The sequence below is a fragment of the Microbacterium sp. NPDC055502 genome (assembly GCF_053643635.1).
In genome coordinates this window covers 721,410-778,422 of record NZ_JBSHKJ010000001.1, presented here as the reverse complement: position 1 = coordinate 778,422, position 57,013 = coordinate 721,410, and the positions used below count along the sequence as shown (strand labels likewise).

49 protein-coding genes (2 of these 49 only partly in view) are annotated in these 57,013 nt (G+C 70.7%); 22 read left to right on the top strand and 27 right to left on the bottom strand.

Annotated elements, in window-relative coordinates:
• Both ACWH95_RS03880 and ACWH95_RS03875 read right to left on the bottom strand, forming a co-directional pair.
• A protein-coding gene (locus tag ACWH95_RS03880) for a glycosyltransferase family 2 protein (protein ID WP_454120212.1) crosses the window boundary here: on the bottom strand, positions 1-653 show its 5' end (the start). Its footprint begins 1,312 nt before the window's first position; only the first 653 of its 1,965 coding nucleotides appear in the window; its start codon is at positions 651-653; the stop codon falls past the left edge of the window.
• Complete coding sequence (locus ACWH95_RS03875) at positions 650-1,807, bottom strand: PP2C family protein-serine/threonine phosphatase (RefSeq protein WP_454120211.1); 1,158 nt, start codon at positions 1,805-1,807, stop codon at positions 650-652. The genes ACWH95_RS03880 and ACWH95_RS03875 overlap by 4 nt, the downstream gene beginning before the upstream one ends.
• A gap of 295 nt (positions 1,808-2,102) precedes the next feature.
• Between ACWH95_RS03875 and ACWH95_RS03870 the strand changes: the two genes are divergently transcribed.
• From ACWH95_RS03870 to ACWH95_RS03860, 3 genes are read left to right on the top strand one after another with little or no spacing between them, the layout of a single operon-like run.
• The gene (locus ACWH95_RS03870; protein WP_136028699.1) at positions 2,103-3,023 is read left to right on the top strand and encodes a carbohydrate ABC transporter permease; all 921 of its coding nucleotides are present in this window, start codon (positions 2,103-2,105) and stop codon (positions 3,021-3,023) included.
• Positions 3,023-3,976 carry a carbohydrate ABC transporter permease gene (locus ACWH95_RS03865; protein WP_136028698.1) on the top strand — a complete coding sequence of 318 codons (954 nt, stop codon included), beginning with the start codon at positions 3,023-3,025 and terminating at the stop codon, positions 3,974-3,976. The genes ACWH95_RS03870 and ACWH95_RS03865 overlap by 1 nt, the downstream gene beginning before the upstream one ends.
• A 30-nt stretch (positions 3,977-4,006) precedes the next feature.
• A complete protein-coding gene (locus tag ACWH95_RS03860) occupies positions 4,007-5,371 on the top strand; it encodes a sugar ABC transporter substrate-binding protein (protein ID WP_454120210.1) in 1,365 nt (454 codons plus the stop codon).
• Positions 5,372-5,431: 60 nt separating this feature from the next.
• On the opposite strand, the gene ACWH95_RS03855 is transcribed toward ACWH95_RS03860, so the two are convergent.
• The 9 genes from ACWH95_RS03855 to ACWH95_RS03815 form a co-directional block, all read right to left on the bottom strand.
• A complete protein-coding gene (locus ACWH95_RS03855) occupies positions 5,432-5,662 on the bottom strand; it encodes a hypothetical protein (RefSeq protein ID WP_136028696.1) in 231 nt (76 codons plus the stop codon).
• Between the two features lie 311 nt (positions 5,663-5,973).
• On the bottom strand, positions 5,974-6,870 hold the full coding sequence (locus ACWH95_RS03850; RefSeq protein ID WP_454120209.1) for a hypothetical protein: 897 nt from the start codon (positions 6,868-6,870) through the stop codon (positions 5,974-5,976).
• Positions 6,867-7,376, bottom strand: a complete 510-nt coding sequence (locus tag ACWH95_RS03845) for a hypothetical protein (protein WP_454120208.1) — start codon at positions 7,374-7,376, stop codon at positions 6,867-6,869. Before ACWH95_RS03845 ends, ACWH95_RS03850 begins: the two co-directional genes overlap by 4 nt.
• A 535-nt stretch (positions 7,377-7,911) precedes the next feature.
• A complete protein-coding gene (locus tag ACWH95_RS03840; RefSeq protein ID WP_454120207.1) occupies positions 7,912-8,220 on the bottom strand; it encodes a hypothetical protein in 309 nt (102 codons plus the stop codon).
• Positions 8,221-8,433: 213 nt separating this feature from the next.
• Complete coding sequence (locus ACWH95_RS03835) at positions 8,434-8,913, bottom strand: hypothetical protein (protein ID WP_454120206.1); 480 nt, start codon at positions 8,911-8,913, stop codon at positions 8,434-8,436.
• Between the two features lie 13 nt (positions 8,914-8,926).
• A complete protein-coding gene (locus tag ACWH95_RS03830; RefSeq protein ID WP_136028690.1) occupies positions 8,927-9,685 on the bottom strand; it encodes a hypothetical protein in 759 nt (252 codons plus the stop codon).
• Positions 9,686-9,696: 11 nt separating this feature from the next.
• Positions 9,697-9,969, bottom strand: a complete 273-nt coding sequence (locus ACWH95_RS03825; RefSeq protein WP_136028689.1) for a hypothetical protein — start codon at positions 9,967-9,969, stop codon at positions 9,697-9,699.
• Between the two features lie 365 nt (positions 9,970-10,334).
• Positions 10,335-10,577: a hypothetical protein gene (locus ACWH95_RS03820; protein ID WP_206252394.1), complete on the bottom strand. Its 243-nt coding sequence runs from the start codon at positions 10,575-10,577 to the stop codon at positions 10,335-10,337.
• 190 nt (positions 10,578-10,767) lie between these two features.
• Positions 10,768-11,286, bottom strand: coding sequence for a hypothetical protein (locus ACWH95_RS03815; protein WP_454120205.1), 519 nt, complete (start codon positions 11,284-11,286; stop codon positions 10,768-10,770).
• A 337-nt stretch (positions 11,287-11,623) separates the two neighbouring features.
• Here ACWH95_RS03815 and ACWH95_RS03810 point away from each other — a divergent pair, with 337 nt between their 5' ends.
• The 6 genes from ACWH95_RS03810 (at position 11,624) to ACWH95_RS03785 (ending at position 19,279) form a co-directional block, all read left to right on the top strand.
• Positions 11,624-12,775 carry a DUF4185 domain-containing protein gene (locus ACWH95_RS03810; protein WP_454120204.1) on the top strand — a complete coding sequence of 384 codons (1,152 nt, stop codon included), beginning with the start codon at positions 11,624-11,626 and terminating at the stop codon, positions 12,773-12,775.
• A 155-nt stretch (positions 12,776-12,930) separates the two neighbouring features.
• A complete protein-coding gene (locus ACWH95_RS03805; protein WP_454120203.1) occupies positions 12,931-14,253 on the top strand; it encodes an ABC transporter substrate-binding protein in 1,323 nt (440 codons plus the stop codon).
• A complete protein-coding gene (locus ACWH95_RS03800; protein WP_454120202.1) occupies positions 14,246-15,172 on the top strand; it encodes a carbohydrate ABC transporter permease in 927 nt (308 codons plus the stop codon). Before ACWH95_RS03805 ends, ACWH95_RS03800 begins: the two co-directional genes overlap by 8 nt.
• The gene (locus tag ACWH95_RS03795; protein ID WP_454120201.1) at positions 15,169-16,068 is read left to right on the top strand and encodes a carbohydrate ABC transporter permease; all 900 of its coding nucleotides are present in this window, start codon (positions 15,169-15,171) and stop codon (positions 16,066-16,068) included. The genes ACWH95_RS03800 and ACWH95_RS03795 overlap by 4 nt, the downstream gene beginning before the upstream one ends.
• Positions 16,065-16,796, top strand: coding sequence for a hypothetical protein (locus ACWH95_RS03790; RefSeq protein ID WP_454120200.1), 732 nt, complete (start codon positions 16,065-16,067; stop codon positions 16,794-16,796). The genes ACWH95_RS03795 and ACWH95_RS03790 overlap by 4 nt, the downstream gene beginning before the upstream one ends.
• Positions 16,793-19,279 (top strand): GH116 family glycosyl-hydrolase, encoded by a 2,487-nt coding sequence (locus tag ACWH95_RS03785; protein WP_454120199.1) that lies wholly within the window; start codon positions 16,793-16,795, stop codon positions 19,277-19,279. Before ACWH95_RS03790 ends, ACWH95_RS03785 begins: the two co-directional genes overlap by 4 nt.
• Positions 19,280-19,330: 51 nt before the next feature.
• Here ACWH95_RS03785 and ACWH95_RS03780 read toward each other — a convergent pair whose 3' ends face one another.
• Positions 19,331-20,464: a glycoside hydrolase family 172 protein gene (locus ACWH95_RS03780; RefSeq protein WP_136035122.1), complete on the bottom strand. Its 1,134-nt coding sequence runs from the start codon at positions 20,462-20,464 to the stop codon at positions 19,331-19,333.
• Between the two features lie 102 nt (positions 20,465-20,566).
• Between ACWH95_RS03780 and ACWH95_RS03775 the strand changes: the two genes are divergently transcribed.
• From ACWH95_RS03775 to ACWH95_RS03765, 3 genes are all read left to right on the top strand, one after another.
• A complete protein-coding gene (locus ACWH95_RS03775) occupies positions 20,567-21,553 on the top strand; it encodes a LacI family DNA-binding transcriptional regulator (RefSeq protein ID WP_136036300.1) in 987 nt (328 codons plus the stop codon).
• 123 nt (positions 21,554-21,676) lie between these two features.
• Complete coding sequence (locus tag ACWH95_RS03770) at positions 21,677-23,194, top strand: FGGY-family carbohydrate kinase (RefSeq protein WP_454120198.1); 1,518 nt, start codon at positions 21,677-21,679, stop codon at positions 23,192-23,194.
• Positions 23,191-24,825 carry a fucose isomerase gene (locus ACWH95_RS03765; protein WP_454120197.1) on the top strand — a complete coding sequence of 545 codons (1,635 nt, stop codon included), beginning with the start codon at positions 23,191-23,193 and terminating at the stop codon, positions 24,823-24,825. The genes ACWH95_RS03770 and ACWH95_RS03765 overlap by 4 nt, the downstream gene beginning before the upstream one ends.
• 15 nt (positions 24,826-24,840) lie before the next feature.
• Here ACWH95_RS03765 and ACWH95_RS03760 read toward each other — a convergent pair whose 3' ends face one another.
• Together ACWH95_RS03760 and ACWH95_RS03755 are read right to left on the bottom strand one after the other, a co-directional pair.
• Complete coding sequence (locus tag ACWH95_RS03760; RefSeq protein ID WP_454120196.1) at positions 24,841-25,086, bottom strand: hypothetical protein; 246 nt, start codon at positions 25,084-25,086, stop codon at positions 24,841-24,843.
• Between the two features lie 123 nt (positions 25,087-25,209).
• Complete coding sequence (locus tag ACWH95_RS03755) at positions 25,210-27,123, bottom strand: heavy metal translocating P-type ATPase (protein ID WP_454120195.1); 1,914 nt, start codon at positions 27,121-27,123, stop codon at positions 25,210-25,212.
• Positions 27,124-27,267: 144 nt separating this feature from the next.
• Between ACWH95_RS03755 and ACWH95_RS03750 the strand changes: the two genes are divergently transcribed.
• Positions 27,268-28,473 carry an endo-beta-N-acetylglucosaminidase H gene (locus ACWH95_RS03750; protein ID WP_247637906.1) on the top strand — a complete coding sequence of 402 codons (1,206 nt, stop codon included), beginning with the start codon at positions 27,268-27,270 and terminating at the stop codon, positions 28,471-28,473.
• On the opposite strand, the gene ACWH95_RS03745 is transcribed toward ACWH95_RS03750, so the two are convergent.
• Genes ACWH95_RS03745 through ACWH95_RS03730 form a run of 4 tightly spaced genes read right to left on the bottom strand, consistent with a single transcriptional unit; the run spans position 28,457 to position 34,825 of the window.
• On the bottom strand, positions 28,457-31,690 hold the full coding sequence (locus tag ACWH95_RS03745; RefSeq protein WP_454120194.1) for a GH92 family glycosyl hydrolase: 3,234 nt from the start codon (positions 31,688-31,690) through the stop codon (positions 28,457-28,459). The genes ACWH95_RS03750 and ACWH95_RS03745 overlap by 17 nt on opposite strands.
• Positions 31,687-32,616 carry a carbohydrate ABC transporter permease gene (locus tag ACWH95_RS03740; protein WP_136036573.1) on the bottom strand — a complete coding sequence of 310 codons (930 nt, stop codon included), beginning with the start codon at positions 32,614-32,616 and terminating at the stop codon, positions 31,687-31,689. The genes ACWH95_RS03745 and ACWH95_RS03740 overlap by 4 nt, the downstream gene beginning before the upstream one ends.
• On the bottom strand, positions 32,613-33,500 hold the full coding sequence (locus ACWH95_RS03735; protein WP_136035139.1) for a carbohydrate ABC transporter permease: 888 nt from the start codon (positions 33,498-33,500) through the stop codon (positions 32,613-32,615). Before ACWH95_RS03735 ends, ACWH95_RS03740 begins: the two co-directional genes overlap by 4 nt.
• Before the next feature lie 41 nt (positions 33,501-33,541).
• Positions 33,542-34,825: an ABC transporter substrate-binding protein gene (locus ACWH95_RS03730; protein WP_454120193.1), complete on the bottom strand. Its 1,284-nt coding sequence runs from the start codon at positions 34,823-34,825 to the stop codon at positions 33,542-33,544.
• 233 nt (positions 34,826-35,058) lie between these two features.
• On the opposite strand from ACWH95_RS03730, the gene ACWH95_RS03725 reads away from it, so the two are divergent.
• Positions 35,059-36,369, top strand: a complete 1,311-nt coding sequence (locus tag ACWH95_RS03725; RefSeq protein ID WP_378802931.1) for a glycoside hydrolase 5 family protein — start codon at positions 35,059-35,061, stop codon at positions 36,367-36,369.
• Between the two features lie 19 nt (positions 36,370-36,388).
• Here ACWH95_RS03725 and ACWH95_RS03720 read toward each other — a convergent pair whose 3' ends face one another.
• Positions 36,389-37,414: a LacI family DNA-binding transcriptional regulator gene (locus ACWH95_RS03720; RefSeq protein WP_136035143.1), complete on the bottom strand. Its 1,026-nt coding sequence runs from the start codon at positions 37,412-37,414 to the stop codon at positions 36,389-36,391.
• 133 nt (positions 37,415-37,547) lie between these two features.
• Here ACWH95_RS03720 and ACWH95_RS03715 point away from each other — a divergent pair, with 133 nt between their 5' ends.
• Both ACWH95_RS03715 and ACWH95_RS03710 read left to right on the top strand, forming a co-directional pair.
• The gene (locus ACWH95_RS03715; protein WP_378802930.1) at positions 37,548-40,541 is read left to right on the top strand and encodes an alpha-mannosidase; all 2,994 of its coding nucleotides are present in this window, start codon (positions 37,548-37,550) and stop codon (positions 40,539-40,541) included.
• Between the two features lie 55 nt (positions 40,542-40,596).
• Positions 40,597-41,007 (top strand): MmcQ/YjbR family DNA-binding protein, encoded by a 411-nt coding sequence (locus ACWH95_RS03710; protein WP_247637903.1) that lies wholly within the window; start codon positions 40,597-40,599, stop codon positions 41,005-41,007.
• 35 nt (positions 41,008-41,042) lie between these two features.
• Here ACWH95_RS03710 and ACWH95_RS03705 read toward each other — a convergent pair whose 3' ends face one another.
• Positions 41,043-41,630 carry a hypothetical protein gene (locus ACWH95_RS03705; RefSeq protein ID WP_206252422.1) on the bottom strand — a complete coding sequence of 196 codons (588 nt, stop codon included), beginning with the start codon at positions 41,628-41,630 and terminating at the stop codon, positions 41,043-41,045.
• Between the two features lie 125 nt (positions 41,631-41,755).
• Here ACWH95_RS03705 and ACWH95_RS03700 point away from each other — a divergent pair, with 125 nt between their 5' ends.
• Together ACWH95_RS03700 and ACWH95_RS03695 are read left to right on the top strand one after the other, a co-directional pair.
• Positions 41,756-42,982 (top strand): glycosyltransferase, encoded by a 1,227-nt coding sequence (locus tag ACWH95_RS03700; RefSeq protein ID WP_136045519.1) that lies wholly within the window; start codon positions 41,756-41,758, stop codon positions 42,980-42,982.
• A 4-nt stretch (positions 42,983-42,986) separates the two neighbouring features.
• Positions 42,987-44,219 (top strand): glycosyltransferase, encoded by a 1,233-nt coding sequence (locus ACWH95_RS03695; protein WP_454120192.1) that lies wholly within the window; start codon positions 42,987-42,989, stop codon positions 44,217-44,219.
• Between the two features lie 19 nt (positions 44,220-44,238).
• On the opposite strand, the gene ACWH95_RS03690 is transcribed toward ACWH95_RS03695, so the two are convergent.
• Together ACWH95_RS03690 and ACWH95_RS03685 are read right to left on the bottom strand one after the other, a co-directional pair.
• Positions 44,239-44,880 (bottom strand): hypothetical protein, encoded by a 642-nt coding sequence (locus tag ACWH95_RS03690; protein WP_454120191.1) that lies wholly within the window; start codon positions 44,878-44,880, stop codon positions 44,239-44,241.
• 51 nt (positions 44,881-44,931) lie between these two features.
• Positions 44,932-45,093, bottom strand: coding sequence for a hypothetical protein (locus tag ACWH95_RS03685; RefSeq protein WP_378802926.1), 162 nt, complete (start codon positions 45,091-45,093; stop codon positions 44,932-44,934).
• Positions 45,094-45,178: 85 nt separating this feature from the next.
• Here ACWH95_RS03685 and ACWH95_RS03680 point away from each other — a divergent pair, with 85 nt between their 5' ends.
• Positions 45,179-46,150, top strand: a complete 972-nt coding sequence (locus ACWH95_RS03680) for a GlxA family transcriptional regulator (protein ID WP_136035150.1) — start codon at positions 45,179-45,181, stop codon at positions 46,148-46,150.
• A 134-nt stretch (positions 46,151-46,284) separates the two neighbouring features.
• On the opposite strand, the gene ACWH95_RS03675 is transcribed toward ACWH95_RS03680, so the two are convergent.
• Positions 46,285-46,983 carry an NRDE family protein gene (locus tag ACWH95_RS03675; protein ID WP_378802925.1) on the bottom strand — a complete coding sequence of 233 codons (699 nt, stop codon included), beginning with the start codon at positions 46,981-46,983 and terminating at the stop codon, positions 46,285-46,287.
• Positions 46,984-47,118: 135 nt separating this feature from the next.
• Here ACWH95_RS03675 and coaBC point away from each other — a divergent pair, with 135 nt between their 5' ends.
• Together coaBC and ACWH95_RS03665 are read left to right on the top strand one after the other, a co-directional pair.
• Positions 47,119-48,318 (top strand): bifunctional phosphopantothenoylcysteine decarboxylase/phosphopantothenate--cysteine ligase CoaBC, encoded by a 1,200-nt coding sequence (gene coaBC, locus ACWH95_RS03670; RefSeq protein WP_454120190.1) that lies wholly within the window; start codon positions 47,119-47,121, stop codon positions 48,316-48,318.
• Between the two features lie 121 nt (positions 48,319-48,439).
• Positions 48,440-50,656, top strand: coding sequence for an ATP-dependent Clp protease ATP-binding subunit (locus tag ACWH95_RS03665; RefSeq protein WP_136035153.1), 2,217 nt, complete (start codon positions 48,440-48,442; stop codon positions 50,654-50,656).
• Positions 50,657-50,713: 57 nt separating this feature from the next.
• On the opposite strand, the gene ACWH95_RS03660 is transcribed toward ACWH95_RS03665, so the two are convergent.
• The 4 genes from ACWH95_RS03660 to ACWH95_RS03645 all read right to left on the bottom strand — a co-directional run bounded on the left by ACWH95_RS03660 (position 50,714) and on the right by ACWH95_RS03645 (position 55,500).
• Positions 50,714-52,225, bottom strand: a complete 1,512-nt coding sequence (locus tag ACWH95_RS03660) for an APC family permease (protein WP_454120189.1) — start codon at positions 52,223-52,225, stop codon at positions 50,714-50,716.
• Between the two features lie 124 nt (positions 52,226-52,349).
• Positions 52,350-52,937 (bottom strand): nitroreductase family protein, encoded by a 588-nt coding sequence (locus ACWH95_RS03655; protein ID WP_136035155.1) that lies wholly within the window; start codon positions 52,935-52,937, stop codon positions 52,350-52,352.
• A gap of 106 nt (positions 52,938-53,043) precedes the next feature.
• Complete coding sequence (locus ACWH95_RS03650; RefSeq protein ID WP_454120188.1) at positions 53,044-54,531, bottom strand: glycosyltransferase; 1,488 nt, start codon at positions 54,529-54,531, stop codon at positions 53,044-53,046.
• 60 nt (positions 54,532-54,591) lie between these two features.
• On the bottom strand, positions 54,592-55,500 hold the full coding sequence (locus ACWH95_RS03645; RefSeq protein ID WP_136035157.1) for a LysR family transcriptional regulator: 909 nt from the start codon (positions 55,498-55,500) through the stop codon (positions 54,592-54,594).
• Positions 55,501-55,638: 138 nt separating this feature from the next.
• Between ACWH95_RS03645 and ACWH95_RS03640 the strand changes: the two genes are divergently transcribed.
• A protein-coding gene (locus ACWH95_RS03640; RefSeq protein ID WP_454120187.1) for a proline dehydrogenase family protein crosses the window boundary here: on the top strand, positions 55,639-57,013 show its beginning. 2,087 nt of this gene lie beyond the right edge of the window; only the first 1,375 of its 3,462 coding nucleotides appear in the window; it begins with the start codon at positions 55,639-55,641; its stop codon lies off the right edge, out of view.

Here is a 57,013-nt window from a genome sequence, read left to right as displayed (position 1 = left end):
TGCTGGATGGGGCCGTAGAACAGCGGTGCCTGACTGCCGAGCGGGTCGGCCTCGTCGACGTTCACGAACCACTGCGGCGTCTGCACGAGCGCGACCTCGGGGTCGTCGGCGAAGTAGCCGAGCGTGCGGTGCAGGATCAGCGGGTCGGGCACCTGGTCGGCGTCGAGGATGAGCAGGAACTCGCCGTCGGTCTGGAACAGGGCGCTGTTGAGGTTGCCGGCCTTGGCGTGCCGGGGCTTTCCCGTCCAGTCCTCCGAGCGGGTGAGGTAGGCGACACCGGCGGCGCGGGCCTCGGCCTCCAGTTCGGGGCGCGCCCCGTCGTCGAGGATCCACGTCGTGTGCGGGTAGGCGATGCGCTTCGCCGCCCGCGCGGTGGTCATGACGAGCTCGATCGGCTCGTCGTACGTGGTGATGAACACGTCGACCGTGCCCTGCGGCGGCGACACCGGGGCCGGGCGCTCCTTGGCGCGCCACATCGTCAGGCAGAACAGGAACGTGTCGATGAGGCTGTAGGTCTCGGCGATCACGAGCGGCACGGCGATCCACCACGCCGACCAGTTCACCGACTCCAGCCAGCGCCAGGCGACGTAGTTGACGCCGAGCAGCACCGACAGCAGCGCGAGGATGCGGATGGTCGCGAACCGGGCGGTCACGAGTCCCTCCGCACCACCACGACGGTGATGTCGTCGGTGGCGCGCTCGTCCGAGTTCGCCAGCCGCAGCGCCTCCTGCACCGCGCCGTCGGGGCCGAGTGCGGCGAGCACGCGGTCGACGTGTGCGAAGGGGTCGTCCTCGTCGAGCACGTCGAGCAGGCCGTCGCTGCAGCAGATGAAGGTGTCGCCCGCCTCCAGCGTCGTCGTGATCGGCTCCCGCGGGTCGGCGACGCCCATGCCCATGCCCAGCGGCAGGTTGGTGGAGCGCAGCGGGGTCCAGGAGCGGTCGGCGCGGATCACGAACGCGAGACTGTGCCCCGCATCGATCACCTGCAGCTCCCCGGTCGAGGGCTGCAGCTCGGCGACCACCGCGGTGACGAACATCGACGTGTCGGCGAGGTCGTCCTCCAGGAGCCGGTCGACGTCGGCGACGGCCGTGGTGAGCGGACGCTCCGGGGCCGTGCGCAGCGACGCGCGCACCGTGGCCGCCACGAGCGCGGGCCCGGTGCCCTTGCCCATCGCATCGGCCAGGGTCACGCGCAGGGCGTCGCCGTGCCGCGAGAAGTCGAAGTAGTCGCCGGCGAGCATGCCCCGCGGGGCCGCGCCGGCCGCGATCGTGTAGCCCTCGACCTCGGGCAGTACGCGGGGCCGCAACGCCTGCTGCACGACCCCGGCGTGGTCGATGTCGGCGTCCTGCGCGAGCTCGGTCTGCACCCAGAACGCGAGGTCGCGGAGCAGATCCTGCTGCGAGTCGGTGAGCACGTGTGGCTCGGTGTCGAGCACGCACAGGGTGCCGATGGGCTCTCCGCCCGGGGCGTGCAGCGGGTGCCCGGCGTAGAACCGCAGGTGCGGGTCGCCCGTCACGAACGGGTTGTCGGCGAAGAGGTCGGTGGCGCTCGCGTCTTCCACCACCACCGTCCGGTCCTGCGACACGGTGTAGTCGCAGAACGAGTCCTCGCGCGGGGCCTCGTTCCCCCCGAGGCCGATCTGCGCCTTGCGCCATTGCCTGTCCCGGTCGATCAGCGAGACGCTGACCATCGGTACCCCGAACATTTCTTTCGCCAGTCGCGCCACCCGGTCCACTCGCTCGTCCGGTGGTGTGTCAAGGATCCCCAGTTCCTCGAGCGCTGCCTGGCGCCGTCGCTCGTCGAACATCGCCCGCCCCTCCTACGGTCACTTCCGGTCATCCTAGGCGGAATATCGGCGGCGTGGTGCGGCCGTCGAAGGCGCGTCCAGGTGAACCACAGGAAACGGTTCTGCGCAAGCCCCGTGGCGAAACGCTTCTCCGGTCCTACTGTCCGATTCAAGGCTCGGACCGCCGACTGCGCCTCCCCCCGTCGCGCAGCACGGGCGGCCCCGATCCGGCATCGCGCGTGCCCGGCAGCCCGGGCACCACGGTCTCTCCGGCGTGCCCTCGCACGCCGGATCATCGCAGGGAAGGAGCGGGTGGATGGCACGGACGCCACGCACGCGCGATCGCTACAACCGCCGCGAGGCCCTCGCGGGGTACCTGTTCATCTCGCCCTGGATCATCGGGTTCCTGGTGTTCACGGCCGGCGCGATGATCTACAGCCTCTACATCTCGTTCAGCAGCTACAACCTGGCCACGAACACCGCCCGCCCGATCGGCATCGACAACTACGCCAACCTGTTCGACGACCCGCGGGTGGGGGTCTCGCTCGCGAACACCCTCTTCTACGTGGTGATGGCCGTGCCGCTGGAGATCGTGTTCGCGCTGGTGCTGGCGATGCTGCTCAACCGGGTCGGCCGGGGCGCCGGGTTCTTCCGGGTGCTGTACTACCTGCCGAAGATGACCCCGGCGGTCGCGACGGCGGCGGTGTTCTTCCTGCTGCTCAACGGCAACTCCGGCGCGGTGAACCAGTTCCTCCGGCTGTTCGGCATCGAGGGGCCGCAGTGGCTGGTCGACCCGGCGTGGGTGAAGCCGAGCATCGTGATGATGACGCTGTGGACGGTCGCGGGGACGATGGTGATCTTCCTCGCGGCGCTGAAGAACGTGCCGGTCGAGCTGTACGAGGTGGCGTCGCTCGACGGCGCGGGGCCCGTCCGCAAGTTCTTCTCGATCACCCTGCCGATGATCTCCGGGGCGATGTTCTTCAACGTGATCGTGCTGTCGATCGCCGCGTTCCAGATCTTCGACCAGGCGTACCTGCTGTTCTGGCGCGACCAGAGCAACTCCTCGCCGGAGGCGTCGCTGTTCTACGCGATCTACCTGTTCCAGCAGGCGTTCCGGCAGTTCAACTTCGGATTCGCGGCGGCGATGGCGTGGCTGCTGTTCGTGATCATCATGCTGATCACCCTGATCCAGGTGAAGGTCGGCAACCGCTTCGTCTACTACGAGGGAGACCGCTGATGTCGCAGACACTGCGCCCGGAACCCGTCGAGGTCGAGCGGGAGAAGAGCCCCGGCACGTTCACCACCACGGTCCCCACGCGCGGGCGCTGGCGCCGACGGCTCCACCAGCCGAAGAGCCTCGCCGGCCGCATCGTGCTGAACGTGATCCTCGTGCTGTTCGGGTTGCTGTTCCTCTACCCGTTCGTGTGGCTGATCGCGGCGAGCCTCAAGCCGCGCGGCGAGGTGTTCGACAACGCCCTCATCCCGAAGACGTTCGTGCCGGAGAACTACGTCGAGGTGTGGAACCAGCTGCCGCTGCTGAGCTGGATGGGCAACAGCATCGCCATCGCCCTGCTGGCCGCGGGGACCGTGGCGATCTCCAGCTCGATCGTGGCGTTCGGCTTCGCGTACTTCCGCTTCCCCGGCCGCGGCCTGCTGTTCGGCCTTGTGCTCGCGACCATGATGTTGCCCGGCGCGGTGACCATGATCCCGATCTACCTGATCTGGAAGGAGACCGGGCTGCTGGGCACGTGGGTGCCGCTGTGGGGCATGAACCTGTTCGGGTCGGCGTTCTACATCTTCCTGCAACGGCAGTTCTTCCTCGGGCTGCCGCGGGAGCTGTTCGAGGCGGCGCGGCTCGACGGGGCGAGTGCGTGGGGCCTGTTCTGGCGGATCGCGATGCCGCTGTCGATCCCGTCGTTCGTGATCGTGTTCCTGTTCGAGTTCCAGGCCAGCTGGAACAACCTGCAGGCCGCGCTCATCTACCTCAACGCCGGGTCGGTCGACCAGTTCACCGCCCCGCTCGGCATCGCCTACGCCATGACCAAGTACAGCCCCACGGCGGGAGGCCACGGCGACTACCAGTACGTCATGGTCGCGTCGCTGCTGGTGACGCTGCCGATGCTCATCCTCTTCGCCTTCGGGCAGCGCTCCTTCATCGAGGGCGTCGCCACCCAGGGGCGCAAGGGCTGACAACGCACCACCGATCGAAAAGGAGCAGTCATGCGCACACGCATGTGGGGAATCACCGCGGTCACCGCCGCATCCGTCCTCGTCCTCGCCGGCTGCGGCGGGGGAGGAGGGGGAGACCAGGCCGCCGACGCCGACTTCGGTGCGGAGCCGAGCGGCACGCTGAAGGCGTGGGGGTTCGAGAACGCCGACGACGTCGGCACCTCGCGCATGGACTATGCGGCAGAGCAGTTGAGCGACGTGAAGGTCGACCTCGACGCGACGGCCTTCGACGCGCAGAAGTTCACCACCCGCATCGCGAGCGGTGACGTGCCCGACGTGGTGCAGATGGACCGCCGCTACGTCACGACCTACGCCGCGCAAGACCTCATCATGCCGCTCGACGAGTGCTTCGCCGCGCAGGACGTGACGCCGCGCGACCACTGGTACCCGTTCGTGGTCGACGACGTGACCTACGAGGATGCGGTGTGGGCGGTGCCGCAGTTCTACCAGCCGCCGGCGATCCTGCTGAACAAGGCCGTGCTCGACGAGGCCGGGGTGACCGCGGAGGAGATCGACACCTCGCAGCCCGACGTGCTGCTCGGCGCGATCGCGAAGATGTACCAGGAGTCGGGCGGCGTGCCGTCGCGGCTCGGCTTCGACCCGGTCGCCACCGGACAGGCGGGGCTGTGGATCCTCGGCATGGGCGGTCAGCTCAACGACGCCGACGGCGCCCCCACCCTGGACGACCCGAGCAACGTCGCGGGCATCGAGATGCTCAAGCAGATCACCGACGCGCAGGGCGGCTTCGCGGCGGTGAAGAGCTTCACCGACTCGTTCGACGCATTCGGCGACCAGAACCAGTTCGTGGCGCAGCAGGTCGGCTCGCAGGTGAACGCCCAGTGGTACCCCAACGTGCTCAGCCCCTACGCCGACCAGATCCAGTTGGAGGCGGTGCCGTTCCTCAACAGCGACGGGGAGCCGTTCTCGGTCGCGTCCGGCACGGCGTTCGTGATCCCCGTCGGGGCGAAGAACCCCGCGACAGCGTGCGCGTGGATGGTGAACCTCACCTCGGACGACGCGTGGATGGCGGCGGGCGACGCGCGGGCGAAGACCATCGAGGAGGAGGGCGGCATCAACACCGGGCTGTTCACCGGCTCGCCCTCGGCCGACCAGGCCATCCGCGAGAAGTTCGTGACCGAGAGCGGCAACGCGGGCTTCGACCAGGTGATCTCCACGTTCTACGACGTGGTCGACTACGGGAAGTCGTTCGGCTCGTCGCCCGCGGGGCAGGAGATCCAGAACGAGCTGAACAACGCCATCACCGCGGCGCTGCTCGGCGACAAGTCTCCCGAGGACGCGTTGAAGGATGCGCAGGACGCCGCGATGCGCGCCTACGAGAACGCCACGGCGGGCTGAACCCCGGAGGGGCGTGGGTGGGGGCGGCTTCGCCCCCACCCACGGTTGTGATGGTGATCGCTAGGAGTGCCCGACAACGGTGACGACGATCTGCACGATCCCGAACACGATGAATCCGGCGCCGCCGACGATGATCCCCTTCTCTCCGCGATGCTCGAACGTGTCGGCCACGGGCTGACCGTAGAACCGTCGGAACCACCGCAGGGCGAACCGCAGGAACGCGTGCCTCGCGAGAAGAAGTGCGACTCCGACCGTTACGATCACGAGCCCGATGACGACGCCGAGGATCATTCGACGGTGAGTCCTTTCACCTAGATCGCCGTGAGTAGCAAATGGAACTTGTGCGGAGGAAGCGTGGCCATCTGCGAAAGGGGAGCGAATCTCCCGCTGCGGACGTCGGAACCAAGGAAGGGGCGAAGGAGTCCTCGAGCGATGACGAGATTGACGTTCGTCTCGTACCAGCAGATCGATTGCCGAAGTGTGGCTCTCTGAAGCCACGAGTGGACGCACAGCCACGAGAGGGCTGCGAAGGGGACGAGGATCCACAGCAGAACCCCGCGAATCGTGAGGAAGAGGAACCACCCGAGCGTGCGCATGGATTCTCACTGATCTCCCGCATCTTCGTTCTTCGTTCTCAACCGTCGACGGAGACGGCTGACTATGACGATAGCCATCAGCAGCCCGACGACGAAGACAGCGATCAACGCGGAGGCACGATCCCCCGGAACGACGAACACGGCGAGAAGGGACCCGACGATGTACCAGAAGAAGAGCCCGGTCTGGACTCCCTCTCGGAAGAACGCGATCACCCACGAGCCGATGGAGTGCTTTTCCGCCACCGTGTCACCATCCATCTGCCGCGTTCTCGCTCCACCGGTCGACGTCACCGTCCCTGCCCAGGGCCAGGACTGAGACCTCGTCGAGGGTGACTCTCCACGCGCGCCATAATCCCGGCGGCGGCGGGGGCCGCGGCCGTCGCCGACACCCGCGCCCACCCATCGATTGAGGGCCTCCGCAATTCGCCGGGCATCAGCGATCCCGCAGACGGTCGCGCGCAAGGGTATTCGGGTTCCGTTACGAAGCTCTAGTTCGACCATGCCGCTCGCCAACCACCCGGTGTCGCTCGGCCACGCCAGGTAGAAGAACAGTCCGCTGTACTCGACGTGACGAAACCGAAGAATGCTCGCCCGGTCGTACTCTCGTCGTGAGAACCAGGACCGAACAACGACGGACCGCTCCGTCGGAATCACCCCGGTGAAAGGCAGTCGCACCCACAGCCACACGGTCAGCACCATGCTCCCGAGCAGCAGCACGGTCACGGGAAGGGGTGCGTGCAGCAGCATCGGCCCGACCAGAGCGAGAGCGGGGAGAGCCAGCGTGAACACGCTGGCGACCGCGAGTCGACCTGCCCGCCCCGCCCGGCCCGTGGGCGCCTCGTACGACTCTCGCTCACCGAGCCAGCCCGGCCGCACTCGCGCGACAGGATCGAGCGGCATCACGACGAGGAGTCCTGTCCGCCGGCGGCGCGGTGGTTCGCCTCTGTCGCTCGCGTCGGATACTCCGGGTCGAACGAGAGCAGGTCGCGGTAGCGGCGGTTGGTGAGGAGGCCCGGGTGCCGTCCCTCCACTTCCGCGCGTAGTCGAGAGAACATCTGATCCGATGCCTCGACCAGTTCCTGTGCCGAGACGAAGGCCGGCCGTTCGCTGTCGTCGGCGACGATCTCGATCCGAGTGCCTCGCGGGGCGAAGTGGAGGCACCGCTCCGATCCGAGGATCTCCAGCGTGTGCGGTTCACCGCGCTGGATCACGTGGGCCGCGTTCGTCATCTGGAGCGCGAAGCCGAGTATCGGCAACCAGCCCCACCGCATGCTGTGGTCTGCGTCGTCCGTCGTGAGCACGATGTCACCGAGGAAACGCCAGTAGCCCAGCGACACGTCGACGATCCGATCCCACGCCACGTCGTCTGCGCTCGCGTCCCGGTGTATCCGGTAGTCGAGGGTCAGCATGGTTCCCTTCCTTTCACGACGGCGAGGCAGTCCGTCATGCGATGGTCGAGAAGAGAAAGAGCACGCCGCCCACGAAGGCCACCGTTCCGATCAGGAGAAGGCCACTCCCGCCGTAGAGCAGGCGGCGGTCGCGACGTGGCAGCCCTGACAGGCCGCGATCGGTGTGCCACGTCGCACGGTGCGACCAGTATCGGCTCAACAGGAGTGCACCAGTGATGCAGGTGGCGAGACCGACGGCGACCACGCCGACGGTCAATACCTCACCCCACGGCGGCCCTATCTCCCCGAGACGCACGAGTGATGCCTCTCCTCGGCCATCGCCCAGCCGTCGAGGCAGAGAGACGGCGAGAAGGAAGGCAGCCGATCGCCACGAGGAACTGGATCAGGCTCACGCCCAGACCGACCGTGGATGCAGGCAGCGCGAGCCGCCCCGCCATCCCCGCGGCTTTCACATTCCGCCCCACGCGTTCGCGATGAACTGCGACGACGGTAGCGGAGGCCACCAGAAGCGCACCCATTGTCAGGAAGGCGACCGTCAGGAGCGTCGACATTCGTCCGGCCTGATCGTTCGATCGATGGTGAGCACCGGCGCCGAGGATTCTGTCCTCGCGATGTGAATCTCGCCCGGAATCACACCGCGCAGGATGACGGAGCCCGGACGCTGCGTCACGCGGTCCAGCACGATCGTGCCGAGTCCCTCCGGATCGTGGACGTGGAAGTGGCTGGCGCCGGTGATCGTCACGGTGAAGGGAAATCGCTCCCAGCTCGCCCTCCGAAACGAGGGGAATTTGCGGCCGCCAGTCTTCCTCGCTTCGTAGAGAAGCCGTCCGCCCTGAAGATCCACGCAGCCCGCCACCTCGAAGACGCCGGCGTTGACGCGCGCCGTATGAAGGTGAGGACGGGCTCGTCGACGTCGTCGAGGGTGATTGTCTCCACGACCCCATCATTCCCGACCGTGAGGTCGGTCAACCAGTGGCAACGGCCTGCGGGCTTCCGGGAGGGAGAAGCACGCATTCCTTCCCGCGCCGGGGTGTTCGTCGCCGGCACACCGCTGAGGTCAATGGATACTCAGGCCCAGCGCCGCGCGCATCGTCCTCGCGAGCCGGAGGACGCCGTTCCGCCTGCCGATGGTCGAGGGCAGCCACACGCGCCGACCGCTCGTCAACTCGACCTCGATCATCCGGACGGACCCGACGACAGGCAGCCATCCGACGGAGGCACCGCCCATGCCGAAGTAGGGGACCAGCTCCACAGCCGACACCTCGCCGGCCCTGAAGCGCTGGGTACGGAACCAGGAGACCACCTTCACCGCTCCAGGCGAGACCCAGACGCCGAGCCAGGCGGAACGCACGAGCGCGGCGGCGACGAATGCGTAGACGGGAAGCCCGATCCACCACATGCTGCTCTCGTGCCCCAGCAGCACGAACAGTCCGGTCGCCGTTGCTCCCCACAGAAGTGCCCCGATCCGTGCTCCGGTCGATGCGCTCTGTGCATCAGCCGCCTCCGCGGGCGCGGACGAGAACGACGCGATCATCATGACGGCCCGCCCGTCAGTCCAAGGGCGACGGTCGCCCATCGAACGGGCGAGTCGATGGAGTTCTCTGGAGCGTTCCTCGTTGCCCCGCTGCTGCAACAGCACCGCGAGATTGTGGGCCGCTGTGCGCGTCACCGGTGGCGATCCCGCGCCAGTACGCCGCTTCGGCCGCGTCGGTGCTGTCCGGCGTTTCGCTCAGGAGGTTGCCGAGGAGGAGCGCCGCTCCGTATACCTCGGTCTCGCCGGCCCATTCCGTCCATGCCCGCCCCTCCTCGACCAGCCCCTCACTCAGCAGGAGCCGCGCCAACGGAAGCGCGAACTCCGGAGACTCCTGGAGGCCCGCCGCGAGGAGGCGCTCGATCTCTCGTGGATCGCCGGGTTCCGTAGTGAGGACCAGGCTCTCCCCGAGTAGGCCCTCCAGCCGTGCGTGACCGTCCGGGCGAAGATCGAGTGCGGCTCGAAGGTGCACCACCGCCTGGTCGTGATCACCCAGCCAGTTCTCGCCCTCGCCGAGAGCAGCGAGGGCATCCCACGACCCGGCGCTCGCGGCCTCACGGAACATCGACAGCGCCAGACGTTCATCGACATCCCAGACGATCGCTGCCAGGTGAAAGAGACCATCCGCGTTGGGGTCGATCCGTTCGGGAAGGTGATCGATACTGACGTCCGGAATCAGTGCCCGGAGAAGCTCACGATCGACGTCACCGGAAGGGCGCGCGTTGTCGCGAAGGAAAGACAGGAAGCCGCGCTCGCCGAACGCCTGTACTCCGTGCATCCGTCGACGTGTCACAGGACGATGTTCTGGATCGCGCCGGCGACCCCGGCTGCCGTCATCGCCAGTCCGATACAGATGATGCCGACCCCGACCGTGCCCATCATCCACGGCGTCTGCCGACCCGCCGACGCCCGCGCATACCGCTCGCCGAGCATCGACTTCTGCGCGGAGAACATGAACCCGTTGAGACGGGCGCGGTGACGAATCACCACAATGCCCAACACGATCACCAGCACTCCGACCAGCAGATTCGGAACGACGGTATCGACACTGATGTCGGGCATTCTCACCGCTCCTGTCGATGGTGGAGTCTCCTCCGACACTGTGGCATGAATCCGCTCATGCGGGGAGCATCGATCCCCACTTCTTCTCCTCGGTCCTCTGTGGTCATGCCAGCACTCGAAACAACCCCAGGGTCAACAGGGCGCCACCGAAGAGCAGGAACCCGGTCGCGATGACGATGATGGCGCGCATTCGGGGCATTCTCCGGGAGACCTCCCGCGGGGAGAGCTGGTCCTCGCTCAGAACAACGGCGTAGCGTGCGCGTACGAACCTCAGCAGGCGCTTTCGTGCCAGGAGCATGGTGGATCCCGCCAGGAGGATGGCGATGCCACTGGCGATACACGCCACCGCGAACGTGTGCATTCCCTCACACCCGCACGAACACGCCCGCGAGGAGTGCGATGACCCCGAATGCGATCATCGCGATGCCGCACGCGCCCACCCACGCGGCGCTGCCACGTTTGGCGACCTCGCGGCCCGGGGCGCCACCGAGGGCGCGATTGGCGTCCGCGGTGATATCGAAGAGCCTTTGACGGTGGCGCACCACGAGCGGGCCGAAAACAAGGAGGACGACCCCCAATCCGAGCGAGAAGTAGTTATCCGCAGACATCAGGCCCCCTTGCTATCGACCAGGAGTGGCTCCAATTGAGATTCAAGATCCCACAGCACGGTAGCGCTGGCATCATCGAGGCCGGGTAGGCCTCTCTCATGGGTCGACGCCAACCAATCGTAAAGAACCAGTGCTTCGCTCGAGCTCAGGTAGAGCTTCAGTTCCCCTTCCGGCATTGCGTACCTTTCACTCAACGGGGAGCCCTGCCGGGTCCCAGCGCCAGCGGCGTCGTACGGACGACGCGGGCGGCGGAGTCCCACCGTGGGGACATGCTGCGCATCTCCTGATCCGTATGCGAGCCGAAGTCGGGAATCTCTCCGAGCGCCACCACGTCGAGCGAATGGAAGACAGCGCTCCTCCCACGGACCCGGAGATCTGCGCCCGGAGTCAATGCGAGATGAAGTTCCAGTCCCGCGTCGAGTGACCGGGCCGAAGAGCCCACCACTTTCCACGACGTCCTGTGACGGTCGGTGACACCGGACCACTCCAGCAGACCCACGCCTCTCAGAACGAGAAGCCCCGTGTTCGTTTCGTCGAGCTGTAGAGCGGTCCGCAGATCGCACAGGATGCCCAGAGTGGCGGTGATGGCGTCGAAGTGCACGGCATTCACCTGGGCTTCGAGAAACGCATCCTCTTCGGAAATGAAGGGGTCTTCGTCCTTCGTGTCTTCTGGAGCGTCGGCGAAAAGCAGCTCACTGAGCGTGATCACGGGGAAGCGATCGGTGCGACGGAGTGTGAGTGCGGTGTCAGATGCTCGGAGAAGGGCGCGACCGCCTGCCCGTGTCTGGTCATCGAATGCGTAGCCCTTCGGGTGAGGACGCCGCCACGTCGTCGTCGGCGGCCAGGTTCGGACTGAGGTCAAGCGCGGATCCAGGATCGGCGAACCTGGACGGGGAGATTATGTCATGCCCCCGCGGCGGCTGGTGGAGCCGCGACGCCGCTGACCGTGCACGATGCGCTCCGCCCCCCGAACAAAAGCCCTGGTGCACTGAAATCGATTTCGGTATCGTCGGCCTCCACACCCCTGTCGCTCGCCGAGGAGCCGCATGTCTGCCACCCGTGCCCGTCGCTCGACCACCCTGCTCGCCGCTGCCGCCCTGGCCGTCACGGTCACCGCATGCGCCGGGGGAGGGGCGCCCGTGGAACTCGATTCCGACCCCGACAAGCCGTTCGTGCTGACCGGGATCTCCGGGCTCACTGAGGTCGCGCAGCTGACGGGACCGGCGGGCATCAACGACACCGAGGCGGTCGGCGTGGCCGGCACCGATCTCGGCTCGATGACCACCGTGGGCGACCGCACCTGGTTCTTCTTCGGTGACACGTTCGGCGAGCGCGCACCGGGCACGACCGGCGGTCAGGGCGGGCAGTGGCGCTCCAACGTGGCCGCCTGGACGACCGACGACGACCCGACCGACGGCATCTTCTTCGACGGCTGGGTGGCCGACGGGATCGGGCTCGCGGCCCCGCTGATCGAGGGCGACCACGACCCCAACGACGGCTCCGGCGAGGTCACCAAGATCCCCACCGCGGGCTTCGCGATCGGCGACACGATCTACGTCTCCTACATGTCGGTGAGCTACTGGGGTGACCCCGGCGCGTGGGATGCGAACCGCTCCGCCCTCGTCGTCTCGCGGGATGACGGGCAGACCTGGGCTCCCGTCGAGGGCATCGAGTGGCCAGGGGACTCCGGCTTCGTGCAGTTCGCGACGGCCCCTGTCACCGCCGACGGCGAGGACTGGATCTACCTGTGGGCGATCCCCTCCGGGCGGTTCGGGGAGGTGCGGCTGATGCGGGTGCCGGCCACCGAGGAGGCTGTGGAGGACCAGGGCTCCTACTCGTACTTCGCGGGCCTCGACGGCGACGAACCGGTGTGGTCGGAAGACCTGGACGACGCGCAGGTCGTGGTCGAGGGCACGATCGGCGAGCTGTCGGTGATGTGGTCGACGTACCTGGAGCGCTGGATCATGACCTACTCCGACGCCGGCAACGCCTACATCCGCGAGGGCATCACCCCGTGGGGCCCCTGGGGCGAGCCGATCGAGCTCGTGCCCGGCGACGACTACCCGGGGCTCTACGGCCCCTACCTCGACCCCCGGTACGTCTCGGACGACGGTCGGCGCATCTACTTCACGCTCTCGCTCTGGGATCCGTACAACGTGTTCTGGTTCGCCGCTGACCTCGACCACGCCGACGGATGAGCAGCCCGCCGCCGACTATTGCGCATGAAATCGATTTCGCCTAACCTGGCGCATACCCGATCAGAGTGGATCGACGCGAGCTGGTCGGCACCCCCACCCGGCGGCAGCCGGGACACAGCATGACTCGAAGACGAGTGACGTCCTGAGGAGGACCAATGCGCAAGACACGCAGTCGCATGTGGAAGGTCGCAGCATCCGTGGTGGTGGCGGGCATCGCCCTCAGCGGATGCTCCGGGGGCGGCGGCGGGGGCGGAGGCGCCGGAGCCGAGGGGGAGCCCGACAGCGGCGAGCTCAACTTCGTCTACATGGGAGACGCCGACCAGCAGAAGGCGTTCAACGCGCTGTTCGCCGAGTTCAACAAGCAGTACCCCGACATCAAGCTCAAGGCCGTCGGAATCCCCAGCGGGAACTGGGCCACGTTCTCCACCACGGTCGCGACGCGTCTCGCCGGCGGGCAGAAGATCGACATCATCCAGGTCGCCACCGAGGGGCAGCGGCTGTTCGCCTCGAAGGGCATCCTCGCCGACCTCGCGCCCTACATCGAGCAGGACCAAGAGGTCGTCGACGACTACTGGGACGACATCAGCCCCAACCTGCAGAAGTTCAACGAGGAGTTCGCGGCGGGCCCCGACGGCGAGACCGTGTTCATCCCCGGCGGGTTCAACACCATGGCCATGTACCTCAACAAGGACGTGTTCGAGAAGGCCGGAGTCGCCATCCCCGAAGACGGCAACTGGACGTGGGACGAGTTCGTCGCGGCCGGGAAGCAGATCAAGGAGAAGACCGGCGCCTACCTCGTCGGCGCGGGCTCCGGCTACTTCGTCGACGTGATGCCGTGGCTCACCACCAACGGCGGCAGCACGTTCAACGCCGACTGGAGCGAGCCCACCTACAACTCCCCGGAGGCGGTCAAGTCGGCCGAGTTCGCCCGCAGCCTCGTCGAGATGGGCCTGGCCCCGAAGCCCGGCGGCCAGTTCGACGGCAACACCGCGTTCAAGCAGGGCAAGCTCGCGATCCTCAGCGGCGGACGTTGGCCCGTGCTCGGTGTGCGTGAGCTCGACATGGTCGACAAGACCGTGGTCGTGAACTGGCCCACCAAGACCGGCAACGGCTCGCCGGTCGGCTGGGACGCCTGGAACATCGCCAAGAACAGCGACAACAAGCAGGCCGCGTGGACCTTCATCAAGTTCCTCATGTCGGAGGAGGCCGGCAGCTACTTCGCCGAGATCGGCGGCACCATCGTGCCGGCCCGGGAGTCGGTCGCGAACTCGCCCGCCTTCACCGACAACGCCCCCGAGGGCACCATCCGGCTGAGCGAGGCGATGGACTTCGCCACCCCGATCCCCTCGATCGACCAGGGCGCCGAGGCGCAGAAGGTCATCGAGGAGGCGTGGGGCACGATCATCGCCGGTCAGGGCGAGGCGCAGAAGACCCTCGACGCGGCGCAGGCGGAGCTGGAGCAGCTGGTCGGTGAGTAGCGTCGCCGCCGCCCCCACGGTGCGGCGCCCGGGAGCAGAGCTCCTGCGGCGTCGCACCGCGACCGCGGGCTGGATGTTCGTCAGTCCCGCGCTGCTGCTGTTCCTCGTCTTCGTGGCAGGGCCGTTCGTGTTCGCGATCGCCCTGGCGTTCCTGAAGTGGGACATGCTGACCACCCCGGAGTTCGTCGGCGCCGACAACTTCGTGCGCCTGTTCTCCGACCCGATCCTGCCGCAGGTGCTGCTGAACACGTTCGTGTTCGCGTTCGCCTCGATCGTCACCCACCTGGTGTTCGGGCTGCTGCTCGCCCTCGCGGTCAACCGGGTCGCGAGCCGCGTGCTCGGCTACTTCGCCCGCGTCGCGATCTTCTTCCCGTTCCTGATCTCCTGGGCCGCGGTCGCCCTGCTGTGGAAGTACGTGCTCGACCCGACGTTCGGCTACGTGGCGCAGTACGCGGCGACGTTCGGCATCGAGCTGCCCAACTTCTTCGCCGACCCCGCCTGGGCCATGCCCGCGATCATCTTCATCGACCTGTGGCACACGGTCGGCTTCACGTTCATCATCATGCTCGCCGGGCTCCAGACCGTGCCCACCGAGCTCGTCGAGGCCGCCCGCACCGACGGCGCGACCTCGTGGCAGATCTTCTGGAACGTGACGCTGCCGCTCATGTCGCCCACCATGTTCTTCGCCACGATCATCACCTTCATCGGTGCGTTCCAGATCTTCGACCCGATCCAGATCATCACCAAGGGCGGACCGCAGAACTCCACCACGACGATCATCATGTACCTCTACGAGAAGGGCTTCCAGGCCTTCGACATGGGGTACGCGGCCGCGGTCGCCCTGCTCGTGTTCGTCATCATCATGGGCGTCACCGTGCTGCAGTTCCTCGGCCGACGGAAGTGGGTGCACGAATCATGACCGTTCTTCCCCCCACCGTGGAGCCGCGGACCGACGTGCTCACCCGCGTCGAACGACAGCGCCGCCGCCGTCACCGCCCCACCGTCGGCGGCGTGATCGTCGACGTGGTGCTCGTGGTGTTCGGCATCCTGATGCTGTCGCCGCTGTTCTGGCTGATCGTGCAGAGCTTCACCGAGCCGGAGTTCGCGTTCGCCGACCCACCGCGCTGGCTGCCGATCCCGTTCACCACGCAGAACTTCGCCGACGTGTTCGAGTACATGCCGTTCTTCCAGCAGTTCGGCAACTCGCTCGCGCTGGCGCTCATCTCCACCGTCGGAGCGCTGTTCTTCTCGGTGCTCGCCGCCTACGCGTTCGCGCGCATCGACTTCCGCGGCAGCCGCGTGCTGCTGGTCGTGATGCTGTCGGCGCTCATGGTGCCGGGACAGCTCGTCATCATCCCGATCTTCATCATGATGCGGCAGCTCGGACTCGTCGACACCCTCGCGTCGCTGTGGCTGCCCGCGCTGATCAACGTGTTCCAGATCTTCTTCCTGTCGCAGTACTTCAAGACGATCCCGCGCGAGCTCGACGAGGCCGCGCGGCTCGACGGTGCAGGACACCTGTGGATCCTGTTCCGGATGCTCATCCCGCTCTCGGCCCCCGCGGTCGCGGCCCTCGCGATCCTGGGGTTCGAGGCCTCGTGGAACGGGTACTTCGGGCCGCTCATCTTCCTGTCCAGCCCGGAGAACATGACCCTGCCGCTCGGACTCGTCACGCTGCAGAACGGCTTCGGCGCCGCACCCGCGGTGATCGTGTTCGCCGCCATCACCATGGTCGTGGTGCCGCTGCTCGTGGTGTTCCTGGCGTTCCAGCGGCAGATCGTGGAGAGCGTCGCATCGACGGGGCTGAAGGGATGAGTGCCGTGGACGCGACGGCGGCCGCGCGTGCCGCCGGTTCCGCTCCCGCTGCGGTCGACCCGGTGCTGCTGCGCCTTCCGGCCGCGGCGTGGCGGGCCCTCGCGCCGCTCGGGGTGACCGGAGCCGCGGCGCTCGCGGCCTGGGCGTTCGGGGCGGCACTGCTCGGGCCGGCGTCGCCGCTGGTGCCGCTGCTCGTGGTCGCCGCGTGCGCGGTTCCGGCCGCGTGGGCCCTCGGCGCGCTGCACGACCGGGTCTTCGACCACGCGGCCGTGCGCCTCCGCCGCCGCGTGCTCGCGGTCGCGGTCGGTGCAGGTGCGCCCGCGGTGCTGCTGGCGTGGTCGCAGGTCACGAGCGCGATCGCCGCCTCCGCCGCGGTGCCCCTGTTCGCCGTGCTCGCGTTCGCGGCGCTGCTGCTGTCCGCCGCGGTCGCCCTCGTCGCCGTGGTCGCGGTGCCCGTCGCCGCCCTCCGCGACGACGTGGGGCTGCGCACGGTCGCGGTCGTCTGCGCCGTCGCGGCGGTGCGTCGCCCGCTCGGACCGCTGGCCGCGCTCGCCGCGTCGGCCGCGGTCGCGTGGCTCGGGCTCACCTGGTTCGGCGGGCTGCTGCTGCTCGCGGCACCCCTGCTCGTGCTGCTGTCCGTCGCCGCGGCCTGGCCGGTCGCCGCGGCATCCGGAGTGGCGCTGCCGCCGCTCGTCCCCGGCCGTCGACCCGCACGAGGAGAATCATGACCGACCGCCTGTCCCCGTCCCGTCCCCACACCGAGGCCCCCGCGCTCGCGATGCCCTTGGGTGGCATCGGCACCGGCGGCTTCGCGGTGAACGCCGACGGGTCGCTGCGCCAGTGGCAGCTGCAGGGCATGCCGAACCACCTGGGCGCTCTCCCCGGCACCGGCTTCTGGCTGCGGGTCACGCAGGTCGAGCCGCCGCTCAACGTCATCTCGATGGTGCAGGGCACCCCGGTCCCGGATCCGCAGGCCTCGCTCACGACCGACGGCTTCGTGCCCGAGTGGATGACCGCGGCGGCCGAGAGCTTCAGCACGTTCGACAGCGCCGCGTTCCGGGGCACGTACCCGGTGGCCGAGGTCGAGCTGACCGATCCGCGGCATCCGGTCGAGGTGCGCATGCGCGTGCTCAACCCGATGGCCCCGCGCGACGTCGAGTTCAGCTCGATCCCGACCGGGATGTTCGAGTTCACGCTCACCAACACCGGCTCGATCGGGGTGCACGGCACGCTCGCGGGGTCGCTGCTCAACGCGATCGGGTGGGACGGCATCACGCCCATCGCCGACAGCACTCCGGGGCTGGGCGGCAACGTCAACCGCCTGCGCCGCGGCAGGGGCTGGTCGCGCGTGGTCATGGACAACCCGGGCCTGGACGAGAGCGACCGCCTGGCCGGGCAGCTCGTGCTCGCCGCCGACGACGAGACAGCGGCCGTGCTCACGCGGTGCAGCGGGCTGGAGCACCTCGACGCGTTCCTCCGCTCCCGTGCCGGGAACGACGGACGCTCCCGGCTCGCGCTCGCCCCCACGATCGGCGACCCGCAGCTCAACGCCCCGCAGGGCGGGTCGGGCCCCAGCCCGCAGGGACGGTCGTGGCTCGGGGTGGTCGGCGTGCCCTTCGCCCTCGCCCCCGGGGCCTCGCGGACGATCCGCTTCTCGATGTCGTGGCACCTGCCCAACCGGTTCGTCGACATCGAGCAGTTCGGGGCGCCGCACCCGGAGTGGGGAGCGTCCACCTTCTACCTCGGCAACGCGTACGGCCGGCGCTACCTCGACGCGCTCGACGTGCAGGCCACGGTCGAGCGCCGGTGGGACGAGCTCGTCGAGCGCACGCTCCGGTGGACCGGCACCCTCGCGGGGTCGAGCCTCGACGCGCGGGAGGTCGAGCACCTCGCCGCCCAGGCCGCGTACGTACGCAGCCCCACGTGCTTCATCGGCGCCGACGGCCGGTTCTACGGCTACGAGGGCTCGCTCGGCGACTCGACCTGGATGTGGTCGGGCGTCTTCGGCGGGTCCTGCCCGCTCAACTGCACGCACGTGTGGCAGTACGAGGCCGCGCTCGCCGGGCTGTGGCCGAGCCTGGAGCGGAACATGCGCGACACCGAGTTCGACGTGATGCAGGCGGCCGACGGGTCGATCCCGCACCGCTTGCGCGTGCCCACGTATCTGCACCAGATGACGGACGAGTTCATCGGCGGACCGGAGGAGCCCGCGCTCGACGGCATGCTCGCCACGATCCTCAAGTCGCTGCGCGACGTGCAGCGCGGGGCGGGATCGGAGTGGCTCGAACGCCGCTGGCCGCAGCTCGTGCGGTTGTACACGCACATCCGCGAGAAGTGGGACGCGGACGGTGACGGCGTGCTGCGCGGCATCCAGCCCAGCACGCACGACATCGACCTCGCCGGGGTCAACCCGTTCATGGGCACGCTGTGGCTCGCGGCGCTGCGGGCGTACGAGGAGCTCGCGCGGCGGGTGGGCGACACCGACGCCGCGGCGGAGGCGGCCGAGAGGTTCCGCTCCGGCTCGGCGGGGTACGACGAGCTGCTGTTCGACGGCACCCACTACGTCCAGGTGCTCGACGAGGGCGACCCGGAGGACTTCCAGTGGCGCACGGGTGTGCTGTCCGACCAGGTGATCGGGCAGTGGTGGGCGCATCAGCTCGGGCTCGGGCCGATCCTGCCGCCCGAGCACGTGCGCAGCGCCCTCCGGCACGTGGTCGCCTCGAATCTGCGGCACGGCTTCGCGGACTTCGCGCACCCGTACCGCGTCTATGCCGACACGGCCGACGACGTCGGGCTGCTGATGTGCACGTGGCCCGAGGGCGGACGACCCGAGGTGCCCACGCGCTACGCCGACGAGGTGTGGACGGGCATCGAGTGGCAGGTCGCGGCGCACTGCTTCTTCGAGGGGCTGGAGGAGGAGGGTCGTGCGGTGCTCGAAGGACTGTGGGACCGGCACGACGGCCGCCGCCGCAACCCCTACAACGAGATCGAGTGCGGCGATCACTACGCCAGGGCCATGGCGGGGTGGACGCTGCTGCAGGCGCGCTCCGGCGTGCGCGTGGACGAGGCGGCGGCCGAGCTGCACGTCGGCGCCGAGGGCCGCTGGCCGTGGGTGAGCGCGGCGGGCTACGGCACCGTCACCGTGGGGGAGCAGGTGGAGGTCGACGTGGTGGAGGGCGACTGCCCGTTCACCGTGGTGCGCGCCGACTGAACGCATCGAAGGGCGCCCGCGGGAAGCGGGCGCCCTTCGTCGTGCTCGGTGTCAGCCCTGCGGCGGGCGCGACGGGGAGGCGCCGATGTCGGGCACGGCTGCGCTGCCCAGGTGCACCTCCAGGTCGTCGGCGCTCGGTGTGCGCGGGCGGCGCGCGGTCGGCCGGTCGAGGTAGAACAGCGCGGTGGAGGCGATGTCGTCCCGCAGCGGCAGGTATCGCCATCCGCTGCGCCAGCCGAGCGCCTGGATGTCGACCCGCGGGATGCCGCTGGCGAAGTGGATCGGGTCGAGCACGTGCCAGCGGTACATGCCGAAGCGCTGCTGCGACACGTAGAGGCCGTCGGGCCGGATCACCTGCGGCATCCCCAGATACGGGGTGGAGAAGGCGGTGTAGCCCTGGCCGGGGATGTCGAAGTTCCACGCGCCGCCGAAGTAGTCTTCGGTGCCGGTGCCGCAGATCGTGGGGTGGTCGGTGTCGTCGTCGAGGTAGAACTTGATCTCGCCCTCACCCCACCAGCCGTTGGAGTTCACGCCCCACGCGATGTAGGTGCCGACGTACTGCCCGCGCCCCTCGATGCCCTCCAGCAGGACGTGCGGGGTGCGGTCCTCCAGCGGGTTCGAGCGCCGCCACTGCGCGTGGAAGTAGGCGTCGTCGGAGTGATCGCCCCCGACCTCGTAGGTCACCTGGTAGTAGACGCGCACGTCGACGGTTGACGTGTTCTCGAGCGTGAGCCGGGCGCCGTCGCGGAACGGCATCGGCCAGTAGGAGTTGAAGCCGCCGTGCGGGTTCGCGGCGATGGTCTGCGAGTTCACCTGGGCGAACACGCCCCATCCGTTGCAGAAGAAGTCGCCGTAGGGCACCTCGACCGCGGGCTCCGCGGCGCCGTCCCAGTACGCGCGCAGCAGCAGGGTGCGCCAGTTGTCGGTGTGGGTGGTGATCCAGATGTGGGTGATCTTGCCCGGACCCTCGATCGCGGCGAGCTCGAAGGTCTCTCCGGCCGGGATGTCGACGCTGGGGGAGATCTTCCAGCCGGGGCCGAGGTCGCGCGCGCTCGCCGCACCGGTGCCCTCGGTGGCGCGGCCGCCGCCGCCCGGCGAGCCGTCGAAGTTCTCGGGGGAGATGGACCGGGTCTGCACGGTGCGCAGCGCTGCGAGCGTGGACAGAGAGGAGGGGGCAGGCGTCATGGCCGCCAATGTAATCGATTTCAGATCGATGCACCAGAGACCTCGCGAGCGCGCGATACTGTTGCTTCACGTCCGGGGTCACCGGACAGGCAGTGAGGGTGCATGGCCACGATCTACGACGTCGCGGAGCTCGCGGGCGTCTCGCCCGCGACGGTCTCCCGCGTGTTCAACGGCACGAGCGTCTCGGAGGAGAAGGTGGCCGCGGTGCGCGAGGCCGCCGCCCAGCTGCACTTCACGCCGAACCGCGCGGCCCGCACCCTGCGCACCCAGAGCTCCGAGGTCATCGCGCTCGTCATCCCCGACATCGAGAACCCGTACTTCACCGAGATGGCGCGCGGCGTGGAAGACGTCGCCTCCGAGGCCGGGTACTCGGTGGTGCTGTGCAACTCCGACGCCCAGCTGGAGAAGGAGGCCACGTACCTCCGCATCGCGATCGCCGAGCACATGTCGGGCGTCATCATCGCGACCGCCGACGAGCACAGCGATCTGAGCGGCATCCTCGCCACCGGGCGCCCCGTCGTCGCGGTCGACCGCAGCACCACGTACGACATCGATGGCGTGGTGATGGCCAACCGGGCCGCCGGCACCTCCGCCACGCAAGACCTCATCGCCGCGGGCTATCGCCGCATCGCCTACATCGGCGGGCCCGAGCACATCGACACCGCGGCCGAGCGCGCGGCCGGCTGGCGCTCCGCGCTCTCCGCCGCAGAGCCCGACCTCGACCTGGACGAGCTCGTGCGCTTCGCGACGTTCCGGGTCGACGGCGGCCGCGCGGCCATGGAGGAGCTGCTGGCGCTGCCCGAGCCGCCCGACGCGGTGGTCGCGGGCAACAACCTCATCGGCGTCGGCGCCCTGCAGGTGCTCACCGAGCGGGGGCTCACGCCGCCCGCGGTCGGGGTCGCGGTGATCGGATCGCTGCCCTTCACCACGCTCTCGCCCACGGCGGTCACCGTCGTCCGGCTCCCGGCGCGGCACATGGGGGTCACGGCGGCGCGCATGCTGCTGGAGCGGATCAAGGGCGACACCCAGCCCGCGCGCACGGTGGTGCTGCGCAACGAGGTGCAGTCCGCGAGCACGCCCCGCGCCTGACGCCCCTGTGGGCGGGCGGGGCTCTTTCGGTGAAAGTCTCACGCGTCGGCTTGCGGCTTGAAATCGATTTCGCTTACCATGGCGAAAGGTCGGATCACCGGCCGCCCTGCGTCGAGGAGGACCATGCGCTGCACCATCGGTGTCGACATCGGCACGTCCAGCAGCAAGGGCGTGCTCGTCGACGAGGCGGGGACGATCCTCGCGACCGCGACGCGCGCGCACGAGGTGAGCCGCCCCCGCACCGGCTGGGTCGAGATGGACGGCGACGTCTGGTGGGACGAGTTCGTCGGCCTGGCCCGTGAGCTCCTGGCCGCAGTGCCGGAAGCCGAGGTGGCCGGGGTCGGCGTCAGCGGCATGGGTCCCTGCATCCTGCTCGCCGACGAGCACGACCACCCCGTCCGCCCCGCCATCCTCTACGGCGTCGACACCCGCTCCACCGCGCAGATCGCACGGATGACCGCGGAGCTGGGCGACGAAGACATCACCCGCGTGGGCGGCTCGACGCTCACGTCGCAGGCCGGCGGCCCCAAGATCGCCTGGGTCGCCGACGAGGAACCCGAGGCGTGGTCGCGCGCCCGCCGCCTCTACATGCCCGCGTCCTGGCTCGCCCGCAGGCTGACCGGCGCCTACGTGCTCGACCACCAGTCCGCCAGCCAGGTGTCGCCCCTGTACGACATCGAGCACGAGCGCTGGCACGAGCCGTGGTGGCAGCGCTACGCGGGCACGATCGAGGCCCCGGAGCTGCGGTGGGCGGGCGACGTGGCGGGCACCGTGACCGACGCGGCCGCCGCCGCCACCGGCATCCCCGCCGGCACCCCCGTGGTCACCGGCACCATCGACGCCTGGACCGAGGCCGTCAGCGTGGGCGCGCACGAGCTCGGCGACCTGATGCTGATGTACGGCACCACGATGTTCCTCGTCGCGACCGGCGCCGAGATCCTGCGCACGCCCTCGATGTGGACGACCGCCGGTGCCTTCGCCGGCACGCGCAACCTCGCCGGCGGGCTCTCGACCTCCGGCGCGCTCACCGCCTGGCTGAAGGACCTCACCGGCGCGGACTACCCGGAGCTGCTCGGCGAGGCCGCCACGTCCGGCCCCGGCGCCCGCGGGCTCCTGATGCTGCCGTACTTCGCGGGCGAGCGCACGCCCATCCAGGACCCGGATGCGCGGGGCGTGATCGCCGGCCTCACGCTGGAGCACACCCGCGGCGACCTGTACCGCGCGGCGCTCGAGGCCACGGCACTCGGCGTGCGCCACAACGTCGAGACCATGCGGGCCGCCGGCGCCGACATCCGCCGCATCGTCGCGGTCGGCGGCGGCACCCAGGGGCGCCTGTGGCTCCAGATCGTGTCCGACGTCACGGGACTCGTGCAGGAGGTGCCCGAGACGACCATCGGCGCGAGCTACGGCGCCGCGTTCCTCGCCGCCGGAGCCACCGCGGCCCCGGGTGCCGCTCCCGCCATCGACGCCTGGAACCCGATCGCCGAGACCGTGCGGCCCGACGCGGCGCTGCGCCCCTTCTACGACGCCCTGTTCGACCGCTACGTGCGGCTGTACGAGGGGACCACGTCCGTCGTCCACGACCTCGCCGCGGACCAGCGCGACGCGACCCCGACCACCCCGACCCCGGAGGCACCATGACCACGTACACCCTGCCCGCGCCCGCCGCGCGCCCGACCGCGGCACCGAAGACCGCGTACCTCATCACCTCGGGCGATCTGCGCGAGTCGGCGAACGTCGCCGGGTGGCCGACCCAGGTGGAGCTCGAAGCGGGTGTGACGGGCGTGCTGAACGACCTCGGCTGGGAGGTGATCCGGCCGTTCGGCGTCGACCCCGAGACCGGTCACGGCTTCATCTCCAGCCAGCGCATGGGCCTCGAGGTGTTCCGCGACATCCCGACCGATGCCCCGCTGGTGGTCGCGATCGCCAACTGGCAGTACTCGCACCACGTGCTCGCCGGGCTGCGCACGCACGAGGGCCCGATCCTCACGGTCGCCAACTTCGCCGGTGACTGGCCGGGGCTGGTCGGTCTGCTCGGCCTGAACGCCGGGCTCACGAAGATGGGCAAGCCCTACGCCACCACCTGGTCGGTCGACTACACCGACGACTGGTTCATCGACGGCATCCGCGAGTGGACCGAGACCGGCGCGATCACGCACGACCAGTCGCACGTGCGTCCGCTGCCCGCGTTGCCGGACAGCCCGGAGAAGCAGCTCGGTGAGGCCCTGGCCGCGCAGCTGCGCGCCGACAAGGCCATCATCGGCGTGTTCGACGAGGGCTGCATGGGCATGTACAACGCGATCTTCGACGACGAACTGCTCAACCACACCGGCATCTACAAGGAGCGGCTGTCGCAGTCGGCGCTGTACGCCGAAATGCTGACCGTGACGGAGGACGAGGCCGACGCCGCGTACGACTGGCTGATCGACCACGGCATGACCTTCCGCTACGGCGACGACGCCGCGACCGAGCTCACGCGCGAGCAGGTGCAGTGGCAGCTCAAGATGTACATCGCCGCGCTCCGCATCGCCGACGACTTCGGGCTCGACGCCGTCGGCATCCAGTACCAGCAGGGTCTCAAAGACCTGGTGCCCGCGTCCGACCTCGCCGAGGGCATCCTCAACACCACGGAGCGCCCGCCGGTCATGTCGCGCGACGGCGCCCGCGTGCTGCACGAGGGCCGCGCGTTCCCGCACTTCAACGAGGCCGACGAGGGCGTCGCGGTCGACGCACTCGTGACCGACCGGGTCTGGCGGGCGATGGGCCTCGTGCCCGACAACACGCTGCACGACGTGCGCTGGGGCGAGGACTTCGACGGGCAGTTCGTGTGGGTGTACGAGATCTCGGGCTCCGTGCCCGCCTCGCACCTCGGCGGCTGGGAGCACGCGGAGGGCTGGCGCCAGGGCCACGTGTTCTTCCCCGCGGGCGGCGCCACCATCAACGGCGTCTCGAAGCCCGGCGAGGTCGTGCTGTCGCGCGTGTTCATCGCGGACGGTGTGCTGCAGGCCGACATCTTCCGCGCCTCGGTCGTCGAGCTGCCGGAGGAGGAGACGCAGCGCCGCAAGGACGCCACCAACCCGGAGTGGCCGATCGCCCACGTGGTGCTGCACGGCATCTCGCGCGACCAGTTCATGGCGCGGCACAAGGCCAACCACGCGCAGCTCGTCTATGCGCCCGACGCCGAGACCGCAGACCGGGCCCTCATCGCGAAGGCCGCCATGTTCGACGGGATGGGGATCCGGGTGAACCTCGTGGGGGACGTGCGCGTCTGAGCCGGGCGCGGGGCGTCACTGCGAGCGCCAGAACCGCACGGCGAGGTTCGTGAGCTCCTTGTCGAGGTCTTCCACCTTCGACTCGATCCGACCGAGGCGGGCGTCGATCCCGTCGATGCGGGCCGAGAGGGTGCCTTCGACGCGACCGACCTCGGAGCGGATGACACGACTGAGCTGCGTCGTCATGAGGGTCATCCCGCCGAGCATCACGGCGGCGAAGACGCCGAGCAGCGTCCAGATCTGCGGGTCGTTCACGGGCATGCCTCCAGTGTCTGCCAGGACGTCCACGGTGTCACGGTATTCCGCAGGCACCCGTGCGCGAAGACCCCATCAGTGCGGTGACCGTCGTCGGACGGCGTCGTGGAGGAGGGGTGGGCGCGCCGGTCAGCGGCCGGGCGTCACGGCGACCGCAGGGACCGCGTCCGCACCCGTGCCGCCGGCGCCGGGGCGCAGTCCGCTCGGCGGACCGCTCAGCGCGCGAAGGGCGTAGAGGATCGTGGCGAGGTCGACGAGCTCCTGCACGAGCGCCCCGGCGACCGCGGGGATCAGGCCCGTCATCGCCACGATCATGAGCCCGACGCTCAACCCGATGCCGATCCAGATCGCCGTGAGCGCGACGCGCAGGGTGTGCCGGCCGATGGCGACCGCGTCCACGACCTTCGCGAGCGAGTCGACGAGGATCACCACGTCGGCCGCGTCGCCCGCCGCGGTCGCCCCCTTGGCGCCCATCGCGATGCCGATGTCGGCCGCCGCGAGCACCGGGGCGTCGTTGACGCCGTCGCCGACCATCAGCACGGGCCGGGGTTCGAGCTCGGCCGCGAGCCGCACCTTCTCCGGCGGGAGCAGTTCGGCGTGGACCTCCTCGATGCCCAGCTGGTGCGCCACCGACTCCGCCGTCGACCGCACGTCGCCGGTGAGCATCGCGACCCGTTCCACCTCGTGCAGCCGCAGCCACGAGACGACCGCGGCGGCCTCCGGCCGCGCCGCATCGGCGAGCAGGAGCGCTCCGGCGAAGCGTCCGTCCACCGCGACGTAGGCGGCCGCCTCGCCCGTGCCCAGCTCGGCGCGCACGGTATCGGGCGCCAGCGACGCGACGTAGGCGGGCTTGCCGACCACGACCGTGCGGCCCCGGATCGTCGCGGAGACGCCGTTGGTTGCGGTCTCGCTCGCCTCCGCGGCCGCCTCGAGGGGCAGCCCCCGCGCCTCGGCGGCGGTGCGGATGCCCGCGGCCAGCACGTGCGACGAGTACTGCTCGGCCGAGGCGGCGAGCTGCAGCACCTCGTCCGCGTCGAAGCCGGGCGCCGGTCGCACCTCGACCAGCTCCGGGCGGCCCTGCGTGAGCGTGCCGGTCTTGTCGAACGCGGCCGACCGGACGCGCGCGATCTGCTCGACCACGGCCCCGCTCTTCATGATCACGCCCGACTTCGCGGCCCGGGACAGGCCGCCGAGGAACGCCACGGGTGCCGCGATCAGCAGCGGGCACGGGGTGGCGAGCACGAGCACCTCCGCGAAGCGCGTCGCATCGCCCGACAGCGCCCACGCGGTGCCGGCCAGGACGAGCGCGACGGCCGTGAAGGGGATCGCGAACCGGTCGGCGAGACGGACGATGGGCGCGTGCGAGGACTCGGCCTGATGCACGAGGGCGACGATCTGCTGGTACTGGCTGTCGGCTCCGGTGCGCAGGGCGCGGAGGCGGATCGCCCGGCTGCCGTTGATCGCGCCGGACAGCACCTCCTCGCCCGCGTGTCGCGAGACCGGCAGGCTCTCACCGGTGAGCGAGGACTCGTCGAACTCGCCCTCGGTCGTCAGCAGCGTGCCGTCGACCGGCACGATCTCGGCCGGACGCACCAGCAGCACATCACCGACCGCGACCTCGTCGACCGGCACGTCGTGCGCCTCGTCCGACTGCGCGTCGCCGGGGTCGTGCAGCACGTGGGCGATGCGCGGCGACCGGTCGAGCAGGGCCGACAGGTCGCGGCGGGCGCGGCGGCCGGCGAAGTCCTCCAGCGCCTCCCCGCCCGACAGCATCAGCACGATGATGAGCGCCGCGATGTACTCGCCGACGGCGAGCGTCGCGACCATCGCCACGACTGCGAGGATGTCGAGGCCGACGTGGCCGCGGAGCACGTCGCGCACCATCCCGATCAGGGTCCACACCACGACCGCGGCGACGTACACCGTCGCGATCCAGCGCCCGACCTGCTGCTGATCGACCGCGTGCAGCACGCCCACCAGGGCGAACGCCAGCACGGTGAGGGTGATGACCGGATACCGCCACAGCAGACTGAGCGAACGCATGCCCCCAGCATCCCGCGGAACGGCGGCGGCGGCCAAGGGCGGATCGTCCACTCTTTCACCCGCAGAACTTAAGCGATATAGTCGGCCGCGAGTCGTGCCGATGCGGCTCGCGCTCGACAACGATGCCGAAGGAGACGAACCCCCATGTATCCGTCCTCATCCAGAAGTCACCGCCATCGGCGCGCCTTCACGGCCGCCCTCTCCGCCGCTGCGGTGGCCCTCACCGCGGTCGCCGCGACGGGCCCGGCCGCTGCGGACGCCACCGTCGACGAGGCGAAGCTGGCGGTCTACGTCGAGGTCAACTCGAACGATTTAGCGAACGTCGCCGACTACACCCTGGCCGATTCGGGTCGCCCCGCCGTGGATCTCGCGATGATCTTCGCCGCGAACATCAACTACGACGGCCAGCAGGCGTACCTGCACTTGAACGAGCGGGTGACCGAGACCCTGCAGGATGCGGAGAACCAGATCCGGCCGCTGCAGGCGCAGGGCACGAAGGTGCTGCTCTCCGTGCTCGGCAACCACCAGGGGGCCGGGTTCGCGAACTTCACCTCGTTCGCCGCCGCCGACGCCTTCGCCGCGCAGCTCGCGGACGCGGTGACCACGTACGGCCTCGACGGCATCGACTTCGACGACGAGTGGACGGAGTACGGCGCCAACGGCACACCGCAGCCCAATACCCAGTCGTTCGGGTGGCTGGCGACCGCGCTGCGCGACCGGCTCGGCCCCGACAAGCTCATCACGCTCTACGCGATCGGCCCGTCGTACACCACCACCGACTTCACGCAGTTCGACGTCGACGGGGTGCTCGACCACGCCTGGAACCCGTACTACCCGACGTACGACGCCCCGACCGTGCCGGGCCTGGACGATCGCGCGCGGCTCGGCGCCGCGGCGATCGACCTGTCGAACACGAGCGCCGCCACCGCGGCAGACTTCGCGCAGCGCACGGTCGCCGACGGGTACGGCGTCTACGTCGCCTACAACCTCACGGCGACCGACCAGTCCGCCTACCTGTCCGGGATCACGCAGGCGCTGAAGGGAGAGGCCACGGTCTTCCAGGCGCCTCCGGCAGACACGACCGCGCCCACCGTGACGTTCAAGAGCGGCGCGCAGTTCACCAAGCAGAAGGACGACGGCTACAAGCGGGTGAGCTTCCGGCTGCACGACGAGGGGCTCATCGACCGGATCGTGCTGAACGGCGTGCCGACCGACCTGGAGAACGGGGAGTCCCGCGACCTCGACGTGCTGAAGCCCGGCGTGCTCGGTGCCGTCCTCGGGGCCAACACGCTGCAGGTGGTCGACGTCGCCGGCAACAGCACCGAGGTGACGTTCACGCTGACGAAGTGACCGGCGCGAGGGCGAACAGCTCGAGCTGACGGATCGTGACCTCGGCGTCCGCGCACAGGCGGATCGCCGGGGTCACGGTCCGTGCGGCCAGGGTGAACGGGGTCGTGCGATCCGGCCGCAGCGCCTCGGCATGGGTCGCGGCCACCCGCTCCCACCCGCCGTCCGCCCGCTCGACCTCCCAGTGCCACCCGGCCGCGGGCGTCGCGGTGACCGCGGTCACGCTCACGTCGGTGATGTCGCGCGCCGCGGGGAAGCGCCACCCCACCCACTCGCCCGCCCGCAGGCTCACGCCGTCGGCCCCCGCGGGGTCGCCGTCATCGAACAGTCGCGCCGCGTGGTCGAGGCCCTGGGAGGCGATCGGGTCGCCCGCCTCCGAGGTCAGGTCCGGGTGCCACGGCTCGACGGCGACGTCGGGCGCTGCGGCCTCCAGCGCCTCCGCGGGGTCGAGCGTGAAGGTCAGGTCGAGCACCGCATCGCCGGTCAGTCGTTCCACGGGCAGGTCGGCCGTGAGGAGGGGGTCGCCGTCGAGCAGCGCCGACCGGAGCACGTGGGCGCCCGGCTCGCTCCGCTGCACGCGGATCCGCAGCGTCGACCCGTCACCGCGATCGACGCGGACGTCGTCGAACAGCGGGGAGCCGATGCGCAGCCGCCCGGAGGCGAGCTCGAGCGGATACAGGCCCAGCGCCGCCCACAGCCACCAGGCGCTCATCTCGCCGTTGTCCTCGTCGCCGGGGAAGCCCTGCCCGATGTGCGCGCCGGCGAACAGACGCCCCGCGAGGTCGTTCACGATCGCAGCGCCCGCCCACGGGCGGTCGGTGAACGCATACAGGAAGGGGATGTGGTGGGCGGGCTGGTTCGAGATCGCGCACATGCCGGAGCGCAGCGCGCGGGCCTCCCGCTGCTCGTGGATGACCGTGCCGTAGGCGCCGCCGAAGCGTTCGTCGGCGGTCTCCGGCTCGGCGAACAGCGCGTCGAGGTGGCGGCCGAGCCCGGCGGGGCCGCCGTACAGCGTCGCGAGCGCGGGGCCGTCGTGCACCGCGCCGACCGACATCCCCCACGCGTTGGTCTCCACGTTGTCGCCACCCCACACCCGGGGGTCGAAGCCGGGCGCGAACGCCCCGTGCGCGTCGCGGCCGCGGAAGAATCCCGAGTCGGGATCGAACAGGGTGCGGTACGACCGGGCGCGGTTGGCGAGGTAGCGGGCGAACGCGCGGTAGCGGGCGGCGTCCGTGGCGGTGGCGGCGTCATCGGCGAGCTGCCGCGCGAACCGCCCGAGGGCCGCGTCGCTCACGGCGTTCTCGATGCTCCAGCTCATGCCCTCCGGCACGTCGGAGGAGATGTACCCGGTGAAGCGCCCGCGACCGATGCCCTTGCGGCCGCGACGGGCGTCCGGCCCCGGCTCGCACGCGTGGCGCCAGCCGCTCTCGAACGCGGCCTCCCGGTCGAACGCCACACCCCAGCGCGCGGCGTCGGCGAAGATCTGGTCGCTCGACGTGCCCACCATGCTGTCGACGTACCCCGGGGCGCTCCACCGCGCCATCCACCCGCCCCGCCGGAACTGGGCGAGCTGGCCGTCCAGCAGCTGCCCCGTCAGGGCGGGGTCGAGCAGCGCCAGCGCGGGCCACTCCGTGCGGTAGGTGTCCCAGTAGCCGTTGTTCACCACGAGCTCGCCCTCGGCCACGGGCGCACTGGTCTCGGTCTCCCCGAACGGCGCGCGCGGCGCGAACACGTCGGCGAAGCGGTGGTCGGGCGCGGTGGTGGTGCCCGCGTTCTCGCCCGCCGTGTTCGGGTACAGGTGCATGCGGTGCAGGGCCGCCGCGATCCGGGCGCGATGCTCCTCGTCGGCGAGACCGCGGTACGGCCGCTGCCGCGGGTCGAGCGGAGGGAGGGTCACGCGGCCGAGCAGGCGGTCCCACGCGGCGGCTGCGGCGGCGCGCAGCTCCTCGAAGGATCGGGACGGCGGAGCCTCCTGGGCGAGGCTGCGCCGGGCCTGCGCGATCGACAGGAACGACACCGCGATGCGGACCTCCAGGCTGCCGCGCCCGTCGAGGTGCCCGGCGACGCGCCCGCGCCCGTCGTCGTCGAGCCGGCCGCGCGCCTCGGTCGCGCCGACCGTCGCCCCGGCGAAGTAGCAGCGGGGCGCGTTGCCCCAGTCCTCCGCGCCCTCCGGGATCCAGCCCTCGAACTCGCCGTCGTCCGTCCAGGTCAGGCGGCCGTCGCCGGCGAGCTGATCGATCACGAAGCCGACGGTGGCCGTGGGGTCGTCGGCGGCCACCCGGAACGCCGCCGCGTGCGAGGTCGCGGTCATCGCCACGTGCAGTCCGTCGCCGAGGTCGGCGGCGTACTCGTGGGGGCGCGCCCGTTCGCTGCCCGGCACGATCCACCGTCGCCGTGCCGCGCGCTCCGAGCGGGCGCGGCCGAGGAACGGCATGAGCTGCAGCACCGAGCGATCACCGATCCACGGGCTCGGCTGGTGCGAGAACTGCAGGGCCTCCAGGCGGCGGCCCTGCGGATCGTCGTGCACGAACGGGCGGTACGGCCAGCGGGCGTCTGCGGCGTCGGTCGCCGGCGTGACGAACGTGAAGCCGTGCGGCACCGCCACCGCCGGGATCGTGTTGCCGCGCGAGAACCGCGGTCCGGAGTGCGTGCCGCGGCGGGTGTCGACGCGCTCGACCGGCGGCAGGTCGGGGTCCGCCGGTCGGCGTTCCTCCACACGGACCTGCACGAATCCGGTCGCGCGGGCGGGCAGACCCTCCGCGCCCGTGAGCGACGGCGCGCCCAGCACCAGCTCGACCGTGACCCGCACCGCGCCTCCGGTCGACAGAGGGGCGAGCGCGACCGTATCGGCGTTCCACTGCTCCGGGAGGCTCCAGCGGGCGGCGAACTGCGCCTCGGGCGTGAGCGGCACGTCGTAGCGGTCGCGGACGGCGGCGTGGTCGCTCAGCCGCGTCCCGTCCGCCGTTCGCACGTCCACCGTCACCGCGAGCGCCGCGTGCGGAGCCAGGGTCGCGTCCGCCCCGTCGGCGTAGAACGCCCAGTGCAGCACGGTCTCGGGAGTGACGGTGAGGTCGGAGAGCCCCGGCACGTCCAGCCGCTGCGGCCCCAGGGCGGGATCGAAAGCGAACGCGAACACGTCGCCGGGGAGCACCCCGGCGTGCGGGCGCGACGACGGGGGATCGGCCGGACCGGCGGCCGGGGTCAACGGCGCCGCGGTCACCCCTTCAGCGCACCCTCCTGCACGCCCTTGAAGAAGAACCGCTGCGTGAAGGAGAACATGATGATGATCGGCACGAGGGCGATCATGGTGCCCGCGGCGATCAGGCGCGGGTCGACCGAGAAGCTGCTGTTCAGGTACGCCATGCCGACCGTGAGCGTGTACTTCGCGGGGTCGGAGAGCACGATCAGCGGCCACAGGTAGTCGTCCCACGCGCCGATGAACGCGAAGATCGCGACGACCGACACCATGCCGCGGATGTTGGGCCACACGATGTGCCGGATGCGCTGCCACGTGGTCGCGCCGTCGACGGTCGCCGCGTCGAGCACGTCCTTCGGGATCATGCGGCACGCGGTGGCCACGAGCAGCACGTTCATGGCGCTGATCGCTCCGGGCAGGAACACGCCCCACAGCGTGTCCGCGAGCCCGAGGGCGCGGATGGTGAGGAAGTTGCTGGTCACGGTCACCTCGCCGGGGAACAGCAGGGTGGAGAGCAGGATGCCCATCACGATCCACTTGCCGCGGAACCGCATGCAGCCCAGCGCGTAGCCCGCGAAGGTCGCCAGGATCACGTTGCTCAGCACCGTGCCGAGCGAGACGAGCAGGGAGTGCCACGCGTACAGGTACACGGGCACGATGTCGGCGACGCGCGTGTAGTTCTGCAGGGTGGGGTCGCGCGGGATCAGCTCCGGCGGGAACGAGTAGATGTTCTCCTGCGGACCCTTGAACGACGTGGACAGCTGCCACACGAACGGCCCGATCACCAGGAAGAGCACCAGGAGCAGCAGCGCGTAGCGGCCGATCAGCCCGCCGAGAGTCGGCTTGCTGAAGTCGCCGGAGCCGCGGTGCCGGAAGATGCGCTCGCGCGCGGGGCGGACCGGGGCGTCGTCGGCGCGGTCGTCGGCGCGCGGTGGGGTGAGCGTGGTCATGCGGAGACCTTCGCCTTCTTCTCGCGGTTCATGAACGCGATCGCGGCCAGGGGCACGAGCGTCAGGAGGAACAGGGCCACGCTGATCGCGGAGGCGTAGCCGATGTTGCCGTTGAGTCCGGAGCCCACCTGGCGGATCAGCATCACGAGCGACATGTCGTAGCCGCCGGGGCCGCCGGTGCTCTTGGAGAGCACGTCGAGCTCGGCGAACACGCGCATGGCCGACACCGCGATCAGCACCGAGATGAGGAGCATGGCGCCGCGCACGGACGGGATCGTCACCGAGAGGAAGCGACGGAACGAGCCGGCACCGTCGAGCATCGCGGCCTCGTGCAGCTCCTTGCCCACGTTCCCCAGCGCCGCGAGGTACACGACCATGTAGTAGCCCAGGCCCTTCCAGACCGTGAGCAGGATGGCGCAGCCCAGCAGCAGCCAGCGGTCGACGAGGAACGCCATCGGCTTGTCGATCAGACCGAGGAACTCCAGGGTCTGGTTGATGATGCCGCGACTGTCGAACAGCCAGGTCCAGATGAGGGCGACCACCACGACCGAGGCGATCACGGGGAAGTAGAAGGTGGTGCGGAAGAACGAGATGCCCGGCAGCTTCTTCTGCACCAGCAGGGCGAGCAGCAGCGGCAGGATCGTGAGCAGCGGCACGCACACGACCACATAGATGAGGCACGTCGTCAGCGCGTTCCAGAACATCTCGTCGCCGAACATGCGCTCGTAGTTCGCGCCGCCCACGAACTCGGGGGTGCGCAGCGGGCGGGCGTTCGTGAAGCTGAGGACGACGGTGTTGAGGAACGGCCACAGCGCGAACACCAGCACCCAGATCACGGCGGGGGCGAGGAGCAGCCACGGGGTGAACCACCGGTGGGACCTCATCGTCGTCCTTCGCTGCCGGGTGCCGGTGCTCGCGCTCATGGTCACTGGTCCACGCGGTTCGCGTTGGCGTACTCGACGATCTTGTCGAGCTGGGCCTTCGGGTCGGCCTCGCCGTTGACCGCGAGCGCGATCTGCTGCGTCATGTAGGTCGCCATGTCCGACGTCCACTGGAACGGCAGGGCCTTGGCGTCCTTCATCGCGCCGAACACCGTGTCGATCGCGGCGAGCTGCTTCTCGTCGGTGACGGAGGAGGCGATGTTCTCGACGACCTGGTCGCCGCCCTCGGCCGTTCCGGGTGCGGTCCCGACCGCGAGCGACGAGAACGCCACCTGGTTCTCCTGGTTCGTCGCGAACTCGGCGAACGCGAGCGCGGCTTCCTTGTTGTCGGAGTCGGCGGAGACGTTCAGGCCCTGCACGTAGAGCGGCGCGATGCCGAGGCGCGGGGTGGCGACGGTGTTCGCCAGCAGCGACGGGGCGTCCTTCTGCAGATCGGTCGTGAAGCCGGTGCCGCCGGTCGTGAAGGCGACCTTCTCCTGGAGGTAGGCCTCGGCGTTGCCGCCGTAGTCGCCGGTGAGGGCCTCGGCGGGCATGGCGCCCGCGGCGTACGCGTCGGCGTACTTCTGGATGATCGCGGCGGCCTCGTCGGTGTTGAAGTCGAACTCGCCCTTGTCGTTGATGACCTCCATGCCAGCGGCCGTGAACGTGTCGAGCGCGGGGATCGAGGAGAGCAGCTGCACCTTGCCGCCCGACTCGGTGGCCACGTCGGTGGCGAGCGTGAGCAGCTCGTCGACCGTGGTCGGCAGGTTCTGCTCCGTGACGCCGTAGGGGGCGAGCTGGGCCAGGTTCCACCACGACGCATCGCTCGACAGGTACCACGGCAGACCATAGGTGCCGTCGACGCCCGGGTACTGGCTGTAGGCCTCCCACGCGCCCGTGTTGTACGCCGACTTCAGGTCGGGGTCGGCCGTGTCGAGGTCGACCAGCTTGCCCGCGGCGACCAGCGGGTAGGCGATGTCGGGCGGCAGGTTGAGCACGTCGGGCAGGGTGTCGGCGTTGGCCTGGCTGAGGATCTTCTCCTGGTAGCCGTCGCCGGGCTGGTCGAGCCACTCGACCTTCACGTCGGGGTGCTCCTTCTCGAACGCGTCGATCAGGTCTTCGAAGTACGGCGTGAACTTCTCGTTCTTGAGCGACCAGGTCTGGAACTGGATCGTGCCGCTCAGGTCGCCGGAGGTGTCGATCGGCCCGGCGTCTCCGGCGCCGGCGCCACCGCCGGTGCAGCCGGCGAGCGCGAGGGCGCCGATCGTGAAGGTTGCCAGTGCAGCCATGCGTGCGGGAACTCTCATCGTGCTTCTTCCTCGAGGCGGGCGATTCGGCGCGGGTCCGACAGGACGGGACTACAGCGCTTTAGCTGATGAAACCATCCGAATCCATCGGTGTCAAGAGAGGGCGCGGGGAGCGCAGGCGGCGAGCGGAATCTCGTGCCGCGGTCTAGCTGCTCAAGCGTTATAGTGGTGCGATCCGCCCTCGTCGGGGGGCTCTGTCCGAAAGGTGCGAACACATGACGCAGCGTGGCGCTCTCGACGCTCCCCTGAGGTTCGGGGCGAACTACACGCCGTCGAAGGACTGGATGCACTCCTGGCTCGACTTCACGCCCGACGACGTGCGCCGCGACTTCGCCGCCCTCGCCGAACTGGGCCTCGACCACGTGCGCGTGTTCCCGCTGTGGACCGTGCTGCAGCCGAACCGCACCCTCATCCGCCCGAAGGCTCTCGACGACGTGCGGGCGATGGTCGACATCGCCGCCGAGTTCGAGCTCGACGCGGGCGTCGACGTGATCCAGGGCCACCTGTCGAGCTTCGACTTCGTGCCCGCCTGGCTGTACACCTGGCACGACCGCAACATGTTCACCGATCCGAGGGCGCTCGACGGGCAGGTCGCCCTGGTGCAGCGGCTCGCGGAGGCGCTGCGCGATGCCCCGAACTTCCTCGGCCTCACGCTCGGCAACGAGGTCAACCAGTTCTCGGCGCACACGCACCCCGCGCCGTGGCCGGTCACGGTCGACGAGGCCGGGGCGTGGATCGAGACCCTGCTCGCGGCCGCGGGGGAGGCCGCACCCGGACTCCCTCACGTGCACAGCGAGTACGACGCGGTCTGGTACATGGACGAGCACGGGTTCACCCCGGCGCACGCCTCGCGCCTGGGCGCCATGACCACGATCCACTCGTGGATCTTCAACGGCACGGCGCAGCGCTACGGCGGTCGCTCCGTCGCCGCCGACCGGCACGCCGAGTATCTGATCGAGCTGTCGCGGGCGTTCGCGACCGACCCGCAGCGCCCGGTGTGGCTGCAGGAGGTGGGGGCGCCGTCGAACTGTCTGGAGGCCGACGAGATGCCCGGGTTCCTGGAGGCGACGCTGCGCTCCTCGGCGCGGACCGAGAACCTCTGGGGCGTCACGTGGTGGTGCTCCCACGACGTGAGCCGCGACCTGGGCGACTTCCCCGACCTGGAGTATTCGCTCGGCCTGGTCGACCAGTCCGGCGCGGCCAAGCCGATCGGCCGGCGGTTCGCGGAGCTGATCCCCGAGCTGCGCGCGCGCACGGCTGCCCCGGCGCGGCCGACCGGGATCGTGGTCGAGGTGGACGAGCGCGACGTGCCGGTGAGCCGGGCCGCGCTGAGCCCGGGAGGGGCGGTGTTCCAGGCGTGGGTCGATGCGTGCACCGCGGGACTCGATCCGGCCCTGGTCACCTCGGCCGACGCGGCAGACCCCGCGGCGCTGGAGGGCCGGGGCATCCGTGAGCTGATCCGCCCCGACCTCGCGGGCGACGCGGTCGGCCGCTACGGCTCGGTCAACACCGTCGTCGACGCCTGACACCATCCGTCGGCGCGCGTCAGGACGCGGGCGGCGCCGTGCTCTCGCGCGCCGTGAGGGTGGGGGTGGGACCGGCGACGCTGGGCAGGGTCGCGCCCGCCTCGATCTGCTGCAGCAGGAGGGTGGCCGCCTGCTCGCCGAGCTCGAACGTGTCGCGCGTCATGGCGGTGATGGACGGGTTGATGAGCCCGGCGATCACCGAGTCGTCGAAGGAGGCGAGGGACACGTCGCGCGGCACGGTGCGCCCCATCTCCTGGGCGACGCGGAGTCCGGCGACCGCCATCACGTCGTTGTCGTAGACGATCGCGGTCGGGCGCTGCTTGCCGGAGAGCAGAGTGCGCGTGACCGCCGAGGCGCGTGCGGGGGAGAAGTCGGTCGCGATGACCTCGCCCGCGATGCCGTCCGCCGCCAGGCGCTCCAGCACCTCGGCGCGCAGGCGCGTGTGCTCGAGCTCGGCGGGTCCGGCGACGTAGGCGATGCGGGTGTGCCCGAGGGCCGCGAGGTAGGAGAACAGCGTCTCGGCCACCTCCTCGTCGCCGATCCAGACGCTCGGCACGTCGCCCTCCGCGGACGGCTCCGACCCGATCATCACGGCGCGGGCGTCCAGCGACGCGATGTTCGCCGCGCGCGGGTCGTCGTCGCGCGGATCGATGTAGATGATGCCGTCGACCTGATTCGACGACCGCCACTGGCGGTGCACCTCCATCTCCTCGTCGATGTCGGCGACCAGGCGCAGCTGCAGGCTGACCTTGCTCTCCGACAGCCGCGATTCGATGCCGGCGATCAGATCGGTGAAGAAGGCCTCGGAGCCCAGCGAGCGGGCGGGGCGGGCGAGTGCGAAGCCGACCGCGTTGGCACGGGCGCCGACCAGGGCGCGTGCCGCGGAACTGGGCTGCCAGTGGTGCTCCTCGATGATCGCGAGGATGCGCTGCCTGGTCTCCTCGCTCACGCCGGGGCGACCGTTCAGGGCGAAGGAGACGGCCCCGGGGGAGACGCCGGCCAGACGCGCGATGTCCGCGATCGTGACGCGTTTCCCCGAGGCCATAGGCATCACCCTACTTGATCGGTTTAGCCTCGCGGGAGCGTCGTGGGTGTGCCGTAGACTCGAATCGCTAGATCGTTTTAGTAAATCGGATAGCATCAGAACGCCCCCTCACCGTCGAGCCCGGAGAACAGCCATGCATGACGACACCTCGCTCACCGTCGGCCGCGTCAAGCGCGTGCTGGAGGAACGGATCCGTCCCGCGATCCACTCGGCCTCCGTGCCGCTGACCGTCGAGCTGCACGAACTGCCCGGGGAGCCGATCCCGCCGGCCGAGGGGCTGGCGCTCGACTTCGCGCCGGGCGCGGTCGGGTCGCTGTGGGGCCCGGCGTGGGGCACCACGTGGTTCAAGCTCACGGGGCGCGTGCCGGCCGACTGGAAGGGGCGCCGCGTCGAGGCGCTGATCGACCTCGGCTTCGACGTGAACATGACCGGCTTCCAGTGCGAGGCCCTCGCGTACCGCCCCGACGGCACCCCGATCAAGAGCATCAACCCGCGCAACCAGTGGGTGCCGATCGCCGAGAACGCCCACGGCGGCGAGCCCGTCGAGCTGTACCTCGAGGGGGCGTCGAACCCGGTGCTGCTCGACTACCACCCCTTCCTTCCGACGCAGGAGGGCGACATCCTCACCTCGTCGAAGGAGCCGCTGTACCGCCTGCGCCGCATGGACCTCGCGGTGTTCGAGCCCGAGGTGTTCGACCTGTCCCTCGACATCGAGGTGCTGTTCGAGCTGCAGGCCGAGCTGCCGGCGACCTCGCCGCGGCGCATGCGCATCCTCCAGGCGCTCGACGACGCCCTCGACGTGCTCGACCTCCAGCGCATCGTCGAGACGGCCGCCGACGCCCGCGCCCGACTCGCCGACGTGCTCGCGGCCCCGGCCGAGGCGAGCGCGCACCGCATCTCGGCGGTCGGCCACGCGCACATCGACTCCGCATGGCTGTGGCCCGTGCGCGAGACCATCCGCAAGGTCGCCCGCACCACCTCGTCCATGACCACGCTCATCGAGGAGCAGCCCGAGTTCCAGTACGGCATGTCCAGCGCGCAGCAGTACGCCTGGATCAAGGAGCACCGCCCCGAGGTGTGGGAGCGGGTCAGAGCCGCGGTCGCCGCGGGGCGCTTCCTGCCCCTGGGCGGCATGTGGGTCGAGTCCGACACCGTCATGCCCACCGGCGAGTCGCTCGTGCGGCAGTTCTCGCACGGCCAGCGCTTCTTCGAGCGCGAGTTCGGCATCCGGTCGAAGGGCGTGTGGCTGCCCGACAGCTTCGGCTACTCGCCCGCGCTGCCGCAGCTCATGCGCCGCGCCGGGTTCGAGTGGTTCTTCACGCAGAAGATCTCGTGGAACCAGCAGAACGTCTTCCCGCACCACTCGTTCCTGTGGGAGGGCATCGATGGCTCGCAGGTGTTCACGCACTTCCCGTCGATGGACACCTACAACTCGCAGCTCAGCGGCATGGAGGTCGCCAAGGCCGCGCGGCAGTTCAAGGAGAACCGCGTCACGTCGCGGTCGATCGCCCCGGTCGGCTGGGGTGACGGCGGTGGCGGCACGACCCGGGAGATGACGGGCAAGGCCGCGCGCCTGCGCGACCTCGAGGGCAGCGCGCAGGTCGTCTGGGAGCACCCGGACGACTTCTTCGACGCCGCGAAGGCCGAGCTGCCGCACCCCGCCGTGTGGGTGGGCGAGCTGTACCTCGAGCTGCACCGCGGCACCCTCACCAGCCAGCACGCCACGAAGGCGCTGCACCGCTGGGCCGAGCACGCGCTGGTCGAGGCGGAGCTGTGGGCCGCGACCGACGCCGTGCGCACGGGGGCCGCGTACCCGCAGGCGGAGCTCGACCGGCTCTGGCAGGCCGTGCTGCTGCACGAGTTCCACGACATCCTCCCCGGCACCTCGATCGCCTGGGTGCACCGCGAGGCCGTCGCCGTGCTCTCCGACGTGCTGTCCGATGCGCAGGACATCGCGGATCGGGCCCGGCGGTCGCTCGCGGGCGACGGGGACCGCGCGCTGCGGTTCGAGCCGACCTCGCTCGCGGGCGGACGGGCGCTGGGCGCGGCGTTCGTCGGGGAGTCGACCGCGAGCCCGGTGACGCTCACCGACGCGGACGGCGGCTGGCGCCTGGAGAACGAGCTCGTGTCGGTCGTGGTGTCGGGGGAGGGCCTCATCGTGTCGGCGGTCGACAGGGCGTCCGGCCGCGAGACGGTCGCGCCGGGCAGGGCCGCGAACCTGTTCCAGCTGCACCAGGACTTCCCGAACATGTGGGACGCGTGGGACATCGACCGCTACTACCGCAACAGCGTCGAGGACCTCACCGCGGTGTCGTCGATCGAGGCCTCGGTGGTGCACGGCGTCGCGACCATCGTGGTCGAGCGGCGGTTCTCGGAGTCGACGATCACGCAGACGATCCTCCTCGCGCCCGACTCGCGCACCGTGGTACTGCGCAACGAGGTCGACTGGCACGAGACCGAGAAGCTGCTCAAGCTCGCCTTCCCGCTCGACATCCAGGCGTCGCACACCGAGGCCGAGACCCAGTTCGGCTACCAGGCCCGCGTCACCCACACGAACACGAGCTGGGAGGCCGCGAAGTTCGAGACCTCGATGCACCGCTTCGTGCTGGTGCGCGAGCAGGACTTCGGCGCCGCGCTCGTCAACGACTCGATCTACGGCTACGACACCTCGCGCGAGGTCGGTGACGACGGGGTGACCACGACCGTGCGGCTCTCGCTGCTGCGCGCTCCGCGGTTCCCCGACCCCGACACCGACCACGGGCACCACGCCATCGAGGTCGGCTTCGTGATCGGCGCGGACGCCGCGATCGCCACGGCCGAGGGAATCCGGTTCAACGCGCTGCCCACCGTCGTGCGCGGTGCCCGCGAGGTCGAGCCCCTGGTGAGCGTGTCGGGCGAGGGCATCGTGGTGTCGGCGGTCAAGCTCGCCGACGACGGCTCGGGCGACGTGATCGTGCGCGTGTACGAAGCTCTCGGGCGTCGGACCACGGGCGAGCTGGCGGTCGGCTTCGAGCATCGCGAGGTGCGCGAGGTGAGCCTGATCGAGGACGACCTCGACGACGCGCGGACGGGTGGAGCGCTGCACCTGCGTCCGTTCGAGGTGCGCACCCTCCGCATCGCGCGCTGACCCCCGCGCGGGCCCGGGCGTTGTGCGCGGGCGGGGCGTGCGGGAGCATGACGGGATGGCGACGATCGACGACGTGCGGCGGATCGCGCTCGGGCTGCCCGGGGTCACCGAGGCCGTCAACGGTCACACGGGTCTGCCCGGGTGGCGCGTGACGCAGGGGCAGTTCGCGGGGCTGCGCGGCCCGACCGGCGCCGATCTGCGCCAGCTGGCCGAGCTCGGTCGGCAGTGGCCCGACGGCGAGGTGCTGTCGGTGCGCGTGGCGGATCAGGGCGAGAAGGAGGCGCTGCTGGCCGCGGAGCCGGAGGCGCTGTTCTCGATCCCGCACTTCGACGGCTACCCGGCGCTGCTCGTACGCCTGGACGTGGTGGACGCGGACCGGCTGGCGGAGCTCGTCACCGACGCCTGGCTCGCGCGTGTCCCGGCCTCCGTCGCGAAGGACTGGCTCGCCGCGCACGGCCTCGCGTGAGTCCTCCCCGCACCCGGCGGTGGACGTCGAGGGTGTCAGGCCGGAGGCAGCCGCAGCACGTCGGGCGACTCGCCGCCGGTGAGGTCGTCGGCGATGCGGATGCTCCGGGCGAGGTCGTCGAGCGCGGTGCCGAGCGTGCCGAAGCGCTCCCGGTCGGCGCACACCGCCGTCAGCGTGATCAGGTGCGTGCCGGTGTCCCACGTGTACGTCGTGAACGGGGGCGTCGCGGGCGAGGGCGGCATCGCGACCACCAGCTTCTCGCCGACCCCGAGCCGCGTCGGGAACGAGGTGGTGTCGTCGTACTCCATGGGCATCGATGCCCGGGCGATGCGCACATCGGGCGTCAGCACCTGGGCGGTCGCCATCGCCACCACCAGCTCGGGCTCGGCCTTCCACGTCCACACCAGCACGCGGCCGTCGGCCTTCTTCATGAGCATCGGGGCGGCCTGGCTCATGGCCCACGCGCCGAAGCGCGATCCAGGGCGCTCGGTCGCCCCCACCGCCGCGTTCACCTGTCCCAGCAGCATGCGGATCGCGGCCTTCCGGTGCCGGCGCCCCTTCCAACCGAGGGAGTCGGTGACGGGGATCCACAGCTGGGGGTCGGCGTCGGCAGTCAGTCGCATGCGCCAACGCTAACGGCTCCGGCTGGGCGGATGCCGGTATGCCTCGGCGGCCCGGCCAGGGCCCTCGGGTAGAGTTGCGTGCGCCCGACCAGGGCTTTCCCTTGGCCGCCCCATCGTAAGGCAGCATGTCTGTGACCCCCTCCGACGATCCGACCGAGGCGTCCCCCGACGCCGCCGAAGCCCCCCGCCCGCTGAAGATCCTGATCGGCTGCGACACCTTCGCGCCCGACATCAACGGTGCCGCCCGCTTCGCCGAGCGTCTCGCGGCCGGCCTCGTCCAGCGCGGACACGACGTGCACGTGGTCGCCCCTAACCAGGCGTACCGCCGCTCGGCGCCTCACACCGAGGTGATCGAGGGCGAGCCGATGACGCTGCACCGGCTGCCGTCCGTGCGCTGGGCCCCGCACGACTGGCTGCGTTTCGTGTGGCCGTGGCGCTCCAAGCACTACGCGCGGAAGGTGCTCGACCGCGTGCAGCCCGACGTCGTGCACATCCAGTCGCACATCGTGATCGGACGCGGCCTCGCGCGCATCGCGAAGCAGCGCGGCATCCCGGTCATCGCGACCAACCACGTGATGGCCGAGAACATCCTCGATCACACGACCATGCCGAAGTTCATCGACGACCTGGTGCTGAAGTTCGCCTGGGCCGATGCGAAGCGCACGTTCGACCTCACCCGCGCCATCACGACCCCGACGCGCCGCGCCGCCGACTTCCTCGAGAAGACGGTCGAGGTACGCAACGTCATCCCGGTGAGCTGCGGCATCGACCGCTCGCAGTACACGCCGGTGATCGCGCCGCGCGAGGAGAACCGCCTGGTGTTCGTCGGGCGCCTCACGGCCGAGAAGCAGGTCGAGGTCATCCTCAAGGCGATGACGAAGCTCGACCCCGCGTTGAACACGACGTTCGACATCGTCGGCGGCGGAGATCAGCGCAAGCAGCTCGAGAGCCTCACCGCGCAGCTCGGTCTCGCCGACCGGGTCACGTTCCACGGCCGCACGACCGACGAGGAGCTGCGCGCCCTGCTGTCGCGCGCGAGCCTGTTCGTGATCGCATCGATCGCCGAGCTGCAGTCGATCGCGACCATGGAGGCCATGGCGTCGGCGCTGCCGATCGTCGCCGCGGACGCGGTGGCCCTGCCGCACCTGGTGCACGACGGCGAGAACGGCCACCTGTTCGAGCCGGGCAACGTCGACGAGCTCGCCGCGCGACTGACCGATGTCCTCACCGCCTCGCCGGGCGAGTACGAGCGGATGCAGCACGCCTCGCTCGACGGCGTCGCGATCCACGACATCAACCGCACGCTCGACACCTTCGAGGCGCTGTACCGCGACGAGCCGCTGCCGGAGTAACCGCATGCACATCGTCTTCTTCGGCGATCAGCACCTGGACTCCCTCGGTGGCGCGCAGGTGTCGATGCGGCTGCAGCGGACCTTTCTGGAGAGGGCGGGGCACACCGTGACGGTGGTCGCGCCGCGCATGCACGCGCACCGCGTTCCCGAGGGCGACGTGCCGGCCGGTGCCTACGTCGACCTCCCGTCCGTCCCGATCACACTCGACCGCGAGTACGCGATGAGCTGGCCGGGCCGCGCCACCGACCGCGCCCTCGACCGCGCCATGACGCAGCGCCCTCCCGTCGACCTCGTGCACGTGCAGGCCGACTTCTGGGGGGCGTTCATCGGACACCGCTACGCCCAGCGGCACGGGCTCCCCGTGGTGCACACCATGCACAACCGCGTCGATGTGGGCCTCGCGGCGGTCACCCCGCTGCACCGTCCCGTGCTCGCGGTGCTCAACGCGTGGCGCCGCCGCGCGTTGCGGGGCATCGGGATCCGCGTGGGGGGCAGTGACGGCTGGTCGTACCTGCGCGGGCTCGCGGCCGGGGCCTCGGCGGTCACCGCGCCCTCCGGTCACTTCGCCCGGCGTCTGGAGCAGAACGGCGTGTTCCCGCACGTCGACGTGATCTGGAACGGCATCGACGACGACGTGCGGGCGAGCACCCTCGCCGCGGCGCCCGCCGAGCGCCGCCCGGGGCGTCCGCGCTTCGTGTGGCTCGGACGGATGAGCCCGGAGAAGCGCCTGCTGCCGTTCCTGGAGGCGTTCGTGGCCTCGGGCGTCGACGCCGACCTGGAGGTCATCGGGGGCGGCGCGCAGCGCGCGGCCGCGGAACGGATCGTCGCCGGTCGCGACGGCGTGACCTTCGCGGGGCGCCTCACCTACGCGCAGACGCTCGCGCGCATCGCCGACGCCGACGCGCTCGTCCAGACCTCCATCGGCTTCGAGACGCAGGGCATGACCCCGTTCGAGGCCGCGACGCTCGGCACGCCCTCGGTGGTGTGCGACCCCGACATCGCGGCCGAGCTCGAGGGCGGGCTGTGGGCCGTACCGGAGGCGGACCCCACCGCGTCGGAGCGCGAGCGCGAGGCGCAGCGGACCGCCGCCCTCGCGGAGACGTTGCGTCGTGCCGCCGCCGACATCGCCGCGGGCGCCGCTCCGTCCCCCGTTCCGGCGGTCGCCGAGGCGTTCCGCCAGTCGTCGCGCACCGCCGCCATGGTCGCGGTGTACGACCGCGTGCGGGACGGCCGGTGAGCGGGACCCTCGGCGTCGATCAGACGAAGCGGTAGAACATCGAGGCCAGCCAGACGGTGACGATCCCGAGCAGTCCGGCGCCGGAGATGCCGATCGCGATCCCCGCGAACAGCCGGGAGCCGGGGCGGCGCGCGGCGACGATGCCCAGCACGAGCGCGACCGCGTAACCCAGGAAGCCGACGACGGACGACGCGCCCTCGACGAATCCGATCAGCGAGTAGCCGCGGTCGCCCATGTAGAGGAACGGGCGCCCGAGGATCAGGAGCAGGTCGAGGGCGAACACCACGACCGCGACGATGAACGCCACCCGGCCGAGCGAGCTGCCACGGTCGGCGGCGGTGCGGGGCGGGGCGCCGACCGGGAACTGCGGGTACCCGGGGCCTCCCGGCGTGACGGCCGTGGGGTACGCGGGCGGGTAGGGGGTGCCGTCCGGGGTCGCGGACGGGGCGGTGGCGTACGGGTTCGCGGTCGGGCCGGTCGCACCGGGAGCCGCGGTCGTCGAGGCGGGGGCGGCCGGCGATGCGGCGGGGTGGGGGAAGGAGGGCGCGGCGCTCGGGTACCCCGGGGGCGGCGCGGCGGGGTAGCGCGGCTCGGCCGTGAGGGGAGGGGCGGGGGGCGGTGGCACGGGTGCGGACTCGGCGGGCTGCTGGGGGTCGCTCATGCCCCGAGCGTAGCCGCGCCGCCGTGGCGCGACGAGGGGGTTGTGCGACGGTCAGCGGTAGCCGTGACCCGGCTCGGCCTGCTGGTACACGTCGCGACCGGAGACCCGGCTCCAGTCGGTCGGGGTGGGGCGGTAGCCGTCGCGGCGCAGTTCGATGATCGTGGCGACGACCGCCCACCCGGCGATGGCGAGAAGCGCGATGATGAGTATCATGGCAGAAAAGCTACGCGCAGCGGGTTACCGCCACGAGTGGCAGAAACGACCCTCTACGACAGAAAACTGCCAACCGGGAGAGTGCATGAAGACGGTCGCCTGCGTCATCCAGGACGGATTCGCCCCCTTCGAGTTCGGTGTCGCGTGCGAGGCGTTCGGCCTCGACCGCTCGGACGACGGCGTGCCGAACTTCGACTTCCGCATCGTCGCGCCGGAGCCCGGGGTCGTGCGCTCCAAGATCGGCTTTTCCGTCAACGTCGAGCACGACCTGACCTTCGCCGACGAAGCCGACCTCGTGGTGTTCTGCCCCGTGCCCCGCTCGACCTGGGGTCGTATCGACGAGCGTCTGACCGATCTCGCCCGCGCCGCGGTCGACCGGGGGGCCTGGGTCATGAGCGTGTGCAGCGGATCGTTCATCCTCGCGGCGGCCGGGGTGCTCGACGGGCGCCGTGCCACGACCCACTGGATGTACGCGCACACCATGGCCGAGATGTACCCGCGGATCGACATCGACCCCGACGTGCTGTTCGTGCAGGACGACCGCATCATCACCAGCGCCGGGACGGCCGCGGGCATCGACGCGTGCCTGCACCTGCTGCGCCAGGAGCTCGGGGCCGAGATCACCAACCGCATCGCCCGCCGCATGGTCGTGCCGCCGCAGCGCGACGGCGGTCAGGCGCAGTTCATCGACCGCCCCATCCCGGTGGCGCCGTCGGACTCCCTCGCCGCGGTCGCCGACTGGGCCGTGGAGAACCTGCGCGAGGAGCTCAGCGTCGACCACCTCGCCGGCCGGGCGCTCATGTCGCCCCGCACGTTCGCGCGGCGCTTCAAGGCCGAGTACGGCGCGACACCCGCCGCGTGGCTCGCCCGGCAGCGCATCATCCACGCGCAGCGTCTGCTGGAGCGCACCGACCTGCCGCTCGAGCACATCGCCGGCGAGTGCGGCTTCGGCTCGGCGGCCGTGCTGCGGCAGAACTTCGCCAGGGTGCTCGGCGTGACGCCCACGGCCTATCGGGCGCGGTTCTCCTGCGCGGACGACGCGGTGCCCGCGGCCTGAGTCGCGGGCGCGCCGGGTCGGTGCCGGGCGGTGCGGGGTGGATAACGGGCCGGGGGAGGCGCGAGAAGGCGCGGTTTCGATCCGGAAGGCCAGGTCACTGCCCACCTCGTTCCGGCACGCCCGGGTGCCGCGGGTCAGGCGGTCCAGTGCGCGGGGGACGGGAGGGTGACGTCGCGCACCTCGACCCCCGCGGGGGTGACCGCGGCCACGGCGTACAGCAGTGACTGCGTCGGATACCCGTGCGGACGGTTGTCGCGGATGATCGCGCGGTCGTCCTCGGGTGACAGCTCCGCGGAGGCCCCGAGCAGCGCCGTCCACTCCGCGACCCAGTCGGCGCTCGCCGCGGCGGGCCCGAGGGCGCGGAACTCCGGCAGCCACGCGGTGATGCGCGGCGTCTGCTCGTCGTCCAGGTCGTCGTGCGCGATCATGTGGGTTCCGGGCGTCACCGGGGTCTCGCGCAGCGTCGCGCCGTCCCACGACACCACCCGCGCGCCGTCGGGCCCGACCTCGAGCAGGTTGAACCCGTGCATGCGGGGGAGGCCCTGCGGCGAACGGCCCGACACCGATTCGAGCGGCAGCGATCCGCGCGATGCCGCGGGGCCGGGGAGGTCGTTCACGTCGGCACGGTTGAGCAGCACCGCGAGGCGGCGCTCCTGCGGGTTCACCGCGAGCCAGGCCCCGCCCGCCCGGCGGTCGCGGATGCCGATCACCCCCGGATACTGCTCCGGCCACCACGGGCCGAGCGCGTCCCACTCGCGGTGGGGATCCTCGTCTCGCACGGCCAGGAGCCGTGCCGAACCGGCAGTCTCGACATCGATCACGACCGTGCACACCCTCCCGAGTCTAGGTCGCCCGCGCGCGCCGGGGCCCTCCCGGCGCGGCGTCGACGACGTGCGCGGGGCCGGCGTCCCCGGCCCCTCTGCGATCCTGCAGGCCCGGGCGGGGGCGGGCTGGGGCAGAATCGAGACGTGAACATCGTGGTGGGGGTCACGGGCGGCATCGCCGCCTACAAGACGGTGCACCTGGTGCGCCTGCTGACGAAGGCGGGTCACGACGTGACAGTGGTGCCCACGGTGGACGCCCTGCGTTTCGTGGGGCTGCCGACGTGGGAGGCGATCAGCAGGCACCCGGTCACCACGAGCGTGCACGACGATGTGGCGAAGGTGCGCCACGTCGCGCTCGGACAGGCCGCGGAGCTCGTGGTGGTGGCGCCCGCGACCGCCAACACGCTCGCGAAGATGGCCGCCGGGCTGGCCGACGACCTCCTGGGCACCACGCTGCTCGCGACCGAGGCGCCGGTGCTGGTGGCCCCGGCGATGCACGCGGAGATGTGGCGGCACCCCGCCACGCAGGCGAACATGGGCACGCTCCGTAAGCGCGGCGTGCACGTGGTCGGTCCGGCCGACGGCGAGCTGGCGGGTGGCGACAGCGGTCCGGGGCGGATGGCGGAGCCGGAGGAGGTGTTCGCGGCGGCGCAGACCCTCCTCACGCCCGGCGACCTCGCCGGCGTCCGGGTGGTGGTGTCGGCGGGTGGCACGCGCGAGCCGATCGATCCGGTGCGCTTCCTCGGCAACCGTTCCAGCGGGCGGCAGGGGGTCGCCCTGGCCGCTGAAGCCGCCGCCCGCGGCGCCGAGGTGACCCTGGTGGCGGCGAACGTGTCGGGCGACGTGCGCGAGGCCGCGCGGCATCCGGGCATCCGGGTGGTCACGGTCGGCACGGCCGCGGAGCTGTCCGCCGCGATGGCCGAGGCGGCCGCGGACGCCCAGGTCGTGGTCATGGCGGCGGCGGTGGCCGACTATCGCCCGGTCGAGGTGTCGGCGCGCAAGCTCACGAAGGACACCGGGGGCGTGCCGCCGATCGAGCTCGTGGAGAACGAGGACATCGTCGCCGGGCTCGCGGCCGCTCGGCGCGCGGGGCAGCTCGTGATCGCGTTCGCCGCGGAGACGCCGGAGGACGAGGCCGAGATGCTCGACCGCGCCCGCGCGAAGCAGCAGCGCAAGGGGGTCGACCTGCTGGTGGTGAACGAGGTCGGCTGGGACCGCGGCTTCGAGCGCGCGGAGAACACCGTGCACATCCTCGGTCCTGGCGGTACCGCGGCCGGCACCGCGTCGGGGTCGAAGCGCGAGGTCGCCGCCGCGGTCTGGGATGCCATCGTCCGGGAGAGGTGACGACGGGCTGGAGGCACGACCCCCGGAATGGTAAACTTGAGTCAACACGGCTCAACTTTTTATCCCGTCCCCGGACTTCGGCGGCGGGGCCGACCAGAAGGAGTACCTCCAGGAGGAGCGCATGACCACCCCGCAGACCGGATCCCCGAACCAGGAACAGCAGTCCGCCCTCGAGCAGTTCGGCATCAACCTGACCGACCGCGCCCGCGAGGGCAAGCTCGACCCCGTCATCGGACGGGACAGCGAGATCCGACGCGTCAGCCAGGTCCTCACGCGTCGCACCAAGAACAACCCGGTGCTGATCGGCGAGCCCGGCGTCGGCAAGACGGCCGTCGTCGAAGGGCTCGCGCAGCGCATCGTCGCGGGCGACGTGGCCGAGTCGCTGAAGGACAAGGAGCTCGTCACCCTCGACATCTCCGCCCTCGTGGCCGGTGCCATGTACCGCGGGCAGTTCGAGGAGCGGCTGAAGCAGGTGCTCAAGGAGATCACCGAATCGGACGGGCGCGTCATCACCTTCATCGACGAGCTGCACGTGCTCATGGGCGCGGGCGGCGGGGAGGGCTCCGTCGCGGCCTCCAACATGCTCAAGCCGATGCTGGCCCGCGGCGAGCTGCGGCTCATCGGCGCGACCACGCTCAACGAGTACCGCGAGTTCATCGAGAAGGACGCGGCCCTGGAGCGCCGGTTCCAGCAGGTGTACGTGGGAGAGCCTTCGGTCGAGGACACGATCGCGATCCTCCGCGGCCTCAAGGGTCGCTACGAGGCGCACCACGGGGTGACGATCTCGGACAGCGCCCTCGTGGCGGCCGCCGCCCTGTCCAACCGGTACCTGCCCGCTCGGCAGCTCCCGGACAAGGCCATCGACCTGATCGACGAGTCGATGTCGCGGCTCAAGATGGAGATCGACTCCTCCCCGGTCGAGATCGACCAGCTCAAGCGTCAGGTCGACCGGCTCAAGCTGGAGGAGCTGGCCCTCAAGCGCGAGAAGGATGCCGCCTCGAAGGAGCGCCTCGGGGCGCTGCGCGAGCACCTGGTCGAGCTGGAGAAGGAGCTCGCCGGCCTCGAGGCCCGCTGGGCGCGCGAGCGTCAGGGGCTCAACCGGGTCGGCGAGCTGAAGAAGCAGCTCGACGACGCCGTCACCCAGCGCGACCTCGCGATGCGCAACGCCGACTACACGAAGGCGTCCAAGCTCGAGTACGAGACCATCAAGCGGCTGGAGCGCGAGATCGCCGAAGCGGAGCAGGCGGAGGCGACCACCTCGACCGAGCCGCGCATGGTGAACGAGCAGGTCACCGAGGAGGACATCGCCGCGGTGATTGCCGCCTGGACGGGCATCCCCGTCGGGCGTCTGCTCCAGGGCGAGAGCGAGAAGCTGCTGCACCTGGAGAACGAGCTCGGCAAGCGGCTGATCGGCCAGAAGGACGCCGTGAAGGCCGTGTCCGACGCGGTGCGCCGCTCCCGTGCGGGCATCAGCGACCCCGGCCGTCCGACCGGATCGTTCCTGTTCCTCGGGCCGACCGGTGTCGGAAAGACCGAGCTGGCCAAGGCGCTCGCCGCGTTCCTCTTCGACGACGAGCACGCCATGGTGCGCATCGACATGTCGGAGTATGGCGAGAAGCACTCGGTCTCCCGGCTCGTCGGCGCCCCTCCCGGGTACGTCGGCTACGAGCAGGGCGGCCAGCTCACCGAGGCCGTGCGGCGGCGCCCGTACAGCGTGGTGCTGCTCGACGAGGTGGAGAAAGCGCACCCCGAGGTGTTCGACGTGCTGCTGCAGGTGCTCGACGACGGCCGCCTCACCGACGGTCAGGGTCGCACGGTCGACTTCTCGAACGTGATCCTGATCCTCACCTCGAACCTCGGCTCGCCGATCCTCATCGACCCCGTGCTCTCGCCCGACGAGAAGCGCGAGCAGGTGATGGCGCTGGTGCGGCAGGCGTTCCGCCCGGAGTTCCTCAACCGGCTCGACGACATCGTGATGTTCAGCGCGCTGAGCGAGGACGACCTCGCGCAGATCGTGGAGCTGTCGGTCGATCAGCTGCACGACCGGCTCAAGGACCGCCGGCTCACGCTCGCCGTCACCCCGGACGCGCGGGCGTGGCTCGCCGAACGCGGCTACGACCCGATGTTCGGTGCGCGGCCGCTGCGCCGGCTCATCCAGACCGAGGTGCAGAACAAGCTGGCCACGGCGCTGCTCTCCGGTGGCGTGCGCGACGGCGACACCGTCCGCGTGGACGTGGCGGCCGACGGCTCGGGACTCGTGCTCACGTCGACGACCCCCGAGCCCGAGCCCGCGGAGGACGACGACGACGTGATCGAGGCCGAGCTGCTCGACGACTGAGACTCCGTCACCACACGAGAGCCCCGTCCCGGAAACCCGGGGCGGGGCTCTTCGCCGTCAGTCCGACGGCCTGCTGCGGAGGCCGCCGAGGGCGTCGCGCTCCAGCTCCCGGCCGATCAGCGAGTGCCGGCGGGAGTAGGCGAAGTAGATCACCAGGCCCAGCGCGAGCCAGATCGCGAACCGCACCCAGGTCTCGGTGCTGAGGTTCAGCATCAGCCAGAAGCAGGCGATCGCGGAGATCCACGGGAGCCAGGGCGACAGCGGCACCGTGAACGGCCGCTCCAGGTCGGGGCGGCTCTTGCGCAGGATCGGCACCCCGATGCTCACGAGCACGAACGCCGAGAGGGTGCCGATGTTGATCATGTCGCCCAGCACCTGCACGTCGGTGAATCCGGCGATGATCGCGATCACCACCCCGACGATCAGCTGGATGCGGATGGGGGTGCCGCGCTTGGCGTCGGTCACGCTGAGCGAGCGGGGCAGCAGGCCGTCACGGCTCATCGCGAAGACCACGCGCGCCAGACCCATGAGCAGCACCATGACCACCGTGGTGAGCCCCACGAGGCTGCCGATCGCGATCACCTGCGCCGCCCACGTCGCCCCGACCAGCTCGAACGCACTGGACAGCGACGGCTCGTCGAGCTTGGCCAGCTCGGTGTACGACACCATCCCGGTGATGACGATTGCGACCAGCACGTAGAGCACGGTCACGATCACGAGCCCGAGGATGATGCCACGCGGCACGGTGCGCTTGGGGTCCTTCGTCTCCTCGGCGCTGGTGGCGACGACGTCGAACCCGATGAACGCGAAGAACACCAGGGCCGCGCCGCTGAGGATCCCGAACACGCCGTAGATCGACGGGTCGGCGCCGGTCATGAAGGAGAACAGCGACTGCGTCCAGGCGCTCTCCGAGGCGACGCCCTCCTGCGCCGGCGGCACGAACGGGGTGTAGTTGGCGCCGTTGATGAAGAACAGCCCCACGACGATGACGAACAGCACGATCGCGACCTTGATGACGGTGAACACGCTGTTGACGCGGCTGGACAGCCGCGTGCCGAGCGCGAGCAGCACGGTGAAGATCGCCACGATCGCGACGGGACCCCAGTCGAAGCTGAGCGGGCCGAGCTGCAGCGTCATCGGGATCTGCAGGTCGAACAGCGACACGGCGTCGCCCAGGTAGACGCCCCAGTACTTGGCGATCACCGCGGAGGCCATCAGCATCTCGAGGATGAGATCCCAGCCGATGATCCAGGCCAGGAACTCGCCCAGCGTCGAGTACGTGAACGTGTATGCGGACCCGGCCACCGGGATGGAGGAGGCGAACTCCGCGTAGCAGAGGATCGCGAGACCGCAGACGGCCGCCGCGATGATGAACGAGATGATGACGGCCGGGCCCGCGTGGCGCGCGGAGGCCTCGGCGCCGACGGAGAAGATGCCGGCGCCGACCGCGACCGCGACACCCATGACGGCGAGATCCCACACGCCGAGGGATCGCTTCAGCGATCTCTGCTCGTCGTGGGTCTCGGCGATCGACTGCTCGACGGACTTGACCCTGCGCTGGAATGCCATGCCGACGATTGTAGGTGCGGGGGGTCGTGCCGCACCCCTCACAAAAGGCCGCCCCGATACGGCGAGGCCCGGCCCCGTGCGGGGACCGGGCCTCGCCGCGGCGGAGCGCCGGCGTGCGCGCGACTCAGGCGCTGAGGAGCACGGTCTCCGCGATCGGGCGACGCACGCGCGGGGCGACCTCGCGCTCCTGCAGCGGCTCGGGCAGCGCGGCGATGTCGCCCAGCTCGCCGAGCGCGATGACGGTGGTGGGGGTGAAGCGCGGCTCCAGGTCGGCGAACTCGCGCACGACCTCCGGGTCGAAGCCGCTCATCTGGTGCACGACGAGGCCGTCATGGTGCGCCTGCACGGAGAGGTGGGCGACGGCCTGGCCGAGGTCGTACAGGGCGTGGGTGAGCGGCGTGCCGTCGGCGGTCTCGGTCTCGGCGATCGCGACGATCAGCGCCGCGGCGTTGCCGGCCCACGCCTGGTTGAAGCCCATCAGCGCGTCGACGATCTGCGCGTGGAGTGCGGTGCCGCGCCGGGCGACCAGGAAGCGCCAGGGCTGGGTGTTGTTGGCGGAGGGGCTCCAGCGGGCGGCCTCCAGGGCGGTGGCGAGCTTGTCCTCGTCGATCGCGTTCTGCGCGTCGTAGGCGCGGGGGCTCCAGCGGCCGGCGAGGACGTCGAGGACGGGGTGCTCGGTCGGGGCGGTGCGGTCGATGACGGGAGTGCTCACGGAAGTGCCTTTCGGACGGTGGGATGGATCGGACGCCGTCGTCCGGGCTACTCCCCACCCAACTCATACATGCGCATGCATATTCCCGCGCGTCAGCGGCGGATGCTCAGCGGCCGAGCGCCCACCGGGCCCGGCGCCGCACCACGCCCGCGAGTCGCCGCGCCCGCACGCCCATCGGCTGCTCTCGTGCGGCCGTCAGCAGCTTCGCGTCGTACGCGGCCCGGAGTTCGCGCGCCCACCGTCGGGTGATCGCCCGGTCGGAGAACTCGGCCGCCCTGGCCCGCGCCTTCCTCCGCATGCCCTCGACCCGCCCGGATGGCATCGCGGCGAGCTCCGCGATCCGCCGGGCGAGCCCGTCCACGTCGCCCTCGGGGAGCAGGAAGCCGTTCACCCCGTCGCGGATCATGTCGGCCGGGCCGTAGCGGATGTCGTAGGCGAGCGGGATGCACCCGGCCGCCATGCTCTCCACGAGCACGAGGGGCAGCCCCTCCGACGTCGAGGTGAGCAGGCTGAACCCGGCGGTCGCGAACTCCTCCCGTGCGTGCGGGTCGAAGCCGCGCAACCGGATCCACTCCTCGGCGCCGAGATCGCGGATGCGCGCGGCCAGCTTCGGCTCGTCCGGGCCCTCGCCGATGACGTCGGCCTCGATCCGGGCGTCCGCGGTGTGGGCCTTCGCGAGCGCCTCGATCGCGTGGCCCAGGCGCTTGCGCTTGTCCAGCGACGCGACCACCACGCCGCGGGTGGCCGGGCGGGGTGCGGAGACCGCGGGCGGCAGCGTCACCTCGTTCGGGATCGTGCGCACGCGGGCCTGCACGCCCAGGGCCGCCAGGTCTTCCACGAGGTCGCTGCGCTGCCGCTCGGTCAGCACCACGATCTCGTCGAAATCTCCCGCGCGTCGCAGGACGCCCTCCCGGGAGGCGCGGAGCGTCCGCGGGCGTCCGGCCACCCGGTGCGAGGCGTGCACGACGTGCAGGGTCGTCACGTGGTCACGGCGGTATCCCGCGACCGGTCGCGCGGCGGTCTTCGAGTCGACCAGCAGAAAGCTCGCGCGCCCCGCCGTCAGGCGGTCGAACCACCAGCGGTACAGCCCCCAGGTGGTGCGCCAGGAGCGCAGCGGGGTCCCGTCGACGCCGTAGACGACCACGCGCCGCTCCGCCCCCTCGCGCTCGGTCGCCAGGAGGGAGCCGTCGCGGCGGAACCGGTCGACCGACAGGTGGCCGTCCCCGTCTCGGCGTGCGCGGCTGAGCACCACGCCGTCGTGCTCGCGCACGGTGTCGTCGTCTTCCGGGGTCAGCAGCGGCGGCAGCGTCGGGATGACGCCCCGGGGTGCGGGCGGGGTGGCGCGCAGCTCGTCCCACAGGTTGCGGATGCGCAGCCCGTCGATCAGCTCGCCCTTCGCCCGCAGCCGCTCCGAGAGCTCGGGGTAGTCGGGGCCGTCGTCGAGGGTCAGCAGGTCGACGTCGACGCCCCCGATCCGGCGGAACGAGCGGGACCGGCGCAGCATCGCGCTCGTCATCCCCCCGTACTGCTCCGTGATGCCCCAGGTGAGGGCGAAGTGCCGGGCGGCCGGGAGGCGGGGAGGGAAGAGCGACATCTTGCCGAGGATAGCCCGGGGCTCTCCGGGGCGCGTCCTCCTCGCGGATGACCGGGCGGATCAGTCGAGGAGGTTGTGCGAGGCGGCGTCGGCGAGGGCGGCCCGCACGGCGCGGATCGACGGGGCGGCGGCCGACACCCGTCGCGCGGAGGAGAAGATCTCGCGGCGCGGGGAGCGCGGCAGCGGGGAGAGGTCGACGGTCGGGGTGTCGCCCGCCCACACCAGCTCGGGGAGCAGCCCGACGGCCAGCCCGGCGTGGATCAGGCGGATGTGCGCCGTGAGGTCGGCGAGCTCGAAGCGCACGTCCGGTTCGAACCCCGCGGTGCGGCACAGCTGCTCGGCCCAGGCGCGCGAGGCGGTGCCCGCCGGCTCCAGCACCCAGGGGGCCGTGCTGGTCGACCGGAGCGTCGTCGCGGGGTCGCCGTGCGCGGGGGAACCGGGGCGCCGGGCGAGCGCGATCGCGTCGTGCGCGAGCGCCACCCGGTCGAGATCGGCGTGGATCGGGCGGCTGTGCCCGGGATACTGCTCGGCGAGGATGAGGTCGTCCTCCCGGCCGGAGACCGCGTCGAGGGCGGACTCCGGGTCGCGCTCGGTCACCTCGACCCGGAGGGCGGGGTGACGTTCCGCGAGCGCGGCGAGGGCGCGGGGCAGGAGCGAGTGGGCGGTGGACTGGAACACGGCCAGGCGCACGGTCCCCGTCACCTCGGTGAGCGATTCCGCGACCGCGACCCTGGCGTGCTCGAGCTGGTCGAGGATGCCGATCGCCTCGGTCACCAGCACGGTGCCCTGCGGGGTGAGCTGCACGCCGCGCCCCACCCGGCGCAGCAGGGGGACGCCCACGTCGCGCTCGAGGGCCGCGAGCTGCTGCGACACCGAGGCCTTGCTGTAGGACAGTGCGTCGGCGACCGCGGAGAGCGTGCCACGACGCGACAACTCCACGAGCATGCGCAGGCGGGTGATGTCGAGCACGGGGCCTCGCGTCCGTTAAGTCTGAGTGAACAGAATCCACTCGAATCGGTTGATAGACGGAGCCTACCGAGCGGCTGGACAATGATCCAGCCGCACACGTCACCCGGGTGTGCGCTGCCGAGGAAGGTAACCCCGCCCATGACCGTCATCGACGACACCACGCCCCGCACGGAAGAGGTCGCCGCACTCGTGCAGCGCTGGCTCGCCGAGAGCGAGACCCACCCCGTCGAGCCCGCCGCTCAGCGCCTCTCCGAGGTGCTCAAAGACCCGAACGGTCTCGACTTCACGGTCGGCTTCGTCGACGGCGTCATGCGTCCGGAAGACCTCCGCGTCGCCGGCCGCAAGCTCGCCGAGCTCAGCGACATCACCCCCACGCTGCTGCCCGGCTACCTGCGTGCCGCGATCAAGGCCGGCGGCTTCTGGGCGCCCAAGCTCCCCGGCGTCGTCGTCCCCATCTCGCGTCGCGTGCTGCGGGCGATGGTGGGCCACCTCGTGCTCGACGCCACCCCGTCGAAGCTCGGGCCCGCGATCGCGAAGCTGCGCAAGACCGGCAACCGCCTGAACCTCAACCTGCTCGGCGAGGCCGTGCTGGGCGAGCGCGAGGCCGGCCGCCGCCTGCAGGGCACGTACGACTTCCTCGCCCGCCCCGACGTCGACTACGTGTCGATCAAGGTGTCGAGCGTCGTCAGCCAGCTGTCGATGTGGTCGTTCGACGAGGCCGTCGCCGACGTGGTCGAGAAGCTCACGCCGCTCTACCGGCTCGCCGCGAAGGCGGAGGCTGCGGGCAAGGCCAAGTTCATCAACCTCGACATGGAGGAGTACCGCGACCTCGACCTGACGATCGCGGCCTTCACGAGCATCCTCGACCAGCCCGGGCTGGAGGACCTCGAGGCCGGCATCGTGCTGCAGGCCTACCTGCCCGATGCGCTCGGCGCCATGCAGCGCCTGCAGGAGTGGGCCACCGCCCGCCGGGCGAAGGGCGGGGCGCCCATCAAGGTCCGCGTCGTCAAGGGCGCCAACCTCGCGATGGAAGAGGTCGACGCGACCGTGCACGGGTGGCCCCTCGCGACCTACGGCACCAAGCAGGACTCCGACACGAACTACAAGCGGGTGCTCGACTGGGCCATGACCCCCGAGCGCCTCGACGCGGTGCGCATCGGCGTCGCCGGACACAACCTGTTCGACATCGCCTACACCTGGCTCCTCGCGAAGGCACGCTGCGTGACCGACGCGGTCGAGTACGAGATGCTGCTGGGCATGGCGACCGGTCAGGCCGAGGCCGTGCGCAAGGACGTCGGCCGCCTGCTGCTCTACACGCCGGTCGTGAACCCCGCCGAGTTCGACGTCGCGATCGCCTACCTCGTGCGCCGCCTGGAGGAGAACGCGAGTCCGGAGAACTTCATGTCGGCCGTGTTCGAACTCGCGTCGAACCCGACCCTGCTCACGCGCGAGCGCGAGCGGTTCGAGCGCTCCCTCGCCGCCCTCGCCGCCGACGCCGGGCTGCCGGAGTCGC

Excerpts from the sequence above, each read along its gene's own strand:
- ACWH95_RS03875 (WP_454120211.1), bottom strand. The coding sequence starts at position 1,807 with ATGTTCGACGAGCGACGGCGCCAGGCAGCGCTCGAGGAACTGGGGATC.
- ACWH95_RS03870 (WP_136028699.1), top strand. The coding sequence starts at position 2,103 with ATGGCACGGACGCCACGCACGCGCGATCGCTACAACCGCCGCGAGGCC.
- ACWH95_RS03865 (WP_136028698.1), top strand. The coding sequence starts at position 3,023 with ATGTCGCAGACACTGCGCCCGGAACCCGTCGAGGTCGAGCGGGAGAAG.
- ACWH95_RS03860 (WP_454120210.1), top strand. The coding sequence starts at position 4,007 with ATGCGCACACGCATGTGGGGAATCACCGCGGTCACCGCCGCATCCGTC.
- ACWH95_RS03855 (WP_136028696.1), bottom strand. The coding sequence starts at position 5,662 with ATGATCCTCGGCGTCGTCATCGGGCTCGTGATCGTAACGGTCGGAGTC.
- ACWH95_RS03845 (WP_454120208.1), bottom strand. The coding sequence starts at position 7,376 with ATGCTGACCCTCGACTACCGGATACACCGGGACGCGAGCGCAGACGAC.
- ACWH95_RS03835 (WP_454120206.1), bottom strand. The coding sequence starts at position 8,913 with ATGATGATCGCGTCGTTCTCGTCCGCGCCCGCGGAGGCGGCTGATGCA.
- ACWH95_RS03830 (WP_136028690.1), bottom strand. The coding sequence starts at position 9,685 with ATGCACGGAGTACAGGCGTTCGGCGAGCGCGGCTTCCTGTCTTTCCTT.
- ACWH95_RS03825 (WP_136028689.1), bottom strand. The coding sequence starts at position 9,969 with ATGCCCGACATCAGTGTCGATACCGTCGTTCCGAATCTGCTGGTCGGA.
- ACWH95_RS03820 (WP_206252394.1), bottom strand. The coding sequence starts at position 10,577 with ATGTCTGCGGATAACTACTTCTCGCTCGGATTGGGGGTCGTCCTCCTT.
- ACWH95_RS03810 (WP_454120204.1), top strand. The coding sequence starts at position 11,624 with ATGTCTGCCACCCGTGCCCGTCGCTCGACCACCCTGCTCGCCGCTGCC.
- ACWH95_RS03805 (WP_454120203.1), top strand. The coding sequence starts at position 12,931 with ATGCGCAAGACACGCAGTCGCATGTGGAAGGTCGCAGCATCCGTGGTG.
- ACWH95_RS03795 (WP_454120201.1), top strand. The coding sequence starts at position 15,169 with ATGACCGTTCTTCCCCCCACCGTGGAGCCGCGGACCGACGTGCTCACC.
- ACWH95_RS03790 (WP_454120200.1), top strand. The coding sequence starts at position 16,065 with ATGAGTGCCGTGGACGCGACGGCGGCCGCGCGTGCCGCCGGTTCCGCT.
- ACWH95_RS03785 (WP_454120199.1), top strand. The coding sequence starts at position 16,793 with ATGACCGACCGCCTGTCCCCGTCCCGTCCCCACACCGAGGCCCCCGCG.
- ACWH95_RS03780 (WP_136035122.1), bottom strand. The coding sequence starts at position 20,464 with ATGACGCCTGCCCCCTCCTCTCTGTCCACGCTCGCAGCGCTGCGCACC.
- ACWH95_RS03775 (WP_136036300.1), top strand. The coding sequence starts at position 20,567 with ATGGCCACGATCTACGACGTCGCGGAGCTCGCGGGCGTCTCGCCCGCG.
- ACWH95_RS03770 (WP_454120198.1), top strand. The coding sequence starts at position 21,677 with ATGCGCTGCACCATCGGTGTCGACATCGGCACGTCCAGCAGCAAGGGC.
- ACWH95_RS03765 (WP_454120197.1), top strand. The coding sequence starts at position 23,191 with ATGACCACGTACACCCTGCCCGCGCCCGCCGCGCGCCCGACCGCGGCA.
- ACWH95_RS03760 (WP_454120196.1), bottom strand. The coding sequence starts at position 25,086 with ATGCCCGTGAACGACCCGCAGATCTGGACGCTGCTCGGCGTCTTCGCC.
- ACWH95_RS03755 (WP_454120195.1), bottom strand. The coding sequence starts at position 27,123 with ATGCGTTCGCTCAGTCTGCTGTGGCGGTATCCGGTCATCACCCTCACC.
- ACWH95_RS03750 (WP_247637906.1), top strand. The coding sequence starts at position 27,268 with ATGTATCCGTCCTCATCCAGAAGTCACCGCCATCGGCGCGCCTTCACG.
- ACWH95_RS03740 (WP_136036573.1), bottom strand. The coding sequence starts at position 32,616 with ATGACCACGCTCACCCCACCGCGCGCCGACGACCGCGCCGACGACGCC.
- ACWH95_RS03735 (WP_136035139.1), bottom strand. The coding sequence starts at position 33,500 with ATGAGGTCCCACCGGTGGTTCACCCCGTGGCTGCTCCTCGCCCCCGCC.
- ACWH95_RS03730 (WP_454120193.1), bottom strand. The coding sequence starts at position 34,825 with ATGGCTGCACTGGCAACCTTCACGATCGGCGCCCTCGCGCTCGCCGGC.
- ACWH95_RS03725 (WP_378802931.1), top strand. The coding sequence starts at position 35,059 with ATGACGCAGCGTGGCGCTCTCGACGCTCCCCTGAGGTTCGGGGCGAAC.
- ACWH95_RS03720 (WP_136035143.1), bottom strand. The coding sequence starts at position 37,414 with ATGGCCTCGGGGAAACGCGTCACGATCGCGGACATCGCGCGTCTGGCC.
- ACWH95_RS03715 (WP_378802930.1), top strand. The coding sequence starts at position 37,548 with ATGCATGACGACACCTCGCTCACCGTCGGCCGCGTCAAGCGCGTGCTG.
- ACWH95_RS03710 (WP_247637903.1), top strand. The coding sequence starts at position 40,597 with ATGGCGACGATCGACGACGTGCGGCGGATCGCGCTCGGGCTGCCCGGG.
- ACWH95_RS03705 (WP_206252422.1), bottom strand. The coding sequence starts at position 41,630 with ATGCGACTGACTGCCGACGCCGACCCCCAGCTGTGGATCCCCGTCACC.
- ACWH95_RS03700 (WP_136045519.1), top strand. The coding sequence starts at position 41,756 with ATGTCTGTGACCCCCTCCGACGATCCGACCGAGGCGTCCCCCGACGCC.
- ACWH95_RS03695 (WP_454120192.1), top strand. The coding sequence starts at position 42,987 with ATGCACATCGTCTTCTTCGGCGATCAGCACCTGGACTCCCTCGGTGGC.
- ACWH95_RS03690 (WP_454120191.1), bottom strand. The coding sequence starts at position 44,880 with ATGAGCGACCCCCAGCAGCCCGCCGAGTCCGCACCCGTGCCACCGCCC.
- ACWH95_RS03685 (WP_378802926.1), bottom strand. The coding sequence starts at position 45,093 with ATGATACTCATCATCGCGCTTCTCGCCATCGCCGGGTGGGCGGTCGTC.
- ACWH95_RS03680 (WP_136035150.1), top strand. The coding sequence starts at position 45,179 with ATGAAGACGGTCGCCTGCGTCATCCAGGACGGATTCGCCCCCTTCGAG.
- ACWH95_RS03665 (WP_136035153.1), top strand. The coding sequence starts at position 48,440 with ATGACCACCCCGCAGACCGGATCCCCGAACCAGGAACAGCAGTCCGCC.
- ACWH95_RS03660 (WP_454120189.1), bottom strand. The coding sequence starts at position 52,225 with ATGGCATTCCAGCGCAGGGTCAAGTCCGTCGAGCAGTCGATCGCCGAG.
- ACWH95_RS03650 (WP_454120188.1), bottom strand. The coding sequence starts at position 54,531 with ATGTCGCTCTTCCCTCCCCGCCTCCCGGCCGCCCGGCACTTCGCCCTC.